The sequence below is a fragment of the Yersinia aldovae ATCC 35236 genome, from assembly GCF_000173735.1.
GTDB lineage: Bacteria > Pseudomonadota > Gammaproteobacteria > Enterobacterales > Enterobacteriaceae > Yersinia > Yersinia aldovae.
Map to the genome: position 1 here is coordinate 57,672 of NZ_ACCB01000006.1, position 57,671 is coordinate 115,342.

The window sequence follows — 57,671 nt, forward strand, 5'->3', positions numbered from 1 at the left end:
GATGGTACTGTTTAGTACTCTGCTCTATTTTCATGGTGAACAGGTGGGCCTCGGCATTCGCCATTTCGCAGTCCGGGCCGCAGATAAACGTGGTGACGCGGTAGTGGTTCTGGCAGCAAAAGCTATCCGTGCCGTGGCATTGGGTGTTGTCGTGACCGCATTAGTCCAGGCCGTATTGGGTGGGATTGGCCTTGCCATCGCCGGTATTCAATATGCGACCTTGTTGACGGTACTGATGTTTATCTGCTGTGTTGCTCAACTCGGGCCACTGTTGATATTGGTGCCAGCGGTCATCTGGCTGTACTGGACTGGCGACACCACTTGGGGCACAGTGCTGCTGGTTTGGAGCTGTATTGTCGGAACGATGGACAACGTGTTGCGGCCATATTTGATCCGTATGGAAGCTGATATGCCCATGATCCTAATCCTTTCTGGGGTGATCGGCGGTCTGCTGTCATTCGGCATGATTGGCCTGTTTATTGGCCCGGTGGTACTGGCTATTTCCTATCGTCTGACCTCTGCCTGGGTTAACGAAGCCCCCGAACCGGAAGAAAGCATCAAAGACGTCGCCAGACATTTGGATGAGCTTTAACTTCTGGCAATATTTTCACCCTAAATAATTCGAGTTGCAGGCAGGTGGCAATTGAGCCACCCCAGTCACTGACATAAAGTCAGTGACTGGGGTAAACGAAAGCAACTAATGTACCTGCGGCTTGAAGTATGACCGATATGGTCATTATGCTACCGCATCTCGCTTATTCAGCCAGATTACCTATTATATATTAGCAACCATCCCTTAAATTCGTGAAGTTCTATTCCTAACCTCCAATGTCGTTCGATATTAAATAATGGTTAGCATTAATAACGTAAGATTATTAATGCTAACCACAAGCTTATTTTAATTATTTCTATTCAGATGATTCTTAATGACTAACTTACAGAATTTAATTAAGATTATTATTAAGAATCATTTCCCCCAAGCTATTTAAATAGCTCATTTGACAGTGACTTATTTAAATAGCAGTAATCGAATATATGTATTGCTGTGTGTAGTCTTTGCCTGTCACTTAAGACGGGCTTTTTTTTACTCTACTTTTTTGTACTTGACGTTGCAGGGATTAACTGCACTCGTTACTCGCCATCCCAGGCTCACGCCACTGTCACGCGAATAGCTTTGCCATAATATTGTTATTAGCAAAAAATCCGCAACCGCAGTTGCGGATAATTAAGATGCCTGACGCTTTATCAATGCTTGCTATGTTGCGCCAAACTCAGCCAGGTTTGCACCACGGTATCCGGGTTGAGAGATAAACTGTCTATCCCCTGTTCCATTAACCACAAGGCAAAATCTTCATGGTCAGATGGCCCCTGACCACAAATGCCAACATATTTACCCTGACGTTTAGCTGCCTGAATTGCCATTGATAACAATGCCTTAACTGCCTCATTGCGTTCATCAAACAATTCTGACACCACACCCGAGTCCCTGTCCAGCCCCAGCGTAAGCTGAGTCATATCATTGGAACCAATAGAGAACCCATCAAAATGCTCAAGGAACTGATCAGCCAGCAGCGCATTGGAAGGGATTTCGCACATCATAATGATCTTCAGACCATTTTCGCCACGTTTTAGCCCCTGCCGGGCAAGTTCAGCGACCACCGCCTCTGCCTGAGCAACGGTACGTACAAAAGGCACCATAACCTCGACGTTGGTCAACCCCATGACATTGCGCACCCGTTTCATCGCCTCACACTCCAGTGCAAAACAATCACGAAAGCTGTCTGCAACATAACGGCCGGCACCACGGAAGCCCAACATCGGGTTTTCCTCATGGGGTTCATATTTTTCGCCCCCCACCAGATTGGCATACTCATTAGATTTAAAATCAGACAAACGCACAATCACCCGTTTAGGCCAGAACGCCGCGCCTAAGGTAGAAATCCCTTCGGTCAGGCGACCAACATAGAACTCGACCGGGTCGTCATAGCCGTTCATCAGTGCCTTAATTTCAGCCTGAATCTCCGCGGACTGTTGATCAAACTCCAACAACGCTTTTGGATGGACACCTATCATGCGGTTAATAATAAATTCCAACCGCGCCAGACCAACCCCCTCATTTGGCAAGCGGGCGAAGTCAAAAGCCCGATCGGGGTTACCAACATTCATCATGATTTTCAACGGTAAATCAGGCAGTTCAGTCACCTGCGAACTTTGAATCGAGAAGTCCAGCAGCTCATGATAGACATAACCGGTATCCCCTTCAGCGCAAGAAACCGTCACATTCTGACCTTCATGCAAAAGATCGGTGGCATTGCCGCATCCCACCACCGCCGGAATCCCCAACTCGCGGGCGATAATTGCGGCATGGCAGGTACGCCCGCCGCGGTTGGTCACAATGGCTGATGCTTTTTTCATGATCGGCTCCCAATCAGGGTCAGTCATGTCTGTTACCAGAACATCACCGGCCTGAATGCGATCCATCTCGCTGATATCATGAATAATCTTGACCGGCCCAGCACCAATGCGATGCCCAATAGCGCGACCTTCCACCAGCACATTGCTCTGATTATTCAATAGGTAGCGCTCCATCACTTGCTCATTGGAACGCACCGTTTCCGGCCGGGCTTGCACGATAAACAGCTTACCGGTATGGCCGTCTTTGGCCCACTCGATATCCATCGGGCGACCATAGTGCTCTTCAATCAACAATGCCTGATGGGCCAATGCCTCAACTTCATCGTCGCTAAGAGCGAAACGATTGCGTTGTACTTCTGGCACATCTTCAATTTGAACCTGTTTGCCATGTTCCTGACTGTCGGCGTAAACCATACGGATCTTCTTCGATCCCATATTGCGGCGCACAATGGCAGGTTTACCATTACGCAACGTTGGTTTATGCACATAAAACTCGTCTGGGTTAACCGCGCCCTGCACCACCATTTCACCCAAACCGTGGGCTGCGGTGATAAACACCACCTGATCAAAACCCGATTCAGTATCAATGGTAAACATCACCCCTGATGATGCAAGGTCTGAGCGCACCATCCGTTGCACACCGGCCGACAACGCCACACCGCGATGGTCATAGCCCTGATGTACGCGATAAGAGATGGCGCGATCGTTAAACAAAGAGGCAAAAACATGTTTGATGGCGACCATTACCGCCTCAATACCCTGTACGTTAAGGAAAGTTTCTTGCTGACCCGCAAAGGAGGCGTCCGGCATATCCTCAGCCGTGGCGGAAGAACGCACAGCAAAGGAAGCCTCAGGCTCGCCATCCGCTAACTGCTTATAAGCCTCGTGAATTGATTGTTCAAACGCGGGGTGGAACGGCGTCTCAATAACCCATTGGCGGATCTGCGCGCCCGCTTTGGTCAATGCTGTAATATCATCAACGTTGGTGTTATCCAGTAGTTGATAGATACGCTGGTTAACACCACTTTGCTCCAGAAAATCATTAAACGCCTGAGCTGTGGTCGCAAAGCCATTGGGGACCGAAACACCCAATTCTGAAAGATTGGTTATCATTTCACCCAGAGAGGCATTCTTGCCGCCTACCCTTTCAACATCCTGCATCCCGAGCTGGTTGTACCAAAGCACGTTACACAGATTTAGGCCATTGTTGGACATCGAAACAATCCTTTTTACATTATCTATAAGTTACAGACAGTCTGTAGGGTACGGACAGAGGTTAGGGTGGCTGACAAGCCAGCCATACGCATTTAAGAGACTAGCACAATGATCCATAGCACATGGACAGGTGAATCGATCAAGCCAACAAGAAAAGTGTTTTTCGGCTGATTCTGACCGCAAACACTTTACCCATAAAATCAATAAGGCACACTGAAGGGCGAAAATGTCCCTATTATTGTCAAAGCGATTTATTGGCAAAGCAACATATTCACCAAACATAGCGGATGATAACGATTCGCCTACAACGCATTCAGGAGTCAGCGTGGAAAGAAGTGTATTTTATATTTCAGATGGTACGGCGATCACCGCAGAAGTGCTTGGCCACGCCGTGTTGTCCCAATTCCCGGTGAAGGCAACCACCTTTACGCTGCCATTTGTTGAAAGTGCCGCACGTGCGCAAGAAGTTTGTGAGAAAATCAACCAGATATATCAAGATACCGGCGTCAGGCCACTGGTATTCTATTCAATAATCAGTGTCGAAGTGCGGGAGATAATTCAGCGTAGCGACGGATTCTGTCAAGATATTGTGCAGGCGCTAGTTGCCCCGCTTCAAGGTGAGTTGGGTGTAGCACCTCAACCGATACTCAATAGAACCCACGGCTTAACTGAAAGTAATCTGGGTAAATACGATGCGCGCATCGCAGCTATCGATTACGCCCTGGCTCATGATGACGGTATTTCTCTACGCAATCTGGATCAAGCGCAGGTGATTCTGCTGGGTGTCTCCCGCTGTGGTAAAACGCCAACCAGCCTCTACCTGGCGATGCAATTTGGCATTCGCGCGGCAAACTACCCGTTTATCGCCGATGATATGGACAATTTGCAGCTTCCTGCGGCGCTGAAACCCTTTCAGCATAAACTTTTTGGGTTAACCATTAATCCTGAACGGCTCGCCGCTATTCGTGAGGAGCGGCGTGAAAACAGCCGTTATGCCTCTTTACGTCAATGCCGGATGGAGGTCGGTGAAGTTGAAGCATTATTCCGTAAAAATCAGATTCGCTATTTGAATTCTACCAACTACTCGGTCGAGGAGATTTCAACAAAAATTTTGGATATTTTAGGCATGAGCCGCCGGATGTTTTAATCATCCCCTTGGTCGTTGAAGCCTCAGGGTCGTTCGCTTACTGCCTACAACGCCAATTGCTTTGGGTATAAATATTAACTATGTAAATAATTTACAGTTTATTTTATCTAAATTTGTATGAATCTCGGCAATGGCGGTTGAATTCATATCATTTTGGTTTATTGTGATCGCCATCACTTCCCGGTATTCCTGCCGCAGAGAAGAACAGATTTAGAGAATTTTCATGCACAAAACAGATGAACTGCGGACAGCGCGCATCGATAGCTTAATCACGCCACAACAACTGGCCGATAAGTTACCTATTTCTGACGCTGTAGCTGATAACGTGACAGCGTCACGCAAACGTATCGAAAAAATAGTGACAGGCGAAGACCCACGCCTGCTGGTTATCGTAGGCCCCTGTTCCATTCATGACCTGGATGCTGCCATTGATTATGCCACCCGGCTTAATGTGCTACGCGAGCGTTATCAAGACAGCCTCGAAATTGTGATGCGCACCTACTTTGAGAAACCGCGCACGGTTGTTGGTTGGAAAGGACTTATCTCTGATCCCGCACTGGATGGCTCGTGTCAGGTCAATCTGGGCATTGAATTGGCGCGCAAATTGCTATTGGCCGTCAATGAGATAGGCTTACCGACGGCGACCGAGTTTCTCGATATGGTCACCGGCCAGTATATTGCCGATCTAATCAGTTGGGGTGCCATTGGCGCTCGCACCACTGAAAGTCAGATTCACCGCGAAATGGCCTCAGCGCTCTCCTGCCCGGTTGGTTTCAAAAATGGTACCGACGGTAACACCCGGATTGCCATCGATGCTATCCGTGCCGCCCAAGCCAGCCATATGTTTTTATCTCCGGATAAAACCGGTCAGATGACGATTTACCAAACCAGCGGTAACCCCTATGGCCACATTATTATGCGCGGTGGGAAGATGCCTAATTATGGCGCATCCGATATTGCCGCTGCATGTGACAGCTTGCGGGAGTTTGATTTACCGGAACATCTGGTGGTGGATTTCAGCCACGGCAATTGCCAGAAAATGCACCGCCGCCAGTTAGAAGTTGCCGCTGACATTGGCCAGCAGATTCGTGCAGGCTCAACCGCCATTGTGGGGGTGATGGCTGAAAGCTTCCTGATTGAAGGCACGCAAAAGATTATTGCCGGACAACCGCTAACTTATGGGCAATCTATTACCGACCCATGCCTGAATTGGGCGGACACCGAGCAATTATTGAGCTTACTGGCTGATGCGGTCAGTAGCCGATTTTAACCACAAGGCCGTGGATAGAATAGGGTTAATCGCATGGGTTAACTCTTTCTATCACCAAATCAAATACGTCAAACCCATTCCATTGAGTCCCTCCCAATCCCCTACCAATAAATCAATCCAGTTATATTCACACCTTAAATAACTAATGAAAAACAAGTCATTGGCATATTAATTAATAGACTTTATTGTTGAAACACCCCCAATTGAAGATGATAATCATTATCACATTAGCGATTATATAAACCATAAGACCAAACATTATGCACAACGCGGCTAACCAAATCCAGGCAGTAAATTGCGCTGCAAGACAACACTATCCAGCCTCGTCACCTGCGCCACTCTCGTGTATCAACAGTTCACAATTACTTGGGCAACACGGCGTAGTGACCATCAATCATCAGGGGCAACTCTATTATTTACGCCAAACCAAAACAGGAAAACTGATATTAACCAAATAGTTTTTTAGCAGTAGAAACCGGTTCTCCATAAATTCCACTACGCCAGCCACCCGATAACTATCGTCAAGGCAGCCAGCAACCCATTGATTATGTTTAATAACATAGGAAGAGTTGTTTATGCCTAGTTTCTTTCGTTTATCTGCGTGTAGCCTGGCGATTACCTTTGCGTTATCGCCCTCAGCCACAGCCAGCTCTACACCAGAGAACAAAAACCATACCCTTACCGTAACCGGCATTCGCACGGCGTCTGACGCATTTAAAACCCCCGGTGTTGTAACGATTATTGATGCCACCCTACCGCAAAATCAAACTGCAACCACCGCGGCGGAAATGCTGCAAAACCTGCCGGGGGTCAGTGTTACAGGCGCTGGCCGCACCAATGGGCAAAACGTGAATATCAGGGGTTATGACCAGTATGGCGTATTGGTGCTGATTGATGGTATTCGTCAGGGTATAAGTGGTGCCAATATCAATGGGACGTTCCTCGATCCGGTGCTGATAAAACAAGTTCGCGTGATCCGCAGCCCATCTACATCACAGTTCGGTAGCGGCGCACTAGGAGGGGTGATTGCATACCAAACCGTTGATGCCGCCGATTTGCTGGCGGAGGGGCAAAACCTCGGATTGCGCATCAGCGGCTTTGGTGCCACGGGTTATCACAGCACAGGCTCAGGGATGTCTGTTTTTGGCCGCACCGAGAGCCTGGACGGTATCCTTGCTTTCAGTAAACGTAAGGTGGGTAACATTTATCAGGGTAACGGTTCTGATGCGCCTAACGATGAAGCAATCAATAATCTGATGGTTAAGGCCACCGCCTACCTTTCCGACAGCCAATCGTTGACCACCGCCCTGCGCTACTACAATAACCGGGCGCTGGAACCACGTATGGCCAATCAGAATGCGCCAAATCTAAAACATAATATCAACCCAATGATGAATCGTTCAACCATTCAACGTGATGCGAAACTTACCTACCACTTGCAGCCGCACCTCCTTGATTGGCTGGATGCCACTACCCAACTTTACTATTCCGAAGTCAATATTAGCGATGACGTTAATGGTGAGGGTTATGGCAGCCGTAAACAGATCACCCGTGGCATAAAGCTGGAAAACCGCAGTCAGCTATTTACCAACAGCCCAACGGCACATTTGCTCACTTACGGCGTCGAAACCTATCATCAACAGCAAGTTCCCATCGGGGTTATTCGCAGTTTCCCACCGGCTGAAATCAGACTGACATCGGGTTGGTTACAAGATGAAATTACGCTACGTGACTTACCGGTAACCTTGCTGGCAGGCGGCCGTTTTGACAGTTATCAAAACAGTCGCGAGGGATTTGCGGACAAAGAAGTTAAAAACGGGTCAACACACGGAACGGTTACGGTTAATCCCACCGATTGGCTGATGCTATTTGGTGCCTACAGTCAGGCATTCCGCACCCCCACACTGGCTGAGCTTTATAATGACTCAGTGCATTTCTCTATTCCCAGTAAATGGTTCCCAATTGTTAATCGTTGGAAACCCAATCCCAACTTAGCGCCAGAAAGTAACGTCACTCGCGAGGCAGGCTTTGGGCTACATTTTGATAGCCTGTTGGCTAATGATGACTCGGTAGAATTTAAAGCAAGTTACTTCAACATTGATGCCAAAGACCGTATTACCAACGATGTCAGTATGATGACATCCACCTACATCAATATCCCTCGCAGTAAGAGTTGGGGCTGGGATGTGTCACTGGATTATCAGAACCCATGGTTTGACTGGACGCTGGCCTATAACCGCACCCGCGCTATCAATCTCGACACCCGTCAATTTATTAACAGTATCAATCCAGATACCGTCACCAGCCGCCTGAATGTACCCATTGCCAGCAGCGGTTTTAGCACCGGCTGGGTTTTGACAATGGCTGAAAACACCAAATTTATGAAAAATAACGATGCCAAGACATCGACGTTCAAACCACATCCACCGCAAGCAGGTTACGCCGTTCATGATTTTTATCTGAGTTATCAAGGGCAAGGTAGCCTAAGAGATCTCACCACCACGGCAGTATTGAGTAATGCATTCAATAAAGCCTATTACTCACCTCAGGCAATTTCGCAGGATGGGCGTAATGCCAAATTGTTAATCAGCTATCAGTGGTAATCACAAGGAAAAACGTATGGAAATGTCACTTTATCAACACTACCTCAATATCCGGCAACAACACCCCGGTAAACCGCTACACGATATCGCGCTTATGATGAACGTCAGTGAAGCCGAGCTGTTGTATGCACGCGTGGGACAGGATGCGCAACGCCTGGATATCAGTGCCAGCATACTGTTAGCCGAATTAGAAAAAGTCGGTGTCACTAAAGCGATCACCTGCAACGATTATGCAATACATGAGCATTTGGGCGAGTATCAGAATTTGCGTTTACACGGCCACCTTGGTCTGGTACTCAACCCACGCGCACTGGATTTAAGGCTATTTTTCCGCCAATGGGGCAGCTTTTTTAGCCTGTGTGAAGAGACACCACAAGGCACACAACACAGTATTCACTGCTTTAATCTACAAGGTAAAGTGGTTCACCAAATCTACAGCACCGCTGACACCGACCTGCAAGCATGGCAACTGTTGGTGGAGAAATATCATTGTAAAAACAATGCACAACTGACATTACAACCCACAGATGAGGAATCAACTCACGATAAATTGATTGATACTACAGCCATAGATAATGCGGCCATAGAGAGCGAATGGCGCAAAATGAATGATATCCATCAGTTCTTTATGTTGCTAAAACGCAATAAAATCACCCGCAGGCAAGCCTTCCGCGCTGTCAGCGATGACCTGGCTTATCAGGTCGATAACCGGGCATTAAGGCAGATTCTCCATGCAGCGCAAACCGGTCAGAACGAAGTGATGATTTTTGTGGGCAACAACGGGTGTATGCAGATATTTACCGGAGTGATAGAACAACTCATTATTAATCAGGAAACACACACACATCCCCCTCAGTGGCTGAGTGTACTTAACTCGCGCTTTACTTTGCACCTACTCGAGAATGCCATTGCGGAGAGTTGGGTAACACGCAAACCGACACAAGACGGTTTTATCTCAAGTCTGGAACTGCTGGATACTCAAGGTAAACATATTCTACAATTATTCGGTCAACGCAGCGAAGGTCAGCCAGAACAGCACCAATGGCATCAGCAACTGGCCGAGTTGACCGCCATAGGTTCAATCGATGAATAAATGGTTAATGCTTATTGTATTTATTATTCCAATAAATAGCATGGCCAGCCAACGCATTATTACCCTCGGTAGCGATATATCTGAAATCACCTACGCATTAGGCGTAGGTGACAATATTGTGGCAAGGGACAGTGCCAGCCAGCATCCTGTCGAGCTGAAAACCTTGCCGGACGTGGGCTACTTGCGGCACCTCAACGCCGAAGGTATTCTCGCTTTACAACCAACCTTGGTGTTATGCCGTGCGCAGGCGTCATCGTCCATCGCGCTGAAACAACTCACTGATTATGGTGTCAACGTCATATTTATTCCTGCTGACACCTCACCGCAAACAGTGATTAATAAAATCCATTTGATTGCCACGGCCGTCAATAAGCCAGATAAAGGCCAACAGCTGATCAATGACTACCAGCAGCAACTGGCTTCAATCGTCTCCACGCCGTTGCCGGTAAAAGCCTTATTTATCATCAGTCATGCAGGATTACCACCACTGGCTGCGGGTAAAGGCACCGCCGCAGATACCTTATTTCGACTGTCAGGCTTGGACAACTCAATGCAGACATTCAGCGGCTATCGCCCGTTATCACAAGAAGGGATTATCGCCAGTGCCCCTGACCTGCTGATAGTCACGTCGCATAGCATTAAATCAGTGGGTGGCGTGGATAATATCTGGCGCTTACCGGGAGTAGTGCTTACACCGGCGGGTAAAAAACAAAGATTGTTGGTACTTGATGATCAGGCCTTATTGGGTTTTGGCCTGCAAACGCCTCAAGTGCTTAAACAGTTGCGAATTGCAGGAGAATCCAGCCGATAACAGAGCCACGGTTACCGGCTAGAATGGTCAGATGGTTAAACAAACTAACTGGAACACGAGATCTCCAGATGTTTTCCCCAGTCAGGCGGTAAGTCGGCGAGGGAATCAAACTCAGGTTGATCCGCAAAGGGTTGCTGTAAAGCCTGATGCAACCGCTGCAATGGCAGGATGTCATCCTTTTCTGCGTGATCAATAGCGAGCTGTGCCAAATAGTTACGCAATATATATTTCGGATTCACTGCTTTCATCGCTAACTGCCGCTGCGCATCGTCCACTGGCTCTTGCTGTAAACGCGTGCGATAGCGGCTAAACCAACTATCAAAGCCCGCCCTATCGATAAAATCATCCCGCAAAGGGGAGTGCGCTGAGTGCATTTCAACCTCACTCAACAAACGGAACGTGCGGGTATAATCCCGCCCTTCCTTAATCATCAAACTCAGTAACCCGGTCAGCACATCATTATCCTGGCTATCGCTTGCGAATAACCCCAGTTTAGCGCGCATTTGTTGACCGTATACGGCCATTAATTCAGGCTCATAGGCATCCAGCGCCAATTGTAATTGCGCCACCGACATTAAACCTGACAACGCCTGCCCCAATCGATGCAGATTCCACAATGCCACCGCCGGTTGATTATCAAAAGCATAACGCCCCTGATGATCAGAATGGTTGCATATATAACCGGGCACATAGTCATCAAGAAACCCGAATGGGCCATAGTCCATAGTGATGCCGAGAATCGACATATTATCGGTATTCATCACACCATGCGCAAAACCGACAGTCTGCCACTGAGCAATCAAGCGGGCAGTTCGCATTATCACATCGGTAAACCACAGCAGATAACGTTCCTGTTCCCCGACCAAATGGGGCCAATGACGTGCAATAACATAATCTGCCAATTGTTTTACTTGTTCCGGCTGCTGGCGATAGTAGAAGTGTTCGAAATGACCAAAGCGCACATGACTTTCGGCCACCCGTAGCAGCATAGCGCCACGCTCTGGCTGTTCGCGATAAACAGGATGTTCGCTGGTGACGATAGTCAATGCACGGCTGGTAGGGATACCTAAATGGTGCAATGCTTCTGAGGCTAAAAACTCTCGGACAACTGAACGTAATACGGCCCGCCCATCCCCCATGCGGGAATAAGGTGTTAATCCGGCACCTTTTAAATGCCAATCCATACTGCGACCATCACTGAGTTGCTGCTCTCCCAGCAAAATACCTCGCCCATCCCCCAATTGACCCGCCCACACACCAAACTGATGACCACTATACACCTGTGCCAGCGGCATCATCCCCGGCAACAGCGATTCACCTGCCCATACGGTGGATTTCGGCGCACTAAACCAACTGGCATCCAGTTCAAGTTCGTTTGCCAGCGCTTCACTGTGATAGAGCAAGCGCGCGCCTTTCAGCGGCGTAGGTTGCAGATGGGTATAAAAGCCTCTCAATTGCTGTTCGTAGCTGTTTTTAAAGTTAACATCATGGTTAAACTTAGGCCTGTTATCAGACTTAACATTTTTAGAACCAGACATCAGCGCAATGCCTCCGTTAACCAGTGGCTAACTTGTAACAATTCGGCCTGTGATTCAGGAAAATCATCACTCAATTGTTGGCAAACCGTATTAATGGTTTCTGGCCGATAAACCGCACCTTGCAATCTTCCTGCTAACGCCTCAAGAGGGGCTGGATTCAAGCTGTCAGTGAATATTTGGCAGCGATCAATCGCTCCGTGCAATACATCAAAATGTAGCTCAATCCCTCCCCAAATAAAGCGTGTATCGACTAAATGTGTAAACGCCGGAGCCTGACCAAAATTCCACTGCCAGCTACTCTGTTTGGCAAACTGCTCCGCGAAACTCGGAAGGTCAGGAAGTGCCTGTGGGGAGATAATTTCGGCAGGAACCTGCTCATGATAATAGTCAAAAAAAGCCTGTGTAATCGCGACACATACCTTCTCATGATCAATTCCAGGTAATATCTCCACCAGATTAGCCACTCGGGAACGAACCGAAGTAATGCCTTTGGCTTGTAACTTCTTAGGATCAGGGTTGAGGTAATCGGCTAATCGTTTAAGGTCAGCATTTAATAACAATGTACCGTGATGAAAACCACGATCTTTGGTTTCTTTATAAGCCGAACCCGAAACTTTGCGCTCATCATCGCCATTAATAACCATCAGGTCATTACGGCCAGAGGCGGTGGCCTGAATCCCGAGGGATGCCAACGCATTTAGAATAATTTGCGTTGAAACTGTTTTATCATATTCCGGTTTACCCGCCATAAAAGTAAAACAGGTATTCCCCAGATCATGGAATACCGCACCACCGCCACTGCTACGGCGAGCCAATTTCACACCATCTTGTTCCATCCGGCGCGTATTACACTCTTTCCACGGATTTTGGGCGCGACCAATAACCACGGTATCGGCATTACGCCACAGAAACAGTACCCGCTGATTTGCTGGCATCTGGCGAAAAATACATTCTTCTACTGCCAGATTAAACCAGGGATCATAGGAATCAGAAATGAGCAACCGAAGGGATGACATAAACGCGGCTCCGAACCAAATTAATCAGCCATTAAGATAGCATAACCTACCCTGATTTCTGCCGATGGAACCTATAGGTAATTATTTACCAAAACGAAAGACTATTAAATACGGCGTGCTTGCCAGTAAACACGCTTCCAGTAAACATTTTCAAGTGAAGAACGGATAACCCCTTTACTGGTAGATGCATGAATAAATTCATCATTTGCATCGTAAATACCAACATGCAATCCATTCTGGCCACTACCAGTTTTAAAGAAGATTAAATCACCCGGCATCAATTCATTGCGGGAAACTTTAGTCCCTAAGGCAGTTTGCGCTACAGTGGTACGCGGTAGCTGCATATCAAAACGATCGCGGAAAGTGCGGTAGACAAAGCCAGAACAATCGACACCGTGTTGATCCAACCCACCATTCCGATATGGCGTACCTTCCCATTGGCGAAGTTGTTCATTCAATTTTGCCACAACCACAATCGAGTCAGATAAATGCCCACTCGGTGTTGGAGCATGGCTGCTACAACCTGCAAGAATCATACTGACCAGAAAGATCCAGAAACGCATCCGCATCGATATTCCACCGTGGTAAGACTTAGCCAATCTATCTGGCTAACAAAAGACACCAGTACGGGTAATTTAGCTATCGAGTTTGGGAAAAACAAGTTATATGAATGAGATAATGAATTTAGCCACCTTTTATCGGTTTGGTATGTATCAGCCATATCCCCAACAGAATAAAACCTGCGCCCAGTGTTTTGAGTAGTGTCGCCGATTCATTGAACCACGGCAGTGACACCGCAGCCAAATAAACCAAAGCATAGCTGAGACTCAATAACGGATAGGCTCGATTAAGTGGCAAGTATCTCAGCGCAAAAAACCAGCACATCATAGATAATGCATAACCTGTCAGGCCGCATATTACCGCGAATAGCTGTAGCAGATGGTTTGCAAGAAAATAGCCATTAATATCAGCCAGTGATATTAATGGCATGTGCATCATGCCCCATTTCAGCATGAGCTGGGCTGCGGTTACCAACACCACACTGCCCATGCCCCACATATAGCCTTTCATAAGTGCCAACTCATTAGCAAGATACCAAACATGATGGCGACAATTCCCAGCCAATGGCGAGAGGTAACCTTTTCACCATAAAAGAACTGCGCTGCTAATGTCACCAAAACAAAGTTAAAACTCAGTATTGGATAGGCCACACTCAGGGGGAGATGCTGCAATAGACGCAGCCACAGCAACATCCCCACACCGAGTAACAGCACTGCGAGCGCCAACCACCGCAATGCTGATGCTAATCGATCTAAGTCGTGCCGCTCCCAACGTTGCGCTGCTTGCTTCTGGCATAACTGACCCGCGCAGGTCAATAAGCTGACTATGATCAATAGCAGGTAACTTGTCATGGCGTTTTTTGGTACCACAGCAGTGCCAAGCGATTCATCAGATTAACCTTATCAGCCGCCGGTAAATGAGCAGGGATGGCCTCATTGCGGGATAACTGCACGACTAATGAAACATCACCTTGCTGCCTTGCCTGGGCTAACCATTGCGCAAATTCAGCATCACCGATAAATTTATCCTGATGGTCAGCATAGGCCAACCCATACGTTAACTCACCTTTTTGGCTGAACATCATAATATCGCTGCGTTTAAGCTCCCATGCCAACCCTGCGGCGACACCCACACTGTCGGTAAGAACATACCGGCTGGTACTGAGTTCGCTCATATTACTTTGGATAAAATTTTGCGGTTGTTTAGAATCAATTATCTGCTGAGGGATCAGGTAGCCTACCAGCAAAATAAATAGCAGCGGACATGCGGCAGACCAGCGCCAAAGATGGGCGTTATTACGCAAGGTAATAAAACCTACAACGCCCCAGCCAGCAAAAGCAAGGGTTGCCAGAATAACTTTCTGATGCTCTTGCGGACCATAAGCGACCAGATGAGCGACCAGCCCCATACCAATAACCAAAACCGCCAACGCACAAACCGCACCAAAGACCAGATTTATCCATCCATTGATTTTCAGCGCCCGCATACGCATGTTGTTAGCACAATCAGTTGCATATGCAGCCATAAGCAAGGACAGCGGGGCCATACAAGGCAAAATATAAGTCGGTAACTTCCCTTTCGCTACGCTAAAAAACAGTAAAGGCATCAATACCCAACTGAGCAAAAAGAACAATTCTGGCCGCGTATTACGTTCGCGCCAGCCTTTGAATAAAGCGCCAGGTAATAAACCTAACCAAGGCAACACACCAAGGCACAATATGGGGAGGTAGTACCAAAATGGCGCTTTGTGTTGTGCATCTTTTTCGGCAAATCGCTGAATATGTTCAATCCAGAAGAAATAGTGCCAGAAATCAGGCTCACGTTGTGCAATTGCCAGCGCCCACGGCAAACTTAATAGGACTGCACTGATTATTGCTATTGGGCCAAAAACGAGCAGTTCTTTTACTCTTTTTTGTTGGATAACAATCGGCAATACGGCAATAACCGGAACAGCCAGAGCCAGAAAACCTTTGGTCATAAAGCCCATACCACAAGCGAGGCCCAACAAAATGTAGGCACCGACTTTCTGTTGCGTCGTCTTCGCGCGTGTAGTGAGATAGAAGCTTACCATAGCCGCCGCGAGCCACAGTGAAATCATAGGGTCTAGCACGGCATAAGTACCAATACCAAACACCAAAAACATGGAGAGATAGATAAAGGTTGCCAGTAAAGATGTCGAGCGATTGCGCCATAATAAAGTTGCCAACCAATAAACAAATACTGCGCTCATTGCGGCACTGAAAATAGAACCAAAACGCACGGCAAAGTTAGTATCGCCAAATAGCCACTGACTAATATTATTAAACCAATACCCCGCAATGGGTTTTTCAAAATAGCGAATGCCTAATAAATGCGGCACAATCCAATCGCCACGTTGCAACATCTCCCGGCTAATTTCTGCATAGCGAGTTTCGTCTGGTTGCCATAAGAGGCGACTATTTATGGGTAACAAATAAACTAAAGCGAAAAATAACGCCAGCAGAGCAGCCCCACTTCCTTTTAACAGCCTCATTCCATAACCTCAATATCAGACTGACACCCTAACCATCCCTCTCGCCCCGGGAAGGCAGCACGCACAACCTTCCCCACTGGCAATGAGTCCAACACTGGCGGTAATAATGAGCTTAGTGGGCAAAACTGGATACCCTGCTTTTTAGCCCGGAGCAAAAGCTGTTCAAACATTACCGCCTGAGACATCCCTTCAACCTCTGCATGAATGGTATAAACCGGCACACCACCGTCACGCAAAATAGCATCAAGAATAAAATCATTGAAATCTTCCACTCGAACTTCGCTACCGACCACTTCATCATAAGTGGGCAAAGTGACCGGTATTTGTACACTCCCCAAACTACCATCTGGCAGTTGTGGCCTAAAAGGGTGAGTCCCCCGGCAGTCACTGTTATAGCGGAAAGAAAACGCCTGTTTCACTGCCAGAACACGCCCATCAGCACGCCAACCCGCCACCGCAGAACATGTAACGGGTTGATTAATACTTTGCTTTAAAGCATCGATTCCCAGTTGAATCTGTTGTGTTAATTGCTGCTTCGACCACGACGCAACATTGGCCTGCCAGCCTTGGTGATCCCAGGCATGTAAACCAACCTCATGCCCAGCTTGAGCAGTAGTTTTCATTACCGAACCCAGATTCTGGGCAATTTTCTTCCCCGGCCAGGCTGTACCCGCCAACAAAATATCCCAGCCATACAGTGAGGCAGCATTAGAGCGCAGCATCTTCCATAGAAAACGCGGGCGGAAAAGACGCCACAAATGACGCCCCATATTATCCGGCCCAACACTGAAGAAAAAGCTGGCACTGACATTATGCTTTTCCAATACAGCAAGTAATGACGGCACCCCCTCTTTTGTTCCTCGATAGGTGTCTACATCAATCCTCAGGCCAACTTGCTTCATACGCGAGACTCATCCTTCATAGTTTCGTTTTGTTCAAGCACGGCACCACGCAGGAAAAAGTCCAATGTTTCAGTGACAGTTTGCTGCATGGCAATTTCGGGTTGCCAATGCAGAATACGGCGCGCATTGCTAATACTTGGCGTGCGATACTCAACATCCTGATAGCCTTTACCGTAATATGCACTACTTTCAATATCTTTAAAGCCAGCGAATGGCGGGAAATGATCGCGTAATTCGTGTTTCTCAAAGCTGCTCAGTAACATTTCGGCCAATTCACGAATACTGGCTTCATTAGTTGGGTTACCAATATTAATGATCTCCCCATCACAGCAGCCATCACGATTCTCAATAATGCGGAATAATGCCTCAATGCCATCGTGAATATCGGTAAAGCAACGTTTTTGTGCGCCGCCGTCCACTAATTTTATTGGTGAACCGTCAACCAAATTGAGAATAAGTTGTGTGATGGCGCGAGAACTACCAATGCGCGCAGCATCAAGGTTATCCAAACGTGGCCCCATCCAGTTAAATGGACGGAACAACGTGAACTTCAGCCCCTCTTTAGCACCGTAAGCCCAGATAACACGGTCCAGCAATTGTTTTGATACTGAATAAATCCAGCGCTGTTTATTGATCGGGCCAACAATCAAGCGTGATGTGTCTTCATCAAACTCTTTGTCATCACACATGCCGTAGACTTCAGATGTTGACGGGAAAACAATACGTTTATTGTATTTAACGCAATCACGCACAATCTTCAGATTCTCTTCGAAATCCAATTCAAAAACGCGTAGTGGGTTACGGGTATATTCAATTGGAGTAGCAATCGCTACCAATGGTAAGATTACGTCACACTTTTTAATGTGGTACTCAATCCATTCCGAATGGATGCTGATATCCCCCTCCACAAAATGGAAATAAGGGTTATCGAGGAAGCGGCTAATCGCATCAGAACCAATATCCAGGCCATAAACTTCATAGCGGTCATCGCGTAACAGACGCTCAGTTAAGTGATTGCCGATAAAGCCATTAACACCAAGAATCAGTACTCGTGTACGCCTCTTGAGTATTTTGCTCGGCTTATTACCCAAACGCACATCGGTAACGATACCCATCTCTTGCGCCAGTCGGTTACCCTGAACATATAAGTCAGCATCACCTTGCCCCGCAATAATCTCCAATGCACCTTCACCACATGCCACGGTTAATGGCAAGATAGAGAGCACCGTACCAGGCAATTTACCGTGTTCCATATTCAGCGGTCGTGAACGCCAGATGGTCAGTTTACGCTGCCCTAAGTAACTGAAAGCACCAGGATAAGGCTCTGTTACTGCGCGTACCAGATTGTTAATTGCGGATGCAGACTTATGCCAATGAATTTCGCCATCCGCCGCAGTACGACGGCCAAAATAACTGGCATCGGCTTCTTTTTGTGGCGTTAAACGCAGTGACTTACCTTTCATTTCAGGCAGTAAATCAACTAATAACTCTTTAGCTGCGTCTCGCACTTTTGCATGTAAAGTCAATGCAGTATCAGTAGGACTGATAGCCACTTTATGTTGCCCTACAATCGACCCGGCATCAGCTTTGCGTACCATTTGGTGCAACGTAACACCGGTTTCAGTCTCGCCATTAACCAAAGCCCAGTTAATGGGCGCACGCCCACGATACTTTGGCAATAAAGAGCCATGTAAATTAAACCCGCCTTGTGGTGCGAGTGATAATATCTCGTCACTCAGCATATTGCGGTAATAGAAAGAAAAAATAATATCCGGCTGTAATTGGCGAATACGCTCAACCCATAAAGGATGATTCACATCCTCCGGTGCATGGACAGGCAGTTCAAGATCAGCGGCAACTCGGGCAACAGAAGAGAAAAAACGATTCTCACCGGGAGCGTCAGTATGAGTAAATACGGCCTGAATATCGTAACCTGCTTCAACTAATGCTTTCAAACCTACGCAGCCAATATCGTGATAGGCAAATACAATCGCTTTCATTTTTCTGTTTCCTGATTATCTTCGGTTGGTTCGGCACCAACAACTTTCTGTACAAAATAGCGTGGGCGTGCGCGCACATCGTTATAGATACGGCCGATGTATTCGCCGAGTAACCCCATACCAACAAATTGAGCACCGATGAACATGAACAACACAGCAAATAGCGTAAACACACCACCGCCAGCCCATTCGGGGCCAAAAACTAACCGTAACACCACCAGCAACACAGCAAGCGTAAAACCAGAAAGTGCGATAACACTGCCAACCAGACTTAACAATCGCAGTGGGGTGGTTGTCAGGCAGGTAACCAGGTCATACATGAGATTGATGAGCTTCATCAGGCTGTATTTTGAGTCGCCAAATTCTCGCTCGGCATGATGGACGGTAATCTCGGTGGTGCGTCGGGCAAATGTGTTCGCAAGGATAGGAATAAAGGTGCTACGTTCGTGACAGTGTAACATTGCATCCACAATATGACGGCGATAAGCCCGTAACATGCAGCCATAGTCACCCATTGACTTCCCGGTAGCCCGCTGAATCATCATATTAATCATGCGTGATGCAGTTTTACGGAATAACGAATCTTGCCGGTTTGCCCGCACAGTACCGACGACGTCGTACCCCTCTTCTGCCACATTAACCAGACGTGGGATCTCTTCAGGTGGGTTTTGCAAATCAGCGTCAAGTGTAATGACTAAATCACCACTCACCTGATTAAAACCCGCCATAATTGCAGAGTGTTGGCCGTAATTACGATTGAGTAAAACAGCAATAATACAACTACCCGGTTCATTCGCCGCTGCCGTCAACAACTCGGCTGAATTATCACTACTTCCATCATCAACCAGAATAATTTCATAAGGTTGAGTGAGTAACTTACAAGCTGCTGAGGTTCTCTCTATCAATACCTGCAAGCTCTCTTGTTCGTTATAAACAGGGATAACAATTGAGACTTTCTTAATGCGTTCATTTTGTGACACGGTGTGGCCCTATAATAGTTGCCAATGCCTCAACCACCCGATCGACATCACTGTCTAACATATCGGGGAAAAGCGGTAATGTGCATAGTCTGGCTGAATTCCACTCGGTATTCGGCAGATGTAAATATGGGTAACGTTCTCGATAGTATTTTTGCGTATGTGCCGCACGAAAATGCAGCCCCGTACCAATCCCAACCTCTTTGAGGCGGGCCATTAGCGTATCGCGGCTAATACCGCAGCGCTCTTCATCAACACGCACCATAAAAAGATGCCATGCATGTAGGTGCGGGTAATCAGGAACACCTAACGGCTGTAACGGAGAGCCGGCCAATGCCTGGTGATAGCGGGCTACCAACGCCTGCCGGCGCGCATTAATTTCAGGGAGCCGCTGGAGCTGAATGACCGCGATGGCTGCGTGGATATCAGACAAATTGTATTTATAGCCCGGTTCCACAACTTCAGCTTGTGGGCTACGCCCTTGGATTTGTCGATCAAATGCATCCACCGCTAAACCGTGAAATTTAAGCCGGCGCAGTTTAGTTGCTAATTCATCATCGTCAGTGGCTATCAAGCCACCTTCCGCGCAAGTGATGTTTTTAATTGCGTGGAATGAGAAAATTGCCGTTCCCTTCTCGCCAATCCACTGCTCCCCATAACGTGTACCGACCGCATGGGCTGCATCTTCAATGAGAGGAATTCCGTGCTGTTGCGCTATTGAACGTAAGGCATCAAGGCAGCAAGGTGCACCCGCATAATGAACCGGAATAATCGCTTTGGTTTTCGATGTAATTGCCGCTTCAACCCCGGCTGCGCTGACCATTAACGTATCGCAGTCGACATCAACCATGACCGGTTCAGCCCCCAGCAACACAATCATATTTAGCGTGGAAACCCAGGTCTGAGACGGAGTAATCACCTCATCACCAGGGCCAATCCCCAATGCCATCAAGGTGATGTGCATTCCCGCCGTCGCAGAACAAACCGCAATGGCATGTTTGCAGCCGAAAGCCCGGCAAAAATCAGCCTCTAATTGCTGATTTTGTGGCCCCGTAGTAATCCAACCGGAACCGAGTACATTAACAACAGCACTTATTTCCTCCGTACCGATTGCCGGACGAGAAAATGGTAAAAAATTCTGCATTGATAAATCCCTTAGGACAACTTAGCTATCGGCAACTATATGCCCACATAAGTTAACGAAAACTAAACGCCAATCAGATAGGCGCGTGATCAGTTATAACGAACAATAGTCCGTTAACCTTAAATCAACCTTAAGGAAATATATTTATTGTTAGGATATTCAGTGCCTAAATATTTGTAGTAATCAGAGCAATCTATTTTATAGACCGATTTAATTACAGTGCAGAATAGGTGGGCTATTATCTTTTGAACGTAAAGGAAATGGCTAAAATAGTGTATTACGCTAACGAATACCGATATAAAATACCAACCGCGACTGATGAGTTATGCGAATAATGTCGGCGTCATGCGCTTTTTGTGATGATCCAATGTTGCTGATTAAAGCTATGTATCTGAAAATCAACCTCAAATACGCGGGAAAGCCGATTGGCCTGCATGACTTGTTGAGTCTCTCCCTGCGCCAGCACAGTCCCTTGCGACATCAACCACACCTGGGAAGCATGTTGCAAGGTATGGTTAAGGTCATGAGCACTGATTATCGCACTGCGCCCGGCCCGGCAGAACTCACTTAGCAAACCATCTAAAGCCACTTTCTGCGCCACATCCAACCCCGTATAGGGTTCATCGAGCAGTAACAGTTTACTGTCAGGATTAATATCAGGCCAAACTTGTAAAAATATGGCGGCAAGCCTGACACGCTGCCATTCTCCCCCTGAAAGGTGTGATAGTAATTGTGGCAACTTATCTGTCAGACGGAGTTTCTTACACAAATAGCCAATCGCCGACGCGACAGCTTCGGCCGTCGCACCCTCAGGTTGGTGCAGAGAAAGGTATTGGAATACCGGCATCATCGTTAACGCAGGCTGCTGTTGGCATAAATAAGCACGCTGCCTGGCTAATTCGCGGCCTGAATAATATGGCATGGGATGACCTGCCAACAAAATATCCCCATCGGCGGGTAACAATCCCGCCAGCGCCATTAGTAGTGTACTTTTCCCCGCGCCATTCGGCCCGATTAAATGAATTTGCAACCCAGCCGCCACCTGCGATGAGAACGGCGCAAGACGATTTTCTATACTGATATTACTAAGTTGCAATAGCATCGAATTAAGCTCTTCGTCGGTAAACTAATGGCGAGCCACAGCCTGATTAATTGCCTTAATTAAAATAGGATCTTCTGGCGTCATGTCTGGAGCGAAACGGTCGAGCACCACACCATCACGGCTAATTAAGAACTTTTCAAAATTCCACAGAATATCACCCTGCTGTTTTGGTTCACGGCCTTTACTCGCCAGGCGTTGGTAAAACTCACTTCCTTCCGGTTTTACTGCAACAGATTTAGCCGCAATCAAATGCTTATATAAAGGATGACGCTGGGAACCATTGACCTCGATTTTGCTAAACATAGGGAATTCCACCCCAAACGTTCCACGGCAGAATACGTGAATTTCCTCATCACTGCCCGGCTCTTGGCCAGCAAATTCATTGCTTGGGAAGCCTAATACTTCAAAACCCTGCTGCTGATAGGTTTTATACAGTTTTTCCAGCCCTTCATACTGCTTGGTCAGGCCACATTGAGAAGCCACATTCACCACCAGCAATACCGAGCCTTTATACTTTTCCAGTAGAACAGATTGATGATCAATGGATTGCAGCGGGATAGCATAAATTGGATTACTCATCAGGAGAGCCTCTTATTCAGCGAATGTAAACAGGTGAAATCATAAAGATATTGATAGCGATAAGACGGATCACTCTACACTTTTCACCCGAGTCAGCAACCAAATAAACAGCGGCGCACCTAATGTCGCGGTAACCACACCAATCGGTAACTCGGCTGAAAAGAGGGCAATCCGTGCCACAACATCGGCCAATAGCAATATTCCCCCCCCCGCCAAGGCGCAACCGGCTAATAAGCGGCGTTGATCGGTTAAACCGGTTAATCGCAGTATATGGGGGATAACCAGACCAATAAAACTGATCACCCCAGCCAACGCCACACTGATTCCAACCAGCAAACCAATAGCCAGCACTAATAGGTTACGCCATAGATGAAGTGATATTCCCAGTTGCCTGGCTTGCTGTTCACCTAATGACATGAAATTAAGCGCCCGCCCCTGACAACAGAGCCATACAACGACAGGTAGCAACACAAACACCATTCCTTGCTGCCGCCAGTCAACACCGCTAAATCCCCCCATCATCCAATACATTAATTGCCGCAAATCCAGGCTGGTGCTGAAATAAACCGCCCACGTCATAATAGCACTACAGACAATACCTAAAGCGACACCGACCAAGAGTAAACGGGCATTGGTGAGCATACGGCGGCGAGCAAAACTGAGCAGTAAAAAGGTCATGAATAATGCCCCCGCAATAGCGCAGGCACTTAAAAACCACACCGGCAGCAATCCATGCCCCAACAATACAGCCATAACCAGCGCGACCCCCGCGCCATTCGCCACCCCTAATAAGCCGGGTTCTGCTAATGGGTTCTCAAACAATGCCTGCATCACGGCACCAGAGACGGCAAGGCTGGCACCAACCATAATCACAGCCATTGCCCTTGGCAAACGCAGTTGCCATACGAATAACTTCCCCTGCTCGCTGAACCACTGCATTGGCCAAAGCCAGACATCGCCGGCACACAGACTGATCACCAACGCCATGAATAGCATGGCAGCCAAACCGCCAAGATAGCGATGATCACGGTGTTGTTGATGTTGCTGAAGTGCGGTAAATAACTGACTTGTCTGCATTACATCCTCGGTCAATACCTCAGGCGTCGCTTGGCCTGACAGATAAACATGGCGGCTTTAATCCCCATCGCAGGCACAGATAGTAAGGGGTTAAGGCGATCAGGGGAAGTTTTGCATTGAAAATGCATATTTTATTGGGGCGACGACCCGCTTGGTTTAGCGTTCTACCACTCAACCATGCCAATTAATCTGTCGCAGGCAGACTTTTTTGTTTGATTCAGGATTTCTTCTAATGGATTGCTAACCTATTAATCATTACAATCAGTTAAGTGTTAAAACCACTGTGCTAAAGTTAGCATATTAAAAATGAAATAAAATCAGTACAACTTGTGAGGTCACACAATGATGTGCCTTGCTGAAACCTCTCAGCAAATTCAGTGCGCTGATTATTGCGGTCTTTGAAATTTAGAAGGATTACACATTATGTCAAACATGGTTTTTTGCCGTGGGTGCGGTAAAGAAATACATGAATCAGCAAAAGCTTGCCCAAGTTGCGGTGCAACTCAAAAAGTTACGGGTGAGAGAAATCGTATGGTTGCGGCTCTTCTGGCGTTTTTTCTGGGTGGATTCGGCGCGCACAAATTTTATTTGGGTAAGATTGGACAGGGATTCTTATATCTCATTTTTTGCTGGACATTCATTCCATCAATTATCGCCTTCATTGAATTTATTATTTATCTTTGCAATTCCGATGAAGAGTTTGCCCGAAAATACGGTTAACTGAAATGGGGCGATAAGAGACAGCCAACTGTATAAACCCCGCAATCTGGGGTTTTTCTTGGCGCGGCCAATGCGCACTCACGATTAGAGTATGGGAAAAGCGCGGCAAGACCTTAAGTTGTAGTCAATAGCAAGTGTCGTGAAAACAAAGTTATCATACTTCAATTAATTACAGACAAGAAAAAGGCCGCTTGCGCGGCCTTTTGTTTTGGATAGTACTCACTCTTTGGGAGTGGCCGTCTCTACCCGGCTTTTTAGCTTTTGTCCTGGACGGAAAGTCACCACACGGCGCGCCGTAATAGGAATGTCCTCACCCGTCTTCGGATTACGGCCCGGACGTTGGTTCTTGTCTCGCAGATCAAAATTGCCAAAGCCAGACAGTTTGACCTGTTCGCCATTCTCTAAAGCACGACGTACCTCTTCAAAGAATAACTCCACCAGATCTTTGGCATCTCGTTTGCTAAGCCCTAGCTTTTCAAACAGATGTTCTGACATTTCAGCTTTAGTAAGCGCCATAGGTTCAATCCCTCAAGGATGCTTGGAATCGCTGTTTTAACGCCTCTACACATCTTGCGACGGTCGCGGCGATCTCCTCTTCTTCCAGTGTACGGGCGGTATCCTGCAACACCAGACTAATAGCCAGACTCTTATAACCTTCTGCTACGCCCTTGCCACGGTACACATCAAACAAGTTTACGCCAACTACCTGATTTGCGCCAACTTTCTTACACTCTGCCAAAATATCTTCTGCGGGGACGTTTTCAGCCACTACAACAGCGATATCACGACGGTTTGCAGGGAAGCGCGAAATCTCGCTGGCCTGAGGCACGGCGCGGTCTGCAAGCTTGTTCCACTGCACTTCAAACACCACGGTGCGGCCATTTAAGTCCAGCTTACGTTCCAGTTCTGGATGAACTACACCAATGAAACCAATGCGTTCACCTAATAAATAAATTGCAGCACTTTGGCCCGGATGCAATGCTGAATGCGATTCTGCACGGAATTGAACGTCGGATAACTTACCGGTAAGTTCCAGAATTGCTTCCAGATCGCCCTTCAAATCATAGAAGTCTACTGGCTGACGCGCCAGATCCCAATGTTCTTCAAAACAGTGTCCGGCAATGACACCCGCCAGCATTACGTCCTGCCTAACCCCAAGATCTGCTGTAGTATCAGGTACAAAGCGTAAACCACTCTCAAATAAACGTAAGCGAGATTGCTGACGATTTTGGTTATAAACCACCGCCGTTAACAGTCCAGTCAGTAAAGATAATCGCATAGCAGACATATCAATCGAGATCGGGCTTGGTAACACCAGCGGCTCCTGACCGGGGTGCAACAATGCTTGAATTTTAGGGTCAACAAAACTGTAAGTAATTGCTTCCTGGTAGCCGCGATCGACCAATAACGTTTTCACTCGTTTCAGTGACAGATCGGCTTCGCGATGTTTGGTCATCACCAAATCGGCTCTTACCGGCGCATCCGGGATATTGTTGTAGCCATAGATACGGGCAACTTCTTCCACCAGATCTTCTTCGATCTCCATATCAAAACGCCAACTTGGTGCAATAGCCTCCCAATTGTCGCCCTGCTCTGTCACCTGGCAACCCAGACGACGCAGAATATCGCTTACTTGCTTGCTGGATACCTGATGACCTATTAAACGATCCAGTTTTTCACGACGTAACCTAATGGTGGCACGCGTTGGCAAATGCTCCTCAGACGTAACATCAATGACCGGGCCTGCTTCACCACCGCAAATATCAAGCAGCAGCCGTGTTGCGCGCTCAATGGCTTTGTGCTGCAACGCCGGATCAACACCACGCTCATAGCGATGTGACGCATCGGTATGCAACCCCTGACGGCGGGCGCGGCCAGTTATAGACAGTGGGTTGAAGAAGGCGCACTCCAGCAATACATTCTGCGTTTCTTCATTGACGCCAGAATGTTCACCGCCAAAAATACCGGCCATTGCCAGTGCTCGCTGTTTGTCGGCAATCACCAGTGTATCGGCGCTCAATTTAGCGTTGGTGCCATCCAGCAGTGTCAGTTCTTCCGCTTCGGCTGCCATTCGCACAATGATTTCGCCATCGATGCGATCAAGATCAAACGCATGCATTGGTTGCCCCAACTCCAGCAGTACGAAGTTAGTCACGTCCACAACCGGATCAATCGAACGGATACCACAACGACGCAGTTTCTCACGCATCCACAGTGGCGTGGACGCCTTAATGTTAATGCCTTTGACAACCCGGCCCAAATAACGTGGGCAGGCCTGTGGGGCGTCAACGCGGATGGGGAAGGTGTCCTTGATTGTGGCTGCCACCGGGCTTATATCCGGTTCAGTCAGCACCAACTGGTTCACTACCGCCACATCGCGGGCCACACCGATAATCCCTAAACAATCGGCGCGATTTGGCGTCACACTGATTTCGATAGTTTTGTCGTCTAAATACAGATATTCACGTAAATCAGCGCCAATAGATGCATCCAACGGCAATTCGATAATGCCGTCATGATCGTCGGAAATACCCAGCTCGGAGAATGAGCACAACATCCCTTCCGATGGCTCACCGCGCAGCTTGGCGGCTTTAATTTTAAAGTCACCCGGTAACACCGCACCAACTGTCGCCACTGCAACCTTCAGCCCCAGCCGGCAGTTTGGCGCGCCACAGACGATATCTAACAGACGATCACCGCCAACGTTGACTTTTGTCACCCGTAACTTATCGGCATTAGGGTGTTGGGCGCACTCAACCACTTCACCGACAACGACGCCATTAAACTCACCGGCTACCGCATCTATACCATCAACTTCCAATCCTGCCATAGTAATTTGATGAGCTAATGCGTCACTACTAATGGCTGGGTTTACCCATTCACGTAACCAAAGTTCACTGAATTTCATGAGATATTCCCGCCTTACTTAAACTGTTTGAGGAAACGCAGATCGTTTTCGAAGAATGCACGCAAATCGGTGACACCGTAACGCAGCATCGTCAGACGCTCCATGCCCATACCGAAAGCAAAACCTGAGTAAATTTCAGGATCAATGCCAACATTACGCAATACATTCGGATGCACCATGCCGCAACCCAGCACTTCAAGCCACTTACCGTTTTTACCCATCACATCCACTTCAGCGGAGGGTTCGGTAAACGGGAAATACGAGGGACGAAAGCGGATCTGTAAGTCTTCTTCAAAGAAGTTACGCAGGAAATCGTGCAAGGTGCCTTTCAAATTGGCAAAGCTGATATCTTTGTCAACAATCAAGCCTTCCATTTGGTGGAACATCGGTGTGTGGGTTTGGTCGTAATCATTACGATAAACACGCCCTGGCACAATAATCCGAATGGGCGGTTGCTGTGCTTTCATGGTGCGAATCTGCACGCCAGAGGTCTGGGTACGCAGCAGCCGGGTCGCATCAAACCAGAAAGTATCATGGTCAGCACGCGCGGGGTGATGAGCCGGAATATTCAATGCATCAAAGTTATGATAGTCGTCTTCGATTTCTGGGCCAGATTCAACAGAAAAGCCCAATTCACCAAAGAAAGTCTCAATGCGGTCAATCGTACGCGTGACCGGATGTAACCCCCCATTCTCCATACGACGCCCGGGTAATGAGACATCAATAGTTTCAGCCGCTAATCGGGCATTCAAGACGGCGGATTCCAGCTTATCCTTACGAGCATTGAGTGCTTCTTGTACGTCTTGTTTGGCCTGATTAATAACGGCACCGGCTGCTGGACGCTCATCAGCTGGCAGCTCACGCAATGATGTCATCTGAAGGGTCAAATGGCCTTTTTTGCCCAGGTATTCGACGCGTACCAAATCCAACGCGGCGACATCTTGGGCATCTTCTATGGCTGCTTTAGCATTGGCAACCAGCTCTGCGAGATGTGGCATTGTTTTCTCTTCCTCTGGCCGTATGGCCCGCTTATAGTTATATCCTTTGTTCTTGAAGCTGCTGGGGTGTTAGCTACGCTCACTCACCCGAATCACTTACCTATGTAAGCTCATCGGGATTTACTCGCTTGCTGCCTACCAGCAACTCCAATAACTTTGGATATAGGTAATTAGTTAAAATGCGATAAATAAAATAAATTTTTCATACAAAATCAATAAGGTACCACATCCGCGATACCCTTACTCTCGTCATCATAAATGCTGTAGAGCAAAAACAAAAAAGCCTCCACAATGGGAGGCTTAGGCGTTATTTTTCGTTTCTATTCTTACGCTCAAGCCTCCTTAAATCAGGCGCTAAAGTAAAAAGAGAAGCGAAAAGTAACTGTATGTGTCATAACAAAGACCTTTAGACCAATAAGATAAAAATTAAAAGAGGGAGACAAGCTCCCTCTTCAATTCTGACTTACGCCAGAGCTGCTTTCGCTTTTTCGACCAGTGCAGAGAATGCCACTTTATCGAATACTGCGATATCAGCCAAGATCTTACGGTCAATTTCAATAGAAGCCTTTTTCAGGCCATTAATGAATTTGCTGTAAGACATGTCATTCTGACGAGCAGCTGCGTTGATACGTGCAATCCACAGTTGGCGGAATTGACGCTTCCGTTGACGGCGGTCACGGTAGGCGTATTGGCCTGCCTTGATCACTGCCTGGAAAGCAACACGATAAACGCGCGAACGGGCACCGTAGTAACCTTTCGCCTGCTTTAATATTTTTTTGTGACGTGCACGAGCTACCACACCACGTTTTACGCGAGCCATTTACTTCTCCTATCGCCTTAATTCAAACCAAAAGTTGCTTATGCGTACGGCAGACATGCTACGACCAAACCTAGATCGTTCTTAGATACCATGCCTTTTGGACGTAAATGACGTTTACGCTTAGTAGCTTTTTTGGTCAGAATATGACGCAGGTTAGCATGCTTACGCTTAAAACCACCGGAACCGGTCTTTTTGAAGCGTTTAGCGGCGCCGCGTACTGTCTTGATTTTTGGCATTGAATATATCCACTTCGCATTGTTAATTACAACGAGCTAGTTAGGCGAACAGACTCTAACTCTGCAAACAGAGAGGAGCCTGCTACTTGAGTGCCTTACTGTCTCTTCTTAGGTGCGAGCACCATGATCATCTGACGACCTTCGATACGAGTCGGGAAAGACTCCACGACGGCCAAATCAGAATCTTCAGTCAGATCTTTTTTGACACGGTTAAGGACTTCCATGCCGATCTGTTGGTGCGCCATTTCACGCCCACGGAATCGCAGGGTGATTTTGGCTTTATCGCCATCTTCCAGAAAGCGAATCAGGTTGCGTAGTTTGACCTGATAGTCGCCATCATCGGTACCAGGACGGAATTTAATTTCCTTGACCTGTATGACTTTTTGCTTCTTCTTCTGTTCTTTTGTCGACTTGCTCTTCTCATAGAGGAATTTGCCGTAATCCATAATACGGCAAACCGGCGGCTCGGCATTCGGACTGATTTCTACTAAATCAACACCAGCTTCCTCAGCTTTTTCAAGAGCTTCATTCAGATTGACAATACCAATCTGTTCACCATCGACGCCTGTTAAGCGAACTTCTGTGGCGCGAATCTCTTTGTTGATGCGATTAGGACGCGCCGGTTGAACTCGTTTTCCGCCTTTAATACTTTATTCCTCCAGTTGATGAAGACTACGGCTGCGAATTTCTGTTAGCAGCTTGTCTACGACCACGTTGACGTCCAGACTTCCCAAGTCTTTACCGCGGCGGGTACGAACGGCAATCTTGCCTGATTCGACCTCTTTATCGCCACAGACCAACATATAGGGAACTCGACGCAACGTATGTTCACGAATTTTAAAGCCAATCTTCTCATTTCTCAAGTCCGCTTTTGCCCTAATTCCTGCATCTTGCAGTTTTTTGGTCACTTGCTGGACATAATCAGACTGGCTATCGGTGATATTCATCACCACGACTTGTACCGGAGCTAACCATGTTGGGAAGAAGCCTGCATATTCTTCGGTTAAAATACCGATGAAGCGCTCCATTGAACCCAAAATAGCCCGGTGAATCATTACCGGCACCTGGCGATCGTTGTTTTCGCCGATGTAAGACGCACTTAAGCGGCCCGGTAATGAGAAATCGAGTTGTACGGTACCACACTGCCACGCACGATCCAAACAATCATGCAAGGTAAATTCAATTTTCGGGCCATAGAAAGCCCCTTCACCCGGCTGATAATCAAACGGAATACCATTTTCAGTCAACGCAGCCGCTAAATCATCTTCAGCGCGCGTCCACAAATCATCGCTACCAATGCGCTTTTCAGGGCGAGTGGATAGCTTGACCACAATCTTTTCGAAACCAAAGGTGCTGTACATGTCGTACACCATCTTAATACAGCTATTCACTTCATCGCGCACCTGCTCTTCAGTACAGAAGATGTGGGCGTCGTCCTGAGTAAAACCACGCACGCGCATCAGCCCGTGCAGCGCGCCTGATGGCTCATTACGATGGCAGCTACCAAACTCGGCCATGCGTAATGGCAAATCACGGTAAGACTTCAACCCTTGGTTGAAAATCTGTACATGCCCTGGGCAGTTCATTGGCTTGATGCAATACTCGCGGTTTTCCGACGACGTGGTGAACATATGCTCAGCATAGTTTTCCCAATGTCCGGTTTTTTCCCACAGTACGCGATCCATCATGAACGGCCCTTTCACTTCCTGATACTGGTACTCTTTGAGCTTCATGCGCACAAAAGTTTCCAGTTCACGGAAAATGGTCCAGCCGTCATTATGCCAGAACACCATACCCGGTGCTTCTTCCTGCATGTGATAAAGGTCTAGTTGCTTACCAATCTTACGATGGTCACGTTTGGCCGCTTCTTCCAGACGTTGCAAATAAGCATTCAGTTGCTTCTTATCACCCCACGCCGTGCCATAAATACGTTGCAGCATCTTATTTTTGCTGTCACCACGCCAGTAAGCACCAGAAGTTTTCTGCAATTTAAAGTGATGGCAGAAACGCATATTGGGCACATGTGGGCCACGACACATATCAACGTATTCTTCATGGTGATATAAACCTGGGCGATCATCATGGCTGATATTCTCATCGAGGATCGCCACTTTATAATCTTCACCACGAGCAGCAAAAACATCACGCGCTTCTTGCCAACTGACTTTCTTCTTGATGACATCGTAATCTTTATCGGCGAGTTCATGCATCCGCTGGTCCAGCAGATCCAAATCTTCCTGCGTCAAAGTACGGTCGATATCAACATCGTAATAGAAACCGTTGTCGATAACCGGGCCGATGGCCATTTTGGTATCAGGCCAAAGTTGCTTGATGGCATGTCCCAATAAATGCGCGCATGAATGGCGGAGAATCTCCAAACCTTCCGCATCTTTGGTGGTAATAATAGCCAGGTGGGCATCTGATTCAATCAGGTCACTGGCGTCCACCAGCTCACCATTGACGCGCCCGGCTATGCAGGCTTTTGCCAGACCAGGGCCGATATCCAGAGCCACATCAAGAGCAGAAACGGCGTGATCGTAATGACGTTGACTACCGTCAGGAAGGGTAATAACGGGCATTCTAATTCCTTATCTACAGTGGTGACCCACACGACAGATCACATGCAAGACGTAATTATTGTTTAATTTCAAAAAGTTGCATTATCAATTTAACCCACGTTTGTTATATTGGTACGCAACTGTGTACACAGTTTGCTTTGTAACGCAGTCAGTATCACAAAGTAAATTCATATTATCACTACTCAATATAATGACAAACACTATCGCCCACGACCTGAATGATGGTTTATCTATCCCCGGGCGTCAGTAAAGAATAAGATGCAATAAGTAATGAGAATGTGGCATGGGTGTGGGGGCTATACCCTAGAATTCGAGTTGCAGGAGGGCAGCAACCGAACGAGCAAAATAAATTAATATAAATCAATGCGTTGAATGGAATTTAGCAACCAATACACATGCAGTTTAAAGTATAACGGGTATAAACAGTGATAATGATCCCCGACAAAGTTATCATGCTAAATCTGCTCTACGATCACCCTAATACTCAACGCCGTCCAAATGAGGATCTGCTATTGCAGCGACAACCTGTTACATCCTCCAGAATTCTGTCGATTGGTTATGATCCTGAAAATCGTATGCTGGAGATACAATTTCGTGAACAAGGGACTTATCAGTACCTTGGCGTTCCTGAACGTATCCATCAAAATTTTATGTCTGCGGTTTCGAAAGGGCGCTTTTTTGATGGCGTCATAAAAGGTAAGTTCTTGTGCCGGAAAATTGGGTAATCCGCAAGAATAAATAATGCAGAACTGAAACGGTCGCTTCAATGATAAATTTATGCTGCGAAGCCTACCGTTTCAGAAACGCCCTTCCCTGAGATATCACGCCATAAAATAACGCCATAAATAGGAGATAGGGACAACAAACAATAAGGCGGGCAGAAAATTCACCACTGCAAATATTTTTATTTGTGCGATACGTAACCCTACCGCAATCATAATAATCCCACCACAGGCAGAAAAGTCGGCGAAAGCGATATCATCCATATAAGGCATGATGAGTGTTGCCAATAAAACCAACGTAATTTGGATCAGTAATTGCGGAATAGCAATCGCCACCAGCGCAATACCTAATGAAATTGAAAATATCAGTGCAGTGAAAAAATCCATTAATGCTTTGACAAACAATAGCTGAAAATCACCAGTCATCCCCTCGGTCAATGAACCAACAACACCTAATCCACTGGCACAGAACAACACAATCATGGCGGTAAAACTTTGCGCAAACTCTTGTGGTGGCAATGTACTTCGCGAGGGAATAACGCGCTCTAGTAATATGCGGGTTTTATTCGCACCCCACTTAACGCCTTGCTCTAGTGAGAGTAATTCACCCACTGCCGTACCGATAATCAACGCCAGTATAACAGCCGGCATAAAATGGACTTTTACTACCATGACAATACCAATGGAAATAGACGCTAAAGCAAAGGTCGCGGGTAACCCTTCTTGTAGGCGTTTAGGGACATGGCGGGCAAGTAATACTCCAGCGACGCCGCCAAGAATAATCCCTGCGCTATTAATAAACGGGCCAAGCATACCTCGCTCCTCATCGCTAAAACGCGATGTTCTGAATAAAATGTGTCTGTTTTAGAATTAGGCGGTTTCGATAATAACTAAAGACAAACAACTGAAAATGAGGATGACTCTTGCCGCCAAGATATCTTTATTATTTACCTTGAAAGGGTACTGCAAAGTCGCCATCGGTGTGAAGTATAAACCCAAAGTGCTAACTTATTCGGTTCCCCACGCGGCCCAAATAGACATCAGCGATAATTAGTCTTTACGCTGCAAGTTATTCGTGGTTGGGCACACTTCTTCGTGGTGAAAAGATGTTTTTTTAACCAACAATGATTTACATTATCACCTATTGCTTTTGAGTAGCACTGGGTGTATTGCTATTTCTGCAGGATGTGCCCATAATCACTTTCCGTTTCCGTGTAGCAATGGTTACTGGAACGCCGCCCCGATTGTTAACGCAATCGGGGCGTTTTATTTTCCCGCTATCCCACCTGATACCGCCCCCAACGCCTCTGGTCGCATCAAATCGTATTGATTCATAAATACTGAACTAAATAATCCATTACATCCGTTTTTCTTCCGTATTTAATTGCCTATGATTTGTTCACTGGTCATCGGAGGGAGCAATATGATGCAAAAGATTAAAGCAGATTTGTCAGTCCTCGAACTTTATTTTCGCCAAACACATCAGCAATGCACAGCCAACACGCCCTGGTTCAAGCGCTGGCTCTATATTTCGGTGGAAGAAAGGATGCAAATTCTGAATGATTTACTGACGCCGTATCAAACCAAGCCACCAGAGAAACCTTAGCTGTAGGTGATAACCACTAACAAGCAAGGCACCGGCCCTCGGGCGAGTAGTTGTATGGCAGATGTCACAATGGCATTCATTTAGATGAATACCTTTTAGCTAAGTCGATAGCAGCCTGAATTGCCGAACGAGCTTGAGGGCTGTTTTTCCAGCAACTTGCCCCCACCATCGCTGCGGCATTGCTCACAATCTCACTCATATCCGCCTGACTGAGTTGAGTCAGTGAGGTAAAGCCGAGCTGTTCCAGGCGGGCAATCACCGTCGGCCCGATACCTTTCACCGCCAGTAAAGCATTACGTTCATTATTATTAAATGCCATTTGAGCCTCGGATTACGATTGAATCAATACAACTAGCTGATGGTTATAAGCGCTTCCTGGCTGCATTTTCCGCACTGAAAAACCATAGCTCTGGCAAACGGTTAGGATAAAACCGGATCTCATAAGTATCTTTGAGGGGCGCTAAACGCCAACGCGGACGGGCTTCACGCTTGGGTTTTAAAAACCGTAAACGCCCACGAGTACGTGCTGCCTGTGTATCCAACACCCATGCTGCCGAGGTGGATAATGGCTGGCGAATATATTCATCTTCAACGCTGATATCACAAATACACAATGCCGTATTCCTTGCAAAAATTGATACTAACGTGATTATTCTGGATTTGAGCAATTGAACCAACTATCGTACGGCAAACATTTGATCTGTATCACATATGCCCGTTATCTTTAAGGCCACTACCGGCGGCAGCAATTCTGGCTCAGCCGAATCACAGATTCGGGCTAATTTTTGCGTTGAAATACCCTTAAATAAGGTAGCAATAGCCTTTTACCTGAGCTATCGCGTAGAGTGGCGGCTTAGTCATACTCTCTCTGCACTGTGGTGTTGGGTCAGTATACATATAATTACCTGATATGATTGATTTTATCGGGTGCAATTAGCACTATGTGGAGTTGTGTCGATGGAAAGTATTTTCGAATTGTTTCAAGCCATTGGTTTAGGCTTGGTGTTGCTATTGCCTCTGGCAAACCCCTTAACAACGGTGGCGCTCTTACTCGGGTTGTCCGGCAATATGACCAGCGAAGAGCGCAATCAGCAGTCGAAGATGGCATCAATATATGTCTTCTTTATTATGACGATTGCCTATTATGCTGGTCAGGTCGTGATGAATACCTTCGGTATATCAATTCCTGGTTTGCGAATTGCCGGTGGGCTGATTGTGGCATTTATTGGTTTTCGTATGCTTTTTCCACACCAATCGGCGGAAGATACACAATTAGAAGCCAAATCTCAGGATTTAAAGCAGCGTAAATCCATTAATATCGCCTTTGTTCCATTGGCAATGCCGAGCACCGCAGGGCCGGGTACCATCGCCATGATCATCAGCTCCGCCGCCTCAATGAAAGGCCATACCCTATTTAGCCCTTGGGTTGTCACCGTGGCGCCGGTACTGATTTTTCTTTCTGTCTCATTGATTTTATGGGGGTCGTTACTCAGCTCAGGTGCCATTATGCGTTGGGTGGGTAAAAGCGGAATTGAAGCGATTTCACGTCTGATGGGGTTCTTGCTGGTCTGTATGGGGGTACAATTCATTATTAATGGTGTGCTGGATATTATCGCAAACTACCCCACCACCCTCTCATAAAAACAACCAAAACGAAGGAGGGAAACGCTAGCCGATGTTTATAATGATACCTTGCTTATCATGATAAAAATTACAGCGCCCATAGGGCTACATCGGTTAGCGTTTTAATATTATTCTGACATCGCCCGGTAAGCAGTATCAACTTTCCACAAATAACGTGGGGCCTGCGCTGCCGGATGCTTCTTTTGTATATGCTGATAAAACTCGTTAGGACTAAGACTGTTAATCTTATTCACTGCCAACCGTTTATCTGATGAGAACGTTCGCAGCATCGCACCTGCGCCATTGGCATAAGAAACAATTGTGGCATAACGCAATGTTTGCGGATCATTTATCCCCGCTAACTGTTGGTTTTGCAAAATATTGAGATAGGCAGCACCGATATCAATATTCTTCACCGGATCTTTTAACTCACCAGAGCTAGGCTGACCATTGCGCCCTTTCATCCGATACGCATCACGCCCGGCGGTTGAGGCTTTAATTTGCATCAAACCGATAGCATTGGAGGTACTTACCACATCAGGATTGTAACCGGACTCCACCTGGATAATGGCTTTAATCAAGGTTTCATCAACACCATAATGGCTGGCGGCTTGTTTAATTACGTCGCTGTAGGCAACGGTACTTGAACCAGCGCTGCTTTTCGGTGCATTAATAAAACCACCCGGTGGCACTTTTTTGAGCCACCCATTGTTCGCTTGTGGTGGCGGTGTTTGTTTAGCACACCCCACCAGCAATAAAACTGCCATAAGGCAACCGACTTTTGGATTCACAGTATTCCCCGTGCTAATAAGCCGTTTTGTAGCATATACAAGTTGTCGCCCCGTCCAAATAGATTTTTTAGCCTGGTTTGACCATGAACAGTATAATGATCAGGCTATATTCGGTAACTCTCGGTAAATTTTAGTTTATTGTATGGCGAGGCTTGACTTCATCGCTAATGATATTGATAATCATTTTCATTTAAAGAAAGGGAACATCGCCATGTTTACTAAGCAAAAAATACCCTACCTGCACACTCTACAGTCTTTTACGTCATACTTTTCGCGGGTTATCGCCCTGTTTACACTTGTGGCGTTTTCCTCACTGATCAGCACCTCTGCACTGGCAGAAAGTAGCGACAAGGTGCTTGATAAAAAATTCAAAATTGTGACAACCTTCACAATTATTCAGGATATTGCACAAAATATCGCCGGTGATGCTGCTGTGGTGGAATCAATAACCAAGCCCGGCGCAGAAATTCACGACTATCAACCCACTCCACGGGATATCGTGAAGGCACAATCCGCCGACCTGATATTATGGAATGGTATGAATTTAGAGCGCTGGTTCGAGCGTTTCTTTGAAAATATTAAAGATGTACCTTCCGCAGTAGTAACAGACGGCATAACACCACTGCCTATTCGTGAGGGGCCTTATAAAGGTATCCCTAATCCACACGCGTGGATGTCTCCGTCAAATGCCCTGATTTATATTGAAAATATCCGTAAAGCATTGGTAGAACACGATCCGGCCCATGCTGAAACCTATAATCGCAACGCCAAAGCCTATGCTGCAAAAATTGCTGCGCTGGATGCCCCACTGCGTGAGCGGTTATCCCGTATCCCTGCACAACAGCGCTGGTTGGTAACCAGTGAAGGCGCATTCAGCTATCTGGCGAAAGATTATGGTTTTAAAGAGGTCTATTTATGGCCAATAAATGCGGAAGAGCAAGGTTCACCGCAGCAGGTTCGTCGTGTAATCGATACGATGCGTGCCAATAAAATCCCGGTAATATTCAGCGAAAGTACCATTTCAGATAAACCCGCTAAACAAGTGAGTAAAGAAACCGGCGCACAATACGGTGGCGTGCTATATGTTGATTCTCTGTCGAATGAAAAGGGGCCAGTCCCCACGTATATCGACCTGATAAATATGACGGTACAAACTATCGCGAAAGGATTTGGTCAATGAGTCAAACTGCTTTTATTCGCCCGGAACTGATAGTGGATAACGTCACTGTCACCTATAACAATGGGCATACCGCTATTCATGATGCCAGTTTTTCGCTAACCGGAGGCACCATCTGCGCTTTGGTTGGCGTTAATGGCAGTGGCAAATCAACCCTGTTTAAAAGCATCATGGGCCAGGTAAAACCCAGCGTAGGGAAAGTCGAACTGAGCAATAAGTCAGTCAGCCACGCGTTGAAACAAAATACCATCGCTTATGTCCCGCAGACCGAAGATGTGGACTGGAACTTCCCGGTGTTAGTCGAAGATGTGGTGATGATGGGCCGCTACGGGAAGATGAATTTTCTGCGTATACCCAGCCGTGACGACAAGGCGATTGTCGATAAAGCGATTGAAAGAGTGGGTTTAAGTGCATTGCGCGCTCGCCAAATTGGGGAGCTTTCCGGTGGGCAGAAAAAACGGGTGTTTCTGGCCCGTGCACTGGCGCAACAAGGCACGGTGCTGCTGCTGGACGAGCCATTCACCGGCGTTGATGTCAAAACGGAAAATGCCATTATTGACCTGCTCCGTGCGCTGCGCGACGAAGGTCACTTGATTCTGGTTTCAACGCATAACCTGGGCAGTGTGCCAGAGTTTTGCGATCACGTTATCCTGATTAATCAGACCGTACTGGCGGCTGGCCCGACCGAAACTACCTTTACACAAAAGAATCTGGAAATGACCTTTGGCGGTGTATTGCGTCATATCAATCTGTCGGGCAACACACTGCATGACGATAATGACCCACGCACAGTAACGGTTATCACTGATGATGAACGCCCTGCCGTCTTCTATGGCCACACCAAGAATGATCCGCCAGCGCAAAGCCAGTCAAAGGAGAACAATCCCTAATGCTGGAACTTTTATTGCAGCCATTTAATTACAATTACATGGTCAAGGCGATTTGGGTCAGTGCCATCGTCGGTGCCGTGTGCGCATTTTTATCCGCCTATCTGATGCTAAAAGGCTGGTCACTGATGGGGGATGCGTTATCGCATTCAGTCGTGCCTGGAGTGGCCGGGGCTTATGCTCTTGGCTTGCCCTATGCGGCCGGAGCATTCTTCACCGGGATGCTTGCCGCACTGGCAATGACATTAGTGCGTCATGTGACACGCCTGCGTGAAGATGCCATCATCGGTTTTATCTTCTCTACCTTCTTTGCCGTAGGGCTATTAATCGTTTCGCTTAATCCGACATCGGTAAATGTGCAGTCGATTATTTTCGGTAATATTCTGGGCATCGCCGATGAAGATGTGTTGCAAGTAGAAATTATTATTCTGGTTTCTTTCGTGATCCTTTGTCTTATTTGGAAAGACCTGCTGGCGGTGTTTTTTGATGAAAGTCACGCCATGTCAATTGGCTTATCACCACTACGCCTCAAAATTTTGTTCTTTACCCTACTCAGCGCCTGTACCGTGGCGGCATTGCAAACCGTCGGCGCGATTCTGGTGATTGCGATGGTGGTGACGCCGGGGGCAACGGCCTATCTGCTCACCGACCGTTTCAGCCGCTTGCTAGTTATTGCTATCGCAATCGGCGCGTTTACCAGCGCCTTTGGCGCTTACCTCAGCTTCTATCTGGATGGGGCAACCGGGGGTGTGATTGTGACCTTGCAGACCGTGGTGTTCCTGTTAGCCTTTGTTTTCGCACCAAAACATGGGCTGCTGGCAAACCGTTATCGCAGCCGCCAGAAGCGCCGTCATCCACCGGTTCCCGTTCCGGAGGATAGCCTATGAATACCTTATTGAGTCTGGTGAGTGAACCTTTTGCCTATCCTTTTATGCAACGGGCGATTGTTGCGGCGATCATTACCGGTGTGGTGTGTGCCGTTTTGTCCTGCTACCTGGTATTGAAAGGCTGGTCACTGATGGGGGATGCTATCTCTCACGCCGTACTGCCCGGCATCGTTTTGGCCTTCTGGCTCGGCATTCCTTTGGCTATTGGTGCCTTTGTCTCGGGGATATTCTGCGCCGTCGCTACCGGTTATTTAAAAGAAAACAGCCGGGTCAAAGAAGATACGGTGATGGGGATCGTGTTCTCCGGCATGTTTGCTTTTGGCCTGGTGCTGTTTTCTCGCATGGATACCGACCAACATCTCAGCCACATTTTATTCGGTAATATGCTGGGTATCTCGCTGGCAGAACTGAAACAAACATTATGGATTGCCGGATTTACCCTGCTGGTCGTACTGCTAAAACGTAAGGATTTCATGCTCTATTGTTTTGATCCGAACCATGCGCGCGTTATCGGATTGCCGGTCAAACTCTTGCATTATGGCCTACTCTGCCTGTTAGCCTTAACAATTGTGGCCTCATTACAGGCCGTCGGGGTAATTTTGGTCATCGCGATGCTAATAGCACCCGGTATCATCGCCTTTATGCTCTGCCGCAGTTTTGACCAAATGTTAGTGGTTGCCACACTGGTTTCCGTCGTCGCCTGTGTCTTGGGTACTTTGATAAGCTTCCATATCGATGGTGCTACCGGTCCCTGTATTGTGATTATTCAGGCTTTGTTCTTTGTAGTCGCACTCATTTACAGCCACTTTAAACCGGTAAAAGGCAGCCTAATTTCGGCACCGGCTCATGCCGATGACAGCAAAAACGCGGCTAAAGGTAACCTGCTATAATTAATTAAGCCTCAATAAATATGCCGGAAGATAATAACCGCTCACGGCATATTTATTACGGACCTTGTGCTTCAGCTCCTATTTTTTGCACAATAAAGACGCTAACCTAATGATCTGTACCCGAAGTAATTGAAGTTACAACCAGGCAGCAAGCGAACATAGCTAACAATCCTGTAATTTTAATGACAAAGGGTATGACTGGCAGCTGATAGGGGGTGAATCATGTGGCAAGCAGTGAATCGTCTGTTAGGTGAATACCTCGGCCCCGCCGAGATACGCGAAAGAACCGAACTACCAGGTGGCGATATTCATGAAGCCTGGCGTCTTAGCTACGGCGAAACCGAGGTCTTCGTGAAATGCGATGCCCGTGAGATGCTCCCCATATTTACCGCTGAAGCGGATCAACTCGCCTTATTAGCGCGCAGCAAAACAGTGCACGTTCCACAAGTCTACGGTGTCGGCAGCGATCGTGATTATAGCTTTCTGCTGCTGGAATATATCCCACTAAAACCGCTGGATGCCCATAACGCCTACTGTCTTGGCCAACAATTAGCCCATTTGCACCAGTGGAGCGAACAGCTTCAGTTTGGGCTGGATTTTGATAATGATCTGGCAACCACTCCCCAACCCAACAGTTGGCAACGGCGCTGGGGGCAGTTTTTTGCGCAGCAGCGCATCGGATGGCAATTGCAGCTCGCCGCAGAAAAAGGCATGTCATTCGGTGATATCGAACAGATAACGGCCCTGGTTCAGGAACGGTTACAGCATCATCAACCACAGCCCTCCTTGCTGCATGGCGATTTATGGCCCGCTAACTGCGCCACCTGCGCCGAAGGGCCGGTTATCTTCGATCCCGCCTGCTATTGGGGAGACCGTGAATGTGACCTTGCGATGTTACCCCTCTACCCTGCCTTGCCAGCACAGATTTATGATGGTTATCAAAGCGTTTGGCCATTGCCTGCCAGTTTTATCGAGCGTCAACCTGTCTATCAGCTCTATTACTTATTAAACCGCAGTAACTTGTTCGGTGGTCAACATTGGATTAACGCACTGAAAGCGGTCGATCAGTTGCTACATCCCGAACGGTTTTAGTTACTGAATACACCGTCTCTGCGCGAAAAAAAACCTGAACAGCAGCACCCTAAAGGCGGTATCCACCCCGTCAGGGTGCTTTTTTATTATTATCGCCAACGCCTAAAGCCCCCTCGCCAAACTATTCGCTCTTTTCTAAAAAAACATGAAACAGAGCACACTTTTGAAACGTTTCAGCCAACTAATAATGACACGATACCCTGTTGTTTTTTGCAGGCGACAACCGCAGCCCAAAAGCGCTTACTTAACTGAAATAAAAGCCTTAATTGAGGAACAGTTCACTCTCCTCAATGGGATTCTGTTGTCAGTTATTGGGAGTAAGACAAATGGTGGATATTTGTGAGTGGGAAAAACTCGCTAATAAAGAACTTAGCCGGCAAGGTAAAACCGTAGACGACATCGTCAGCAAAACACCTGAAGGTATTGCGATAAAACCGCTTTATACCGCGCGCGATCTTGATGGGCTAGAAGTGACGGGGTCACTTCCAGGTATCGCACCCTATGTCAGAGGGCCACGCGCCACCATGTATGCCGCGCAACCCTGGACGGTGCGCCAATATGCCGGATTCTCAACCGCCAAGGAATCAAATGCCTTTTATCGCAGGAACTTAGCTGCCGGGCAAAAAGGTCTTTCTGTCGCATTTGATCTCGCCACCCATCGCGGTTATGACTCAGATAATCCCCGCGTATCGGGTGACGTGGGTAAAGCTGGCGTCGCCATTGATAGCGTCGAGGATATGAAAGTCCTGTTCGATCAAATCCCGCTGGATAAAATGTCAGTGTCGATGACCATGAACGGTGCCGTACTCCCCATCATGGCGTTCTACGTTGTGGCCGCAGAAGAGCAAGGTGTTGCTCCAGCGTTACTGACGGGCACCATTCAGAACGACATTCTGAAAGAGTATCTGTGCCGCAACACCTATATTTATCCGCCTAAACCCTCTATGCGCATCATTGCAGACATCATCGCATGGAGTTCTCAGAATATGCCGCGCTTTAATACCATCAGCATAAGCGGTTACCACATGGGTGAAGCGGGTGCCAACTGCGTGCAGCAAGTGGCCTTTACTATCGCCGATGGTATTGAGTACATCAAAGCGGCACTGAGCGCCGGTTTAAATATTGATGACTTCGCCCCTCGCCTCTCATTCTTCTTTGGTATTGGCATGGACTTGTTTATGAATATCGCCATGCTGCGCGCTGCGCGCTACCTGTGGAGTGAGGCTGTAAGTCAGTTTGGTGCCACGAATCCCAAGTCACTGGCACTGCGTACCCATTGTCAAACCTCGGGCTGGAGCCTGACGGAGCAAGACCCCTACAACAATGTTATTCGCACCACCATCGAGGCTCTGGGCGCAACGCTCGGCGGCACTCAGTCGCTGCATACTAATGCCTTTGATGAAGCTCTCGGTTTACCCACCGAGTTCTCGGCCCGCATTGCGCGTAACACCCAGATAATCATTCAGGAAGAGTCGGCCATTTGTCGCACCGTTGATCCTCTGGCGGGTTCCTATTTTGTTGAGTCGTTAACCGATCAGGTGGTCAAACAAGCCAGAGCGATTATCAAACAAATTGATGACGTGGGCGGCATGGCAAAAGCCATTGAGGTCGGGCTGCCTAAACGCATGATTGAAGAAGCATCAGCCGGTGAGCAATCCCTTATCGATCAGGGGAAACGCGTTATTGTTGGTGTGAATAAATATAAGTTAGCGCAAGAAGCGGAAACTCAGGTACTCGAAATTGACAACGTTAAAGTGCGCAATGAGCAAATCGCCCAATTAAAAAGCATTCGAGCCAAAAGAGATAACGAGGCCGTGCAATGCGCGTTGGCAAACCTGCGCCATGCCGCAGAGCACCACGGTAACCTACTGGAAGCGGCTATCACAGCGGCTCGATTACGGGCAACGCTCGGGGAGATTTCAGACGCGATGGAAGCGGTATTTGACCGCTATTTAGTTCCAAGCGAATGTGTCACCGGCGTGATAGCCCGTAGCTACCACCAGACGCAAGAGAACGCACAAGAGTTTGATCAAATTCTGGCCCAAACCCACAATTTCCTTGAAGAAAACGGGCGCAGGCCAAGGATTCTGATCGCTAAAATGGGTCAGGATGGCCACGACCGTGGCGCGAAAGTGATTGCCAGTGCCTACTCCGACCTTGGGTTCGACGTAGACCTCAGCCCGATGTTTTCAACACCGGAAGAAATCGCTCGTCTGGCGGTGGAGAACGATGTTCATGTAATAGGCGCGTCCTCATTGGCGGCAGGCCACAAAACATTAATTCCTGAATTGGTTGAGGCCCTGCGCCAATACGGGCGGCAGGATATCTGCGTGGTGGCCGGTGGCGTTATTCCACCGCAGGATTATGCCTTTTTACGCCAACGCGGTGTGGCCGCCATTTATGGCCCCGGAACCCCGATGTTAGTCAGTGTGCGTGATGTGCTGCAACTGATCAGTCGCCATGATTAATGCCCGCAATTTGAATGATTACATTCAGCGTCTGCGTCAGGGAGAACGCTCGGCATTAGCGCAAGCCATGACACTGGCGGAAAGCACACTGCCTCAGCATCAAGTGCTAACTGCCCAGCTACTCGACAGCATCTTGCCCTACACCGGGCAAGCCAGGCGACTCGGGATAACTGGCACGCCGGGGGCGGGGAAAAGTACCTTTCTGGAGGTGTTCGGCACACAACTGCTGTCGCAGGGGCATAAGGTGGCGGTCATCGCCGTCGATCCTAGCAGCCCGATCAATGGCGGCAGTATCTTGGGCGACAAAACTCGCATGTTGAATTTGTCTCGTGCCGAACACGCCTTTGTTCGCCCAGTCCCTTCCGGCTGCCACCTTGGTGGCATAAGCGCCAGCACGCGCGAACTGATTTTACTGTGTGAAGCGGCGGGTTACGACATTGTTATCGTTGAAACCGTCGGTGTCGGGCAATCGGAGACGGAAGTCGCCGACATGGTGGATTGCTTTATCTCATTGCAAATCGCCGGTGCGGGCGATGACTTGCAAGGTATTAAGAAAGGCATTATGGAAATGGCGGATCTTATCGTTATTAATAAAGACGATGGCGAGAATCATCCCCACGTCGAAATTGCCCGCCATATGTACCACAGCGCCCTGCACATCATGCGCCGCAAGTATCCGGCCTGGCAACCTTGTGTTCTCAGTTGTAGCGCCCTTGAAAAACGTGGCATTAGTGACATCTGGCAAGCCGTGCAACGCTTTTACTCCGTGATGAACCAACACGGGCAACTGACCACCTTACGCCAGCAGCAATCTCTGAGCTGGGTGCGCCAACAGATTGAGAAGAATGCACTGACACTACTGTTCTCCCGCCCTGACCTGCGCCAGCACATGCAGCAAATCGAACAACAGCTCCGCCAAAACCACATCTCGCCACGCGCTGGCGTGAATTGTGTCACCGATTTTATTTCGCACGAAATTATCCAGTAAAGGAATCACGATTATGTCTTATCAGTATGTCAAAGTGTTGATTGCCAATCGGGTTGGCATTATTGAGTTTAATCACACACGCAAACTCAATGCCTTAAGTAAGGTGTTTATTGATGACCTGTTGCAAGCACTACATGACCTCAATCACACCGATATCCGCTGCATTATTATGCGCGCGCCAGAAGGTGCAAAAGTGTTTTCCGCCGGTCATGATATCCATGAACTGCCCACAGGCCGGCGTGATCCGCTGTCATATGACGACCCGTTACGTCAAATTACTCGCACCATCCAAAAGTACCCTAAACCGATCATTTCAATGGTAGAAGGCAGCGTCTGGGGTGGCGCATTCGAGATGATTATGAGTTCCGATATCATTGTTGCTTGTAATACTTCCACTTTTTCAATGACACCAGTGAATTTGGGTGTTCCCTATAACTTAGTCGGAATACATAACCTGATCCGCGATGCCGGTTTTCACATTGTGAAAGAGATGATATTCACCGCCGCCCCCATTACCGCACAGCGCGCACTGTCAGTCGGCATCCTTAATCATGTGGTCGAACCCAGTGAATTGGAAGATTTCACACTAAAACTGGCACATGTCATTGCTGAAAAAGCGCCGCTGGCCATTGCCGTTATTAAAGAAGAACTGCGCGTATTAGGTGAAGCCCACACCATGAATTCAGATGAGTTTGAACGCATTCAAGGCTTACGCCGTGCCGTCTACGACAGTGAGGACTATCTGGAGGGCATGAGCGCATTTATGGAAAAACGTAAACCTAACTTTGTCGGTCGTTGAGTTTTCTCAGCCGGAGGATTTCTTTATGAAACAGTCATATCGCATAATGAGCGCCGATGAAGCTGCCGAATGTATTGAACATGATCATATGGTGGCATTTAGCGGTTTTACCCCGCGGGCGCGCCTAAAGTGCTGCCTGCCGCCATTGCAAAACGGGCACTGGCGCACCACCAGCAGCAACAAGCGTTTCAGATTCGTTTACTGACCGGCGCGTCAATCAGCGCGCAAGCCGATGATGAGCTGGCGAAAGCGGATGCCCTCTCTTGGCGTGCTCCTTACCAGACCGCATCGCTGCTGCGGGAAAAAATCAATCAGGGCGCGGTAAGTTTTGTCGATCTGCACTTAAGTGAAGTGGCGCAGATGGTCAACTATGGCTTCTTTGGTGACATTGATGTCGCCGTGATTGAAGCCTCTGCTATTACCGCCGACGGTAAAGTTTACCTGACCAGCGGTATTGGTAACTCACCTATTTTTCTGCATAAAGCTAAGAAAATCATTATTGAGCTGAATCATTATCACCACCCACGCGTGGCAGAACTGGCCGATATCATCATGCTAGGCGCACCTCCACGGCGCAACACTCTGCCCATATTTCATACATTGGATAAAGTGGGCCAACCCTATGTACAGGTCGATCCTGCCAAGATTGTCGCCGTGGTAGAAACTGAGCTACCGGATGCCACAAACAGCCTGGAACGTGAAAACCCATTATGTGAACAGATCGCCGATAACGTGGTGAATTTTCTGTTGAATGAACTTAAATTAGGCCGTATTCCGTCGGAGTTTCTCCCGCTGCAAAGTGGCGTGGGAAATATCAATAACGCAGTAATGAAACGCCTTGGCAGCAACCCTCACATCCCGCCATTTATGATGTATTCGGAGGTACTACAAGAATCTGTGGTGCCGTTATTAGAAGAAGGAAAAATCCTTGGTGTCAGTGCATCCAGCCTGACCGTTTCACCCGCATCACTGCAAAAAATCTATGACAATATGGATTTCTTTTCCAGCCGTATCGTATTGCGACCTCAAGAGATTTCAAACCACCCTGAAATCATCCGCCGCCTGGGGGTTATTGCCCTCAATGTGGGGCTGGAATTTGATATTTATGGCCATGCCAACTCCACACATGTTTGCGGCACCGAGCTGGTTAACGGTATCGGTGGCAGCGCGGATTTTGAGCGCAATGCATATTTATCTATCTTTATGGCTCCCTCCATCGTGAAAGGCGGCAACGTCTCTACGATTGTGCCAATGTGTACCCATGTTGACCACAGCGAGCACAGTGTGAAGGTCATCGTGACAGAACAAGGTGTGGCCGATTTACGCGGGCTATCACCGATGCAACGCGCCGTTGCCATTATTAATCACTGCGCGCACCCGCTGTATCGCGACTATTTGCATCGATATCTGGCGCAAGCCAAAGGCGGGCATTTGCATCACAATCTGGCGCAAGCATTTCAATTACACCAAAATCTGCACCAGTTTGGTTCCATGCTCGCACCTTAATCCCCTTCACGATCGGCGTGAATATAGCCCATGACTTTCTCTATATGCTGATTATTTTTTAGCGAATAAAGATACTCTCGCATAAACATGGGCTGATTCGGCGCATCAAAGTATTTTAGTTTCGCCGGGTTGACCAACCGATAGGCAAACTGAGGAACCACGGTCAGAAATTGCCCCTGCTCAACCGCACTGATTTTTGCCATAAAACTATAAGGGCGATAAATGATAGTCGGGTTAATACCGATAGCGCGGAAATGGGCATCCAGTATAGATTCAAAATTGGCGCGGTTTTGGAAACGCATCTGCAACCACGGCAAGGTATTTAAAAGTTCGAGCGGTTGAGTATTTTCAAAACGACGCGAAACCAGAAACCCTAAGCGCAGTGAGGGCAGTTCTGTCGCTTGCAAACTTTGAGTCTGAGTCACCCGCTGCGATGCCTGCTGTGGGGAGATAATAAAGTCCACGCGCCTATCGAGCAAATCATCAATCACGCTGTTTTCACTGAACTCAAAAGGTTGAGCTGTTATCCCATTGTATTTATCACTGAGGCTAAATAACTGATCGAAAACGATGGTTGGATAGGTATTATCAATACCAATCACACTATTTTTTTGCCGGTGAGACAACGCCAGAATACCATTATCAATAGCCGAAAGCCGTTGATAAATAGGGAATAACTCTTGATATAACTCTTGCCCTGCCTTGTTAAGGCTGAGGTTTTTTTCATTGCGGGTAAATAATGAATAACCCACTAAATCTTCTAACGCCGCGATACTTTTGCCAAAAGGTGACGCCGTCATGTGTAATTTCTCAGCGGCTTTCGCCATGCTATTTGTTTGTGCTAATACAATAAAATTACGCATTTTTTTAGAAATAAAAACGTTCATTGCTCAATAAATATGGCAGAGGGAAGAGAGTGACAGCATAAAGCGATCACACGATAAATAGTGTGAGTCAGAGAGCGGTAGGATGAGATTTCATTAATAAATAATTTCAATATGTTAATTTATTTACATATCAAAATATTATGCACTCGCATCCCATACCCAGTTGAAGAGCGACAGCCAGCGGCCAGAACCCAGACACTCTCCTGACTCTGGCCTGCTGGATAGTGTCAATGAAACTTATTATCCCTGAGCCATCAATCCCAGTAACTTAATGACAAAATAGGCCACGATACCTATCACCAATGGCAGGATATATAAGGTAAAAAACTGCAAAAAGATGGTGTGATGCGGCAAGACAATCTTTTCTTCCAATTGCTCGCGGCTGCGCCCTTCACTGCCTTTTGCTTGCTCTAAAATCATCTGATCTTCAATGCCTTCACGGATATGCCGCACTTGCCGGGCCATACGCGCGCCGGATGCCTGCAACGACAAACCGACGAAAATCAACATATAAATAATGAAGAACATGATGTTCGCGGCACTTAACCCCTGTTCTGGCTCAGGCACCGGCGAGTTAAACCAAAAGATATCCAAAAAAGCGGTATTAAAGCGGATCATATCGGCCATCACATGGACAAAATCCAATATAACGGCATTAACCCCAGTACTTTTCTGGCTATATTGGTAGGCAAAATTGATAATTGAAATCAATGTTGACAGCAGTGCTGGAATAAAAACGAGCCACCCTGCAATCCTTTTGATAACAGCGACGCGCCCAGCCTGTTGATAGGTCATGACTTCTCCTTGTAAATACCACAACTTATGTGGCCTTAGTTTACCTGCGACATCAGGTTGTTGCGCAGAATTTTATCGCCATGCTAGCAGTGAATTCAAATTCAAGCCTAGCTCATACAGCGTAATATCATTAATTTAATGATTTAAATTGGTGTTGATATAGAGTGTTAAAATCGTAGCTAAAAACCAACAGGAGAGTGATAAATGGCGACCCTTCACCCGATTAAGGCCGCAATTTTCGATATGGACGGCTTGCTAATTGATTCAGAGCCTTTATGGACTAAGGCTGAACTGGAGATTTTCACCTCACTGGGGCTGGATACGACCTCGCGTGACACGTTGCCCGATACCCTTGGCTTACGTATCGATTTAGTGGTGAAACTTTGGTATCAAGCCATGCCGTGGCAAGGGACGAGCCAGGCTGAGGTATCCAAGCGGATTATCAAACGCGCAATGGAGTTGGTAGAAGAAGAGCGCCCTATATTGCCAGGCGTTGAGTACGCGCTAGAACTGTGCCGCAAACAGGGGCTGAAAATCGGGCTGGCATCGGCCTCACCCCTGATTATGCAAAAGAGTGTGCTGAAAATGATTGGGGTTGAGAAATACTTCGACTGCCTGGTCTCTGCTGAATACTTGCCCCACAGCAAGCCCCATCCGGAAGTCTATCTGAATGCTGCCGCCGATTTGGGTATTGACCCACTGCACTGCGTTACGCTGGAGGATTCCGTCAACGGCATGATTGCCACTAAAGCTGCCCGTATGCGTTCGATCGTGATTCCGGCACCGGAATACCGCACCGATCCCCGCTGGGTTTTGTCCGATATTCAACTGGCATCGTTAGAACAATTGCGCCAGGAAGATATTTCGTAATCGAGGCTGAATGCTTTATTGGCCGTCGAGGGCGGCTGGTATTGATGCCTCAACCGCCCAAAAGCGCTTTACAGAAAATCATCCCGTTTCGGTGTAAAGGTGTCGATCAAGATACTGTTATCTTCGAGAGACACCGCACCGTGCATCTCATGTTTAACCGCCCGATAAGCGTCCCCAGCTTTCAAAATACGTTTTTGCCCTTCAATTTCCACTTCAAAACTGCCCGCAGCAACATAGGCAATCTGGTCATGGATATCGTGTTTATGTGCAACACCGATAGCCCCCTTATCGAAGTGGACACAGACCATCATCAATTCATCACTCCAGGTCATGACTTTGCGTTTAATCCCCTTGCCTAACTCTTCCCACGGCGTTTCATCATTAATAAAGAACATCTTCATTGTATTACCTCGTTATCAGAATACGTTGCCGGTATAGCGCTTTCACCATTTTACGATCAATCCGACTCATTCTACGGGCAAAGCCCGCAGATCAACCCTAATTAATCCGAAAACCATGACATCACTCAAAAAAATAAATAAAACGCCATTTCATTTTTATTGAATTAACTCACCGAAAACACTATTATCCCTGTAACACATGAAACGCTCGGTCGTAAGCCCACAACGAGCAAGCCGTGGCTGCCAAACGGGTCAAACCATCATTGGTGTGAGCACCGCACGCTACCCCGTCATCTGGGCGCGGTTGGCCACATCACGGTAAGCAAATTACGTTAAGCATCACCCGCTAAAGCCGTTCACTGGGCGGCTTCCTCCACCCATAACGAAATCGCGGCCATCGTTAACCGCGTTGAGAGAGATGTAAGCTATGATTTTAGATTCCTTTGAATTGAAGGGTAAAGTTGCTCTGGTTACCGGCTGTGACACAGGTTTGGGCCAAGGCATGGCGCTTGGTTTAGCTGAAGCCGGTTGTGATATCGTCGGTATAAACATTGTTGAACCCGCCGAAACCATCGAGAAAGTCACTGCGCTGGGCCGCCGTTTCTTAAGCCTCACCGCAGATCTGAGTAAAATCGACGCTATCCCGGCCCTGTTAGAAAAAGCCGTGGCTGAATTTGGTAAAATTGACATTTTGGTGAATAACGCTGGCATCATTCGCCGTGAAGATGCGATTAACTTCAGTGAAAAGGACTGGGATGATGTGATGAACGTTAACATCAAAACCGTGTTCTTTATGTCGCAGGCGGTTGCCAAACAATTTATCAAGCAAGGCCACGGCGGAAAAATCATTAACGTGGCGTCAATGCTCTCTTATCAGGGCGGTATCCGCGTGCCTTCTTACACCGCATCGAAAAGCGCAGTCATGGGCGTTACCCGTCTGTTGGCAAACGAATGGGCTAAACACGGTATCAACGTGAACGCGGTCGCACCTGGTTACATGGCAACCAACAATACTCAGCAACTGCGTAAAGATGAAGAGCGCAGCAAAGAGATCCTCGACCGCATCCCAGCGGGCCGTTGGGGGTTGCCTGATGACCTGAAAGGCCCGGTGGTGTTCCTCGCCTCGAAGGCATCTGACTATATCAGCGGTTACACCATCGCTGTCGATGGCGGATGGTTAGCGCGCTAAATATGTTTCTAGTGATAATTTTAGTTAAAACAGAATAATCTGCTTTTAGGCAGCATATCCGCGTCAAACACGCAAAAGGTGCAACTTGAGTTGTGCCTTTTTTATTGCTTTATTATTAAATAGTTAACAAATAAATCACGCCTGTAACTGCCACAATAACCCATCAAATAAAAAATCAAAACAACGTTCCGACTTCGATCACACTTTTGTCATTCGCTCAATGACTCGCCTGTAAATACAAATATAATGAATTGAAACGATGTTTCTATTTATAAGGAACATTAAGCCGGTTCTTCAGAATGTAACAAAGATGGGGTTATGGTAATGAATTTGGCAGGCAACATTAAAGGCAGCGACGCAATGATGATTAACTGGCTGAGTGCTATTTGTCGCTATGTTGATCTCGTCCAGTCAGTTGGCCATAGCAAACGTAACCCAACCCCACTGATGGCAGACGGTTTTGATGTGCTCACCCAGCAACCGGTGGCCTGGGCATTTGCCAATGGCCAGCTTGCGCCAATATCTAACTTTGCCAGTCAACAAAACTGGTTACGTACCTTAGACGCCCTGAGTCTGGTGACGCAAGAGCCGCAATATCAGCAACAAGCTCGGGTACAAACCCACTACTTTATGCAGCATGGCGTGCATAACAAAAGTGGGCTGTTTTATTGGGGCGGGCATCGTTTCTTAAATCTGGACACGCTAAAGACTGAAGGCCCGGAATCTAAAGCACAGGTACATGAATTAAAACACCATCTACCTTATTACAACCTGCTGGCGAAGGTTGACCGCGAGAAAACACTGAATTTCTTACAGGGATTCTGGCACGCCCACGTTGAAGATTGGTCATCGCTGGATTTGGGCCGTCATGGTAGTTATGACAAACAACGCGATCCACACGTTTTTACCCATCCGCGCCATGATGTGGTGAATCCCGCTAATTTGCCAAAATTGCCTGAAACCAAAGGTCTGACCTTTGTCAATGCAGGTACTGACTTGATATACGCGGCGTATAAATACGCTGAATACACCGGTGATATTGCAGCCGCCGCCTGGGGTAAGCACCTCTATCGCCAATATGTGTTAGCGCGCAATCCTGAAACAGGCTTACCTGTTTATCAGTTCAGTTCGCCACAACAGCGCCGCCCTATTCCGGCAGATGATAACCAAACCCAATCCTGGTATGGCGATCGGGCTAAGCGTCAATTTGGCCCTGAATTTGGTGAGATTGCCCGCGAAGCCAATGTGCTGTTCCGTGACATGCGCCCATTACTGATCGATAACCCACTGGCAATGTTGGATATCTTGCGCCAACGACCGGACGCTGAAGTCCTGCAATGGGTTATCGATGGTTTGAAAAATTACTATCGTTTCGCCTATGACGTAGAGAGTAATACCTTGCGCCCGTTATGGAACGACGGTCAGGATATGAGCGGTTACGTTCTGCAACGTGATGGTTATTATGGTGCAAAAGACAGCGTTATCTCACCGTTCCCTTTAGACGTGGATTATCTATTGCCACTGGTACGCGCCTGGCGATTGAGCGAAGACGCAGAACTGCTGGATCTCATTGGAGTATTACTGCATCGCTGGCAGTTGGCGGAGCTGGATAAAACCAAACGTAGCGCCACATTGGTGGTTGCAGAAAAACCTAAAGCATCGCCATATTTGTTACTGGCATTGATTGAAATGGCTGAACATTGCCAGTGCGCAAAATTATTCGAATTAGCATGGCAGACAGGCAACAACCTCTTTAAACAACATTATCATCGCGGCTTGTTTGTTGAATCGGCTCAGCACCGCTATTTCCGCATCGACAACCCCATTGCATTAGCATTATTAACGTTAATTGCCGCCAAACAAAACAAGTTAGGTGAAATACCGGCCTTTATGACCCACGGCGGTTACATCCACGGGGATTATCAAGTTAATGGGAAGAGCCAAATAGTGTATGACATCGATTTTATTTACCAAACACTGTTGAGTCAGTAGCTTTATTTATCTTTCATGTTATTAAAAATAGGTAAGCATTATGAATGAAAACAGAATGCTGGGGTTAGCCTATTTATCACCTTATATTATAGGGCTGATAATATTTACGGCTTTCCCCTTTGTATCATCTTTCTTCCTCAGTTTTACTGAATATGACTTAATGAACCCGCCTGTATTTAACGGGATAGAGAATTATCGTCATATGCTGATTGAAGATGATTTATTCTGGAAATCTATGGGCGTTACGTTCGCTTATGTTTTTCTAACTATTCCATTGAAACTGGCATTTGCTCTGGGGATCGCTTTTGTACTGAACTTTAAATTACGCGGTATTGGCCTGGTCCGTACGGCGTTCTATATTCCCTCTATTCTCGGCAGTAGTGTTGCCATCGCCGTGTTATGGCGCGCGCTATTTGCCATTGACGGCCTACTGAACAGTTTTATTGGTGTGTTCGGCTTTGACGCGATCAACTGGTTGGGAGAGCCAGCACTGGCGCTGACATCCGTGACATTACTGCGTGTTTGGCAGTTCGGTTCTGCGATGGTTATTTTCCTTGCTGCATTACAAAACGTACCACAGTCCCAATATGAAGCCGCCATGATTGATGGAGCCTCTAAATGGCAAATGTTCACCAAAGTGACCGTTCCACTGATCACTCCGGTTATTTTCTTTAACTTTATTATGCAAACCACACAGGCATTCCAAGAATTTACCGCACCCTATGTTATTACCGATGGTGGGCCAACCCATTACACCTATTTATTCTCGCTCTATATCTATGATACGGCGTTTAAATACTTTGATATGGGATACGGTGCTGCGTTGGCCTGGATATTATTCCTGGTAGTCGCTCTGTTCGCCTCAATTGCATTTAAATCATCTAAATATTGGGTCTTCTACTCCGCCGATAAAGGAGGAAAAAATGACTGACGTACGACAAGATTCGTTAAAAAGCGAAAATCCCCACCAGAATAAATTAGATCTGGCGCAGGAAATTGCTAATGCGGAAATTAGCCGCACCGAACGTAAAGCAAAAGTCAGTGCAGCTTTTCGCTATATCATTTTAATTATTGTTGGCCTGATGATGCTTTATCCATTGCTGTGGATGTTCTCTGCGGCCTTTAAACCTAATAATGAAATATTCACCACATTAGGATTATGGCCAGAGCACCCGACACGCGATGGTTTTGTTAATGGCTGGAAAACCGGTACTGAATATAACTTCGGTCATTACATGCTAAATACCCTTAAGTTTGTAATTCCGAAAGTGATTCTAACCATTATCTCTTCCACTATCGTGGCATATGGTTTTGCGCGCTTTGAGATCCCGTGGAAGAAATTCTGGTTTGCTACTTTGATAACCACCATGTTGCTGCCAAGCACTGTGTTATTGATTCCGCAATACATCATGTTCCGTGAAATGGGGATGCTGAATAGTTACTTGCCACTTTATCTACCAACCGCCTTCGCCACACAAGGGTTCTTCGTCTTCATGCTGATTCAGTTCCTACGTGGTGTACCGCGTGATATGGAAGAAGCGGCGCAAATTGACGGCTGTAACTCGCTACAAGTGCTGTGGTATGTGGTGGTGCCAATCCTGAAACCGGCCATTATCTCGGTCGCACTGTTCCAGTTTATGTGGTCAATGAACGACTTTATCGGCCCACTGATTTATGTCTACAGCGTAGACAAATACCCGATAGCGCTGGCGCTGAAGATGTCAATTGACGTCACCGAAGGCGCACCGTGGAACGAAATTCTGGCAATGGCGAGCATCTCCATTCTGCCGTCCATCATTGTTTTCTTCCTGGCTCAACGCTACTTCGTGCAAGGCGTAACCAGCAGCGGAATTAAAGGTTAATAGAGGATCTATCATGGCTGAAGTCATTTTCAATAAATTGGGCAAAGTTTACTCCAACGGTTTCCGCGCGGTGCATGGCATTGATCTGAAAATTCATGATGGCGAATTTATGGTGATTGTTGGCCCATCCGGCTGTGCTAAATCCACCACCCTGCGCATGTTGGCAGGATTGGAAACCATCAGTGATGGTGAAGTACGCATTGGTGATCGGGTGGTCAATAATCTGGCACCGAAATCACGCGGTATTGCAATGGTGTTCCAGAACTATGCGTTATATCCGCATATGACAGTAAAAGAGAATCTGGCTTTTGGCCTGAAACTGAGCAAGCTACCAAAGGGCCAAATTGAATCGCAAGTTGCTGAAGCGGCTAAGATTCTGGAATTGGAAGACTTACTGGATCGATTACCGCGCCAGCTCTCGGGTGGCCAGGCTCAACGGGTGGCTGTGGGCCGGGCGATTGTGAAAAAACCGGATGTATTCCTGTTCGATGAACCGTTATCAAATCTGGATGCCAAGTTGCGTGCTTCAATGCGTATTCGTATTTCAGATTTGCATAAGCAATTGAAAAAAAGCGGCAAAGCGGCAACCACTGTATATGTTACCCATGACCAAACAGAAGCGATGACGATGGGTGACCGTATCTGTGTAATGAAACTGGGCCATATCATGCAAGTTGATACGCCGGATAATCTCTACCACTACCCTACCAATATGTTTGTTGCCGGTTTTATCGGCGCGCCGGAAATGAATATCAAACCGAGCACGCTGGTAGAAAAAGAGGGGCAAATTGGCCTGACCGTTGGCCAGTACACCCTGGTTTTGAGTGAAAAACAGCAAACTAAAGTGGCTGCCCATGCCGGAGAGAAAGTGTTCTTTGGTGTTCGCCCAGAATTTATTCGTATGTCACAACAGCCCTTTGCCAATAACCATTCGCAAGGTGAATTGGTTCGCGTGGAAAACATGGGGCATGAGTTCTTTATGTACATCAAAGTTAACGACTTTGAATTGACTTGCCGCTTACCGTCTGACGAAGCAAGACCCATTATTGAAAATGGCCTGCATCGCACCGTGTACTTCCAGTTTGATATGGATAAATGCCATATCTTTGATGCAAAAACAAGAAAAAAATATCTCTCTTTAACAGGAGCAGTATCCAAATGAAAAAAGCGATCCTACACACGCTGATAGCATCGACTCTGGCTTTATTATCACATCAGGCTTTTGCACAAGATGACGTTAACCTCCGCATGTCATGGTGGGGGGGCAATAGTCGTCATCAAATGACCCTTAAAGCACTAGAAGAATTCCACAAACAGCACCCGAATATTAATGTTAAAGCTGAATACACCGGTTGGGATGGGCACCTTTCGCGCCTGACGACACAAATTGCCGGTGGAACCGAACCTGACGTAATGCAAACCAACTGGAACTGGCTACCCATTTTTTCTAAAGACGGTACTGGCTTCTTTGATTTAAATAAAGTGTCTGAGCAGTTGGATTTGACGCAGTTCGATCCGAAAGAACTGCAACAAACTACCGTTAATGGCAAATTAAATGGTATTCCCATTTCAGTCACTGCCCGTATTTTCTATTACAATGATGCAACCTGGGCCAAATCTGGTTTATCCTATCCAAAAACATGGGATGAATTACTTAACGCCGGCCAGGTATTTAAAGAAAAACTGGGTGAGCAATATTATCCCGTGGTATTAGAGCATCAAGATACGTTGGCATTGATTCGTTCTTATATGACTCAAAAATACAATCTTCCGACTGTCGATGAAGCCAACAAGAAATTTGCTTACACGCCAGAACAGTGGGTTGAATTTTTCACAATGTATAAGAAAATGGTTGATAACCATGTCATGCCATCAACTAAATACTATGCCTCATTTGGCAAAAGCAATATGTATGAAATGAAGCCGTGGATTAATGGTGAATGGGGGGGAACTTATATGTGGAACTCCACCATAACTAAATATTCTGATAACCTGACTAAACCCGCTAAATTGATA

At 47.2% G+C, this 57,671-nt stretch carries 54 protein-coding genes, 1 other RNA gene, 1 pseudogene and 1 other annotated feature (2 of these 57 cut by a window edge); of the genes and pseudogenes, 28 read left to right on the plus strand and 28 right to left on the minus strand.

Features of this window, described 5'->3' with window-relative positions:
• Together ydiK and rprA are read left to right on the plus strand one after the other, a co-directional pair.
• Positions 1–592: the 3' portion of an AI-2E family transporter YdiK gene (ydiK, locus tag YALDO0001_RS04370; protein WP_004700273.1), read on the plus strand. Its footprint begins 512 nt before the window's first position; the window shows 592 of its 1,104 coding nt (coding positions 513–1,104); its start codon lies off the left edge, out of view; its stop codon occupies positions 590–592.
• 386 nt (positions 593–978) lie between these two features.
• Positions 979–1,088: antisense sRNA RprA (gene rprA, locus YALDO0001_RS19965), an RNA gene on the plus strand.
• 157 nt (positions 1,089–1,245) lie between these two features.
• Here the strand turns inward: rprA and ppsA are convergent.
• The gene (ppsA, locus tag YALDO0001_RS04375) at positions 1,246–3,630 is read right to left on the minus strand and encodes a phosphoenolpyruvate synthase (RefSeq protein ID WP_042839401.1); all 2,385 of its coding nucleotides are present in this window, start codon (positions 3,628–3,630) and stop codon (positions 1,246–1,248) included.
• A gap of 325 nt (positions 3,631–3,955) precedes the next feature.
• Here ppsA and ppsR point away from each other — a divergent pair, with 325 nt between their 5' ends.
• From ppsR to YALDO0001_RS04400, 6 genes are all read left to right on the plus strand, one after another.
• Entirely contained in the window at positions 3,956–4,777 is an 822-nt protein-coding gene (ppsR, locus tag YALDO0001_RS04380) for a posphoenolpyruvate synthetase regulatory kinase/phosphorylase PpsR (RefSeq protein ID WP_004700277.1), read from the plus strand.
• Positions 4,778–5,000: 223 nt separating this feature from the next.
• Positions 5,001–6,047, plus strand: a complete 1,047-nt coding sequence (locus YALDO0001_RS04385) for a 3-deoxy-7-phosphoheptulonate synthase (protein ID WP_004700279.1) — start codon at positions 5,001–5,003, stop codon at positions 6,045–6,047.
• A 260-nt stretch (positions 6,048–6,307) separates the two neighbouring features.
• Positions 6,308–6,505, plus strand: coding sequence for a hemin uptake protein HemP (gene hemP / locus YALDO0001_RS19975; RefSeq protein ID WP_004700280.1), 198 nt, complete (start codon positions 6,308–6,310; stop codon positions 6,503–6,505).
• A gap of 117 nt (positions 6,506–6,622) precedes the next feature.
• A complete protein-coding gene (locus YALDO0001_RS04390; protein WP_004700282.1) occupies positions 6,623–8,650 on the plus strand; it encodes a TonB-dependent hemoglobin/transferrin/lactoferrin family receptor in 2,028 nt (675 codons plus the stop codon).
• Positions 8,651–8,666: 16 nt separating this feature from the next.
• Positions 8,667–9,743 (plus strand): hemin-degrading factor, encoded by a 1,077-nt coding sequence (locus tag YALDO0001_RS04395; protein ID WP_004700285.1) that lies wholly within the window; start codon positions 8,667–8,669, stop codon positions 9,741–9,743.
• Positions 9,736–10,554, plus strand: coding sequence for a heme/hemin ABC transporter substrate-binding protein (locus YALDO0001_RS04400; RefSeq protein WP_042839402.1), 819 nt, complete (start codon positions 9,736–9,738; stop codon positions 10,552–10,554). The genes YALDO0001_RS04395 and YALDO0001_RS04400 overlap by 8 nt, the downstream gene beginning before the upstream one ends.
• A 44-nt stretch (positions 10,555–10,598) precedes the next feature.
• On the opposite strand, the gene YALDO0001_RS04405 is transcribed toward YALDO0001_RS04400, so the two are convergent.
• The 13 genes from YALDO0001_RS04405 to btuC form a co-directional block, all read right to left on the minus strand.
• Entirely contained in the window at positions 10,599–12,092 is a 1,494-nt protein-coding gene (locus YALDO0001_RS04405; RefSeq protein WP_004700289.1) for a protein adenylyltransferase SelO, read from the minus strand.
• Entirely contained in the window at positions 12,092–13,108 is a 1,017-nt protein-coding gene (lplA, locus tag YALDO0001_RS04410; RefSeq protein WP_042839403.1) for a lipoate--protein ligase, read from the minus strand. Before lplA ends, YALDO0001_RS04405 begins: the two co-directional genes overlap by 1 nt.
• Before the next feature lie 104 nt (positions 13,109–13,212).
• Positions 13,213–13,677, minus strand: a complete 465-nt coding sequence (locus YALDO0001_RS04415; protein ID WP_004700290.1) for an NlpC/P60 family protein — start codon at positions 13,675–13,677, stop codon at positions 13,213–13,215.
• A gap of 115 nt (positions 13,678–13,792) precedes the next feature.
• Complete coding sequence (gene arnF / locus YALDO0001_RS04420) at positions 13,793–14,179, minus strand: 4-amino-4-deoxy-L-arabinose-phosphoundecaprenol flippase subunit ArnF (protein ID WP_042545765.1); 387 nt, start codon at positions 14,177–14,179, stop codon at positions 13,793–13,795.
• Positions 14,176–14,520, minus strand: a complete 345-nt coding sequence (gene arnE, locus YALDO0001_RS04425) for a 4-amino-4-deoxy-L-arabinose-phosphoundecaprenol flippase subunit ArnE (protein ID WP_042545764.1) — start codon at positions 14,518–14,520, stop codon at positions 14,176–14,178. Before arnE ends, arnF begins: the two co-directional genes overlap by 4 nt.
• Complete coding sequence (gene arnT / locus YALDO0001_RS04430) at positions 14,517–16,181, minus strand: lipid IV(A) 4-amino-4-deoxy-L-arabinosyltransferase (protein ID WP_042839404.1); 1,665 nt, start codon at positions 16,179–16,181, stop codon at positions 14,517–14,519. Before arnT ends, arnE begins: the two co-directional genes overlap by 4 nt.
• Positions 16,178–17,083, minus strand: a complete 906-nt coding sequence (gene arnD / locus YALDO0001_RS04435) for a 4-deoxy-4-formamido-L-arabinose-phosphoundecaprenol deformylase (protein WP_042839405.1) — start codon at positions 17,081–17,083, stop codon at positions 16,178–16,180. The genes arnT and arnD overlap by 4 nt, the downstream gene beginning before the upstream one ends.
• On the minus strand, positions 17,080–19,083 hold the full coding sequence (arnA, locus tag YALDO0001_RS04440) for a bifunctional UDP-4-amino-4-deoxy-L-arabinose formyltransferase/UDP-glucuronic acid oxidase ArnA (protein ID WP_042839406.1): 2,004 nt from the start codon (positions 19,081–19,083) through the stop codon (positions 17,080–17,082). Before arnA ends, arnD begins: the two co-directional genes overlap by 4 nt.
• Positions 19,080–20,063 (minus strand): undecaprenyl-phosphate 4-deoxy-4-formamido-L-arabinose transferase, encoded by a 984-nt coding sequence (arnC, locus tag YALDO0001_RS04445; protein WP_042545760.1) that lies wholly within the window; start codon positions 20,061–20,063, stop codon positions 19,080–19,082. The genes arnA and arnC overlap by 4 nt, the downstream gene beginning before the upstream one ends.
• On the minus strand, positions 20,050–21,204 hold the full coding sequence (arnB, locus tag YALDO0001_RS04450) for a UDP-4-amino-4-deoxy-L-arabinose aminotransferase (protein ID WP_004700305.1): 1,155 nt from the start codon (positions 21,202–21,204) through the stop codon (positions 20,050–20,052). Before arnB ends, arnC begins: the two co-directional genes overlap by 14 nt.
• Before the next feature lie 343 nt (positions 21,205–21,547).
• On the minus strand, positions 21,548–22,306 hold the full coding sequence (gene btuD / locus YALDO0001_RS04455) for a vitamin B12 ABC transporter ATP-binding protein BtuD (protein ID WP_004700307.1): 759 nt from the start codon (positions 22,304–22,306) through the stop codon (positions 21,548–21,550).
• A gap of 24 nt (positions 22,307–22,330) precedes the next feature.
• A complete protein-coding gene (locus YALDO0001_RS04460) occupies positions 22,331–22,885 on the minus strand; it encodes a glutathione peroxidase (protein ID WP_004700310.1) in 555 nt (184 codons plus the stop codon).
• Between the two features lie 69 nt (positions 22,886–22,954).
• A complete protein-coding gene (btuC, locus tag YALDO0001_RS04465) occupies positions 22,955–23,962 on the minus strand; it encodes a vitamin B12 ABC transporter permease BtuC (protein ID WP_004700311.1) in 1,008 nt (335 codons plus the stop codon).
• 423 nt (positions 23,963–24,385) lie between these two features.
• Here btuC and YALDO0001_RS04470 point away from each other — a divergent pair, with 423 nt between their 5' ends.
• Positions 24,386–24,682: a TM2 domain-containing protein gene (locus YALDO0001_RS04470; RefSeq protein WP_042839407.1), complete on the plus strand. Its 297-nt coding sequence runs from the start codon at positions 24,386–24,388 to the stop codon at positions 24,680–24,682.
• Between the two features lie 219 nt (positions 24,683–24,901).
• Here YALDO0001_RS04470 and ihfA read toward each other — a convergent pair whose 3' ends face one another.
• From ihfA to thrS, 7 genes are all read right to left on the minus strand, one after another.
• Positions 24,902–25,198 (minus strand): integration host factor subunit alpha, encoded by a 297-nt coding sequence (gene ihfA, locus YALDO0001_RS04475; protein WP_004700314.1) that lies wholly within the window; start codon positions 25,196–25,198, stop codon positions 24,902–24,904.
• A gap of 4 nt (positions 25,199–25,202) precedes the next feature.
• Positions 25,203–27,590: a phenylalanine--tRNA ligase subunit beta gene (gene pheT / locus YALDO0001_RS04480; RefSeq protein WP_004700316.1), complete on the minus strand. Its 2,388-nt coding sequence runs from the start codon at positions 27,588–27,590 to the stop codon at positions 25,203–25,205.
• A 14-nt stretch (positions 27,591–27,604) separates the two neighbouring features.
• Positions 27,605–28,588: a phenylalanine--tRNA ligase subunit alpha gene (gene pheS / locus YALDO0001_RS04485; RefSeq protein WP_004700317.1), complete on the minus strand. Its 984-nt coding sequence runs from the start codon at positions 28,586–28,588 to the stop codon at positions 27,605–27,607.
• A 273-nt stretch (positions 28,589–28,861) separates the two neighbouring features.
• Positions 28,862–28,984 (minus strand) — a sequence feature (Phe leader region).
• A 67-nt stretch (positions 28,985–29,051) separates the two neighbouring features.
• On the minus strand, positions 29,052–29,408 hold the full coding sequence (rplT, locus tag YALDO0001_RS04490) for a 50S ribosomal protein L20 (protein WP_004393357.1): 357 nt from the start codon (positions 29,406–29,408) through the stop codon (positions 29,052–29,054).
• 38 nt (positions 29,409–29,446) lie between these two features.
• On the minus strand, positions 29,447–29,644 hold the full coding sequence (gene rpmI / locus YALDO0001_RS04495; protein ID WP_042545753.1) for a 50S ribosomal protein L35: 198 nt from the start codon (positions 29,642–29,644) through the stop codon (positions 29,447–29,449).
• A gap of 95 nt (positions 29,645–29,739) precedes the next feature.
• Complete coding sequence (infC, locus tag YALDO0001_RS19980; protein ID WP_071986377.1) at positions 29,740–30,291, minus strand: translation initiation factor IF-3; 552 nt, start codon at positions 30,289–30,291, stop codon at positions 29,740–29,742.
• A gap of 3 nt (positions 30,292–30,294) precedes the next feature.
• Entirely contained in the window at positions 30,295–32,223 is a 1,929-nt protein-coding gene (thrS, locus tag YALDO0001_RS04505; RefSeq protein WP_004700319.1) for a threonine--tRNA ligase, read from the minus strand.
• Positions 32,224–32,735: 512 nt separating this feature from the next.
• Between thrS and YALDO0001_RS04510 the strand changes: the two genes are divergently transcribed.
• Entirely contained in the window at positions 32,736–32,948 is a 213-nt protein-coding gene (locus tag YALDO0001_RS04510) for a KTSC domain-containing protein (protein ID WP_042548444.1), read from the plus strand.
• 96 nt (positions 32,949–33,044) lie between these two features.
• Here the strand turns inward: YALDO0001_RS04510 and YALDO0001_RS04515 are convergent, their stop codons facing one another.
• Positions 33,045–33,758, minus strand: coding sequence for a DUF554 domain-containing protein (locus YALDO0001_RS04515; RefSeq protein ID WP_004700323.1), 714 nt, complete (start codon positions 33,756–33,758; stop codon positions 33,045–33,047).
• A gap of 610 nt (positions 33,759–34,368) precedes the next feature.
• Between YALDO0001_RS04515 and YALDO0001_RS04520 the strand changes: the two genes are divergently transcribed.
• Positions 34,369–34,551 (plus strand): hypothetical protein, encoded by a 183-nt coding sequence (locus YALDO0001_RS04520; protein WP_004700327.1) that lies wholly within the window; start codon positions 34,369–34,371, stop codon positions 34,549–34,551.
• Between the two features lie 76 nt (positions 34,552–34,627).
• On the opposite strand, the gene YALDO0001_RS04525 is transcribed toward YALDO0001_RS04520, so the two are convergent.
• Together YALDO0001_RS04525 and YALDO0001_RS04530 are read right to left on the minus strand one after the other, a co-directional pair.
• Positions 34,628–34,870: a hypothetical protein gene (locus YALDO0001_RS04525; protein ID WP_004700329.1), complete on the minus strand. Its 243-nt coding sequence runs from the start codon at positions 34,868–34,870 to the stop codon at positions 34,628–34,630.
• Between the two features lie 43 nt (positions 34,871–34,913).
• Positions 34,914–35,165: a hypothetical protein gene (locus YALDO0001_RS04530; protein WP_004700331.1), complete on the minus strand. Its 252-nt coding sequence runs from the start codon at positions 35,163–35,165 to the stop codon at positions 34,914–34,916.
• A 343-nt stretch (positions 35,166–35,508) separates the two neighbouring features.
• Between YALDO0001_RS04530 and YALDO0001_RS04535 the strand changes: the two genes are divergently transcribed.
• Complete coding sequence (locus YALDO0001_RS04535; protein ID WP_004700333.1) at positions 35,509–36,192, plus strand: MarC family NAAT transporter; 684 nt, start codon at positions 35,509–35,511, stop codon at positions 36,190–36,192.
• A 110-nt stretch (positions 36,193–36,302) separates the two neighbouring features.
• Here the strand turns inward: YALDO0001_RS04535 and YALDO0001_RS04540 are convergent, their stop codons facing one another.
• Positions 36,303–36,965: a transglycosylase SLT domain-containing protein gene (locus tag YALDO0001_RS04540; protein ID WP_004700335.1), complete on the minus strand. Its 663-nt coding sequence runs from the start codon at positions 36,963–36,965 to the stop codon at positions 36,303–36,305.
• A gap of 211 nt (positions 36,966–37,176) precedes the next feature.
• Between YALDO0001_RS04540 and yfeA the strand changes: the two genes are divergently transcribed.
• From yfeA to scpC, 9 genes and pseudogenes are all read left to right on the plus strand, one after another.
• The gene (gene yfeA, locus YALDO0001_RS04545; RefSeq protein ID WP_042839408.1) at positions 37,177–38,145 is read left to right on the plus strand and encodes an iron/manganese ABC transporter substrate-binding protein YfeA; all 969 of its coding nucleotides are present in this window, start codon (positions 37,177–37,179) and stop codon (positions 38,143–38,145) included.
• Positions 38,142–39,032, plus strand: a complete 891-nt coding sequence (gene yfeB, locus YALDO0001_RS04550) for an iron/manganese ABC transporter ATP-binding protein YfeB (protein ID WP_042545748.1) — start codon at positions 38,142–38,144, stop codon at positions 39,030–39,032. Before yfeA ends, yfeB begins: the two co-directional genes overlap by 4 nt.
• On the plus strand, positions 39,032–39,916 hold the full coding sequence (gene yfeC / locus YALDO0001_RS04555) for an iron/manganese ABC transporter permease subunit YfeC (RefSeq protein ID WP_004700338.1): 885 nt from the start codon (positions 39,032–39,034) through the stop codon (positions 39,914–39,916). Before yfeB ends, yfeC begins: the two co-directional genes overlap by 1 nt.
• Positions 39,913–40,806: an iron/manganese ABC transporter permease subunit YfeD gene (gene yfeD / locus YALDO0001_RS04560; protein WP_042839409.1), complete on the plus strand. Its 894-nt coding sequence runs from the start codon at positions 39,913–39,915 to the stop codon at positions 40,804–40,806. Before yfeC ends, yfeD begins: the two co-directional genes overlap by 4 nt.
• Before the next feature lie 222 nt (positions 40,807–41,028).
• On the plus strand, positions 41,029–41,898 hold the full coding sequence (locus tag YALDO0001_RS04565; RefSeq protein ID WP_004700341.1) for a fructosamine kinase family protein: 870 nt from the start codon (positions 41,029–41,031) through the stop codon (positions 41,896–41,898).
• Between the two features lie 326 nt (positions 41,899–42,224).
• Positions 42,225–44,366, plus strand: a complete 2,142-nt coding sequence (gene scpA / locus YALDO0001_RS04570) for a methylmalonyl-CoA mutase (protein ID WP_004700343.1) — start codon at positions 42,225–42,227, stop codon at positions 44,364–44,366.
• Positions 44,359–45,354, plus strand: coding sequence for a methylmalonyl Co-A mutase-associated GTPase MeaB (gene meaB / locus YALDO0001_RS04575; protein WP_042545745.1), 996 nt, complete (start codon positions 44,359–44,361; stop codon positions 45,352–45,354). Before scpA ends, meaB begins: the two co-directional genes overlap by 8 nt.
• A gap of 13 nt (positions 45,355–45,367) precedes the next feature.
• Positions 45,368–46,153, plus strand: coding sequence for a methylmalonyl-CoA decarboxylase (gene scpB / locus YALDO0001_RS04580; protein ID WP_004700347.1), 786 nt, complete (start codon positions 45,368–45,370; stop codon positions 46,151–46,153).
• A gap of 25 nt (positions 46,154–46,178) precedes the next feature.
• A pseudogene (gene scpC, locus YALDO0001_RS04585) lies at positions 46,179–47,659 on the plus strand (succinyl-CoA:acetate CoA-transferase ScpC).
• Here scpC and srsR read toward each other — a convergent pair.
• The gene (gene srsR / locus YALDO0001_RS04590; RefSeq protein WP_042545743.1) at positions 47,656–48,546 is read right to left on the minus strand and encodes a LysR family transcriptional regulator SrsR; all 891 of its coding nucleotides are present in this window, start codon (positions 48,544–48,546) and stop codon (positions 47,656–47,658) included. The pseudogene scpC and the gene srsR overlap by 4 nt on opposite strands.
• Positions 48,547–48,786: 240 nt before the next feature.
• Positions 48,787–49,341, minus strand: coding sequence for a YniB family protein (locus YALDO0001_RS04595; RefSeq protein WP_004700352.1), 555 nt, complete (start codon positions 49,339–49,341; stop codon positions 48,787–48,789).
• A gap of 204 nt (positions 49,342–49,545) precedes the next feature.
• Here YALDO0001_RS04595 and hxpB point away from each other — a divergent pair, with 204 nt between their 5' ends.
• Positions 49,546–50,211: a hexitol phosphatase HxpB gene (gene hxpB / locus YALDO0001_RS04600; RefSeq protein ID WP_004700354.1), complete on the plus strand. Its 666-nt coding sequence runs from the start codon at positions 49,546–49,548 to the stop codon at positions 50,209–50,211.
• Positions 50,212–50,279: 68 nt separating this feature from the next.
• Here the strand turns inward: hxpB and YALDO0001_RS04605 are convergent, their stop codons facing one another.
• Entirely contained in the window at positions 50,280–50,612 is a 333-nt protein-coding gene (locus YALDO0001_RS04605) for a cupin domain-containing protein (RefSeq protein WP_042545741.1), read from the minus strand.
• A 427-nt stretch (positions 50,613–51,039) separates the two neighbouring features.
• Here YALDO0001_RS04605 and kduD point away from each other — a divergent pair, with 427 nt between their 5' ends.
• The 6 genes from kduD to YALDO0001_RS04635 form a co-directional block, all read left to right on the plus strand.
• A complete protein-coding gene (kduD, locus tag YALDO0001_RS04610) occupies positions 51,040–51,801 on the plus strand; it encodes a 2-dehydro-3-deoxy-D-gluconate 5-dehydrogenase KduD (protein WP_004700358.1) in 762 nt (253 codons plus the stop codon).
• A 324-nt stretch (positions 51,802–52,125) separates the two neighbouring features.
• Complete coding sequence (locus YALDO0001_RS04615) at positions 52,126–53,793, plus strand: pectate lyase (RefSeq protein WP_042839410.1); 1,668 nt, start codon at positions 52,126–52,128, stop codon at positions 53,791–53,793.
• A gap of 40 nt (positions 53,794–53,833) precedes the next feature.
• A complete protein-coding gene (locus tag YALDO0001_RS04620; RefSeq protein ID WP_004700361.1) occupies positions 53,834–54,724 on the plus strand; it encodes a carbohydrate ABC transporter permease in 891 nt (296 codons plus the stop codon).
• Positions 54,717–55,655, plus strand: a complete 939-nt coding sequence (locus YALDO0001_RS04625) for a carbohydrate ABC transporter permease (protein ID WP_042545738.1) — start codon at positions 54,717–54,719, stop codon at positions 55,653–55,655. Before YALDO0001_RS04620 ends, YALDO0001_RS04625 begins: the two co-directional genes overlap by 8 nt.
• A gap of 13 nt (positions 55,656–55,668) precedes the next feature.
• Complete coding sequence (locus YALDO0001_RS04630; protein ID WP_004700365.1) at positions 55,669–56,817, plus strand: ABC transporter ATP-binding protein; 1,149 nt, start codon at positions 55,669–55,671, stop codon at positions 56,815–56,817.
• A protein-coding gene (locus YALDO0001_RS04635; RefSeq protein WP_042839411.1) for an ABC transporter substrate-binding protein crosses the window boundary here: on the plus strand, positions 56,814–57,671 show its 5' portion. Its footprint extends 432 nt past the window's final position; 858 of the gene's 1,290 nt are visible here — the first part of the coding sequence; it begins with the start codon at positions 56,814–56,816; the stop codon falls past the right edge of the window. The genes YALDO0001_RS04630 and YALDO0001_RS04635 overlap by 4 nt, the downstream gene beginning before the upstream one ends.

What these genes read in the sequence shown, in the direction of transcription:
- ppsA (WP_042839401.1), bottom strand. Translation starts at nt 3,630, where the DNA reads ATGTCCAACAATGGCCTAAATCTGTGTAACGTGCTTTGGTACAACCAG.
- YALDO0001_RS04385 (WP_004700279.1), top strand. Translation starts at nt 5,001, where the DNA reads ATGCACAAAACAGATGAACTGCGGACAGCGCGCATCGATAGCTTAATC.
- hemP (WP_004700280.1), top strand. Translation starts at nt 6,308, where the DNA reads ATGCACAACGCGGCTAACCAAATCCAGGCAGTAAATTGCGCTGCAAGA.
- YALDO0001_RS04390 (WP_004700282.1), top strand. Translation starts at nt 6,623, where the DNA reads ATGCCTAGTTTCTTTCGTTTATCTGCGTGTAGCCTGGCGATTACCTTT.
- YALDO0001_RS04395 (WP_004700285.1), top strand. Translation starts at nt 8,667, where the DNA reads ATGGAAATGTCACTTTATCAACACTACCTCAATATCCGGCAACAACAC.
- YALDO0001_RS04400 (WP_042839402.1), top strand. Translation starts at nt 9,736, where the DNA reads ATGAATAAATGGTTAATGCTTATTGTATTTATTATTCCAATAAATAGC.
- YALDO0001_RS04405 (WP_004700289.1), bottom strand. Translation starts at nt 12,092, where the DNA reads ATGTCTGGTTCTAAAAATGTTAAGTCTGATAACAGGCCTAAGTTTAAC.
- lplA (WP_042839403.1), bottom strand. Translation starts at nt 13,108, where the DNA reads ATGTCATCCCTTCGGTTGCTCATTTCTGATTCCTATGATCCCTGGTTT.
- YALDO0001_RS04415 (WP_004700290.1), bottom strand. Translation starts at nt 13,677, where the DNA reads ATGCGGATGCGTTTCTGGATCTTTCTGGTCAGTATGATTCTTGCAGGT.
- arnF (WP_042545765.1), bottom strand. Translation starts at nt 14,179, where the DNA reads ATGAAAGGCTATATGTGGGGCATGGGCAGTGTGGTGTTGGTAACCGCA.
- arnE (WP_042545764.1), bottom strand. Translation starts at nt 14,520, where the DNA reads ATGACAAGTTACCTGCTATTGATCATAGTCAGCTTATTGACCTGCGCG.
- arnT (WP_042839404.1), bottom strand. Translation starts at nt 16,181, where the DNA reads ATGAGGCTGTTAAAAGGAAGTGGGGCTGCTCTGCTGGCGTTATTTTTC.
- arnD (WP_042839405.1), bottom strand. Translation starts at nt 17,083, where the DNA reads ATGAAGCAAGTTGGCCTGAGGATTGATGTAGACACCTATCGAGGAACA.
- arnA (WP_042839406.1), bottom strand. Translation starts at nt 19,083, where the DNA reads ATGAAAGCGATTGTATTTGCCTATCACGATATTGGCTGCGTAGGTTTG.
- arnB (WP_004700305.1), bottom strand. Translation starts at nt 21,204, where the DNA reads ATGCAGAATTTTTTACCATTTTCTCGTCCGGCAATCGGTACGGAGGAA.
- btuD (WP_004700307.1), bottom strand. Translation starts at nt 22,306, where the DNA reads ATGCTATTGCAACTTAGTAATATCAGTATAGAAAATCGTCTTGCGCCG.
- YALDO0001_RS04460 (WP_004700310.1), bottom strand. Translation starts at nt 22,885, where the DNA reads ATGAGTAATCCAATTTATGCTATCCCGCTGCAATCCATTGATCATCAA.
- btuC (WP_004700311.1), bottom strand. Translation starts at nt 23,962, where the DNA reads ATGCAGACAAGTCAGTTATTTACCGCACTTCAGCAACATCAACAACAC.
- YALDO0001_RS04470 (WP_042839407.1), top strand. Translation starts at nt 24,386, where the DNA reads ATGTCAAACATGGTTTTTTGCCGTGGGTGCGGTAAAGAAATACATGAA.
- ihfA (WP_004700314.1), bottom strand. Translation starts at nt 25,198, where the DNA reads ATGGCGCTTACTAAAGCTGAAATGTCAGAACATCTGTTTGAAAAGCTA.
- pheT (WP_004700316.1), bottom strand. Translation starts at nt 27,590, where the DNA reads ATGAAATTCAGTGAACTTTGGTTACGTGAATGGGTAAACCCAGCCATT.
- pheS (WP_004700317.1), bottom strand. Translation starts at nt 28,588, where the DNA reads ATGCCACATCTCGCAGAGCTGGTTGCCAATGCTAAAGCAGCCATAGAA.
- rplT (WP_004393357.1), bottom strand. Translation starts at nt 29,408, where the DNA reads ATGGCTCGCGTAAAACGTGGTGTGGTAGCTCGTGCACGTCACAAAAAA.
- rpmI (WP_042545753.1), bottom strand. Translation starts at nt 29,644, where the DNA reads ATGCCAAAAATCAAGACAGTACGCGGCGCCGCTAAACGCTTCAAAAAG.
- thrS (WP_004700319.1), bottom strand. Translation starts at nt 32,223, where the DNA reads ATGCCCGTTATTACCCTTCCTGACGGTAGTCAACGTCATTACGATCAC.
- YALDO0001_RS04515 (WP_004700323.1), bottom strand. Translation starts at nt 33,758, where the DNA reads ATGCTTGGCCCGTTTATTAATAGCGCAGGGATTATTCTTGGCGGCGTC.
- YALDO0001_RS04520 (WP_004700327.1), top strand. Translation starts at nt 34,369, where the DNA reads ATGATGCAAAAGATTAAAGCAGATTTGTCAGTCCTCGAACTTTATTTT.
- YALDO0001_RS04525 (WP_004700329.1), bottom strand. Translation starts at nt 34,870, where the DNA reads ATGGCATTTAATAATAATGAACGTAATGCTTTACTGGCGGTGAAAGGT.
- YALDO0001_RS04535 (WP_004700333.1), top strand. Translation starts at nt 35,509, where the DNA reads ATGGAAAGTATTTTCGAATTGTTTCAAGCCATTGGTTTAGGCTTGGTG.
- yfeA (WP_042839408.1), top strand. Translation starts at nt 37,177, where the DNA reads ATGTTTACTAAGCAAAAAATACCCTACCTGCACACTCTACAGTCTTTT.
- yfeB (WP_042545748.1), top strand. Translation starts at nt 38,142, where the DNA reads ATGAGTCAAACTGCTTTTATTCGCCCGGAACTGATAGTGGATAACGTC.
- yfeC (WP_004700338.1), top strand. Translation starts at nt 39,032, where the DNA reads ATGCTGGAACTTTTATTGCAGCCATTTAATTACAATTACATGGTCAAG.
- yfeD (WP_042839409.1), top strand. Translation starts at nt 39,913, where the DNA reads ATGAATACCTTATTGAGTCTGGTGAGTGAACCTTTTGCCTATCCTTTT.
- YALDO0001_RS04565 (WP_004700341.1), top strand. Translation starts at nt 41,029, where the DNA reads ATGTGGCAAGCAGTGAATCGTCTGTTAGGTGAATACCTCGGCCCCGCC.
- scpA (WP_004700343.1), top strand. Translation starts at nt 42,225, where the DNA reads ATGGTGGATATTTGTGAGTGGGAAAAACTCGCTAATAAAGAACTTAGC.
- meaB (WP_042545745.1), top strand. Translation starts at nt 44,359, where the DNA reads ATGATTAATGCCCGCAATTTGAATGATTACATTCAGCGTCTGCGTCAG.
- scpB (WP_004700347.1), top strand. Translation starts at nt 45,368, where the DNA reads ATGTCTTATCAGTATGTCAAAGTGTTGATTGCCAATCGGGTTGGCATT.
- srsR (WP_042545743.1), bottom strand. Translation starts at nt 48,546, where the DNA reads ATGAACGTTTTTATTTCTAAAAAAATGCGTAATTTTATTGTATTAGCA.
- YALDO0001_RS04595 (WP_004700352.1), bottom strand. Translation starts at nt 49,341, where the DNA reads ATGACCTATCAACAGGCTGGGCGCGTCGCTGTTATCAAAAGGATTGCA.
- hxpB (WP_004700354.1), top strand. Translation starts at nt 49,546, where the DNA reads ATGGCGACCCTTCACCCGATTAAGGCCGCAATTTTCGATATGGACGGC.
- YALDO0001_RS04605 (WP_042545741.1), bottom strand. Translation starts at nt 50,612, where the DNA reads ATGAAGATGTTCTTTATTAATGATGAAACGCCGTGGGAAGAGTTAGGC.
- kduD (WP_004700358.1), top strand. Translation starts at nt 51,040, where the DNA reads ATGATTTTAGATTCCTTTGAATTGAAGGGTAAAGTTGCTCTGGTTACC.
- YALDO0001_RS04615 (WP_042839410.1), top strand. Translation starts at nt 52,126, where the DNA reads ATGAATTTGGCAGGCAACATTAAAGGCAGCGACGCAATGATGATTAAC.
- YALDO0001_RS04620 (WP_004700361.1), top strand. Translation starts at nt 53,834, where the DNA reads ATGAATGAAAACAGAATGCTGGGGTTAGCCTATTTATCACCTTATATT.
- YALDO0001_RS04625 (WP_042545738.1), top strand. Translation starts at nt 54,717, where the DNA reads ATGACTGACGTACGACAAGATTCGTTAAAAAGCGAAAATCCCCACCAG.
- YALDO0001_RS04630 (WP_004700365.1), top strand. Translation starts at nt 55,669, where the DNA reads ATGGCTGAAGTCATTTTCAATAAATTGGGCAAAGTTTACTCCAACGGT.